The sequence below is a fragment of the Ignatzschineria sp. F8392 genome (genome assembly GCF_002252045.1).
Taxonomy (GTDB): Bacteria; Pseudomonadota; Gammaproteobacteria; order Cardiobacteriales; family Wohlfahrtiimonadaceae; genus Ignatzschineria.
In genome coordinates, this window is sequence record NZ_NEFF01000001.1 from 1 (window position 1) to 57,671 (window position 57,671).

General features: G+C 41.9%; 48 protein-coding genes and 1 rRNA gene (1 of these 49 running past the window's edge). 25 read left to right on the forward strand and 24 right to left on the reverse strand.

Features of this window, described 5'->3' with window-relative positions:
• The first annotated feature begins 203 nt into the window (after window positions 1-203).
• A 5S ribosomal RNA gene (rrf, locus tag B9T19_RS00005) occupies window positions 204-318 on the forward strand.
• A gap of 1,071 nt (window positions 319-1,389) precedes the next feature.
• Here rrf and B9T19_RS00010 read toward each other — a convergent pair.
• Complete coding sequence (locus B9T19_RS00010; RefSeq protein WP_094566572.1) at window positions 1,390-1,692, reverse strand: septum formation initiator family protein; 303 nt, start codon at window positions 1,690-1,692, stop codon at window positions 1,390-1,392.
• A 92-nt stretch (window positions 1,693-1,784) separates the two neighbouring features.
• Between B9T19_RS00010 and prfA the strand changes: the two genes are divergently transcribed.
• The gene (prfA, locus tag B9T19_RS00015; protein ID WP_094566573.1) at window positions 1,785-2,873 is read left to right on the forward strand and encodes a peptide chain release factor 1; all 1,089 of its coding nucleotides are present in this window, start codon (window positions 1,785-1,787) and stop codon (window positions 2,871-2,873) included.
• A gap of 6 nt (window positions 2,874-2,879) precedes the next feature.
• Window positions 2,880-4,775, forward strand: a complete 1,896-nt coding sequence (locus B9T19_RS00020; RefSeq protein ID WP_094566574.1) for a bifunctional 2',3'-cyclic-nucleotide 2'-phosphodiesterase/3'-nucleotidase — start codon at window positions 2,880-2,882, stop codon at window positions 4,773-4,775.
• Window positions 4,776-4,860: 85 nt separating this feature from the next.
• On the opposite strand, the gene B9T19_RS00025 is transcribed toward B9T19_RS00020, so the two are convergent.
• The 6 genes from B9T19_RS00025 to B9T19_RS00050 all read right to left on the reverse strand — a co-directional run bounded on the left by B9T19_RS00025 (window position 4,861) and on the right by B9T19_RS00050 (window position 10,809).
• Window positions 4,861-6,273 (reverse strand): GTPase/DUF3482 domain-containing protein, encoded by a 1,413-nt coding sequence (locus tag B9T19_RS00025; protein ID WP_094566575.1) that lies wholly within the window; start codon window positions 6,271-6,273, stop codon window positions 4,861-4,863.
• Window positions 6,274-6,368: 95 nt separating this feature from the next.
• Window positions 6,369-7,553 (reverse strand): DUF2868 domain-containing protein, encoded by a 1,185-nt coding sequence (locus B9T19_RS00030; protein ID WP_094566576.1) that lies wholly within the window; start codon window positions 7,551-7,553, stop codon window positions 6,369-6,371.
• Window positions 7,554-7,565: 12 nt separating this feature from the next.
• Complete coding sequence (locus tag B9T19_RS00035) at window positions 7,566-8,018, reverse strand: NfeD family protein (protein WP_094566577.1); 453 nt, start codon at window positions 8,016-8,018, stop codon at window positions 7,566-7,568.
• Window positions 8,015-8,935, reverse strand: coding sequence for an SPFH domain-containing protein (locus B9T19_RS00040; protein WP_094566578.1), 921 nt, complete (start codon window positions 8,933-8,935; stop codon window positions 8,015-8,017). Before B9T19_RS00040 ends, B9T19_RS00035 begins: the two co-directional genes overlap by 4 nt.
• 377 nt (window positions 8,936-9,312) lie before the next feature.
• The gene (erpA, locus tag B9T19_RS00045; protein WP_369828025.1) at window positions 9,313-9,693 is read right to left on the reverse strand and encodes an iron-sulfur cluster insertion protein ErpA; all 381 of its coding nucleotides are present in this window, start codon (window positions 9,691-9,693) and stop codon (window positions 9,313-9,315) included.
• A 219-nt stretch (window positions 9,694-9,912) separates the two neighbouring features.
• A complete protein-coding gene (locus B9T19_RS00050; RefSeq protein WP_094566580.1) occupies window positions 9,913-10,809 on the reverse strand; it encodes a LysR family transcriptional regulator in 897 nt (298 codons plus the stop codon).
• Window positions 10,810-11,319: 510 nt separating this feature from the next.
• Between B9T19_RS00050 and B9T19_RS00055 the strand changes: the two genes are divergently transcribed.
• Genes B9T19_RS00055 through B9T19_RS10705 form a run of 3 tightly spaced genes read left to right on the forward strand, consistent with a single transcriptional unit; the run spans window position 11,320 to window position 13,994 of the window.
• Window positions 11,320-12,678, forward strand: a complete 1,359-nt coding sequence (locus B9T19_RS00055; RefSeq protein ID WP_094566581.1) for a cytochrome ubiquinol oxidase subunit I — start codon at window positions 11,320-11,322, stop codon at window positions 12,676-12,678.
• A gap of 10 nt (window positions 12,679-12,688) precedes the next feature.
• Window positions 12,689-13,750 carry a cytochrome d ubiquinol oxidase subunit II gene (cydB, locus tag B9T19_RS00060; protein ID WP_094566582.1) on the forward strand — a complete coding sequence of 354 codons (1,062 nt, stop codon included), beginning with the start codon at window positions 12,689-12,691 and terminating at the stop codon, window positions 13,748-13,750.
• Window position 13,751: 1 nt separating this feature from the next.
• Window positions 13,752-13,994 (forward strand): hypothetical protein, encoded by a 243-nt coding sequence (locus tag B9T19_RS10705; protein WP_094566583.1) that lies wholly within the window; start codon window positions 13,752-13,754, stop codon window positions 13,992-13,994.
• A 368-nt stretch (window positions 13,995-14,362) separates the two neighbouring features.
• Here the strand turns inward: B9T19_RS10705 and aspS are convergent, their stop codons facing one another.
• Window positions 14,363-16,147, reverse strand: coding sequence for an aspartate--tRNA ligase (gene aspS, locus B9T19_RS00070; RefSeq protein ID WP_094566584.1), 1,785 nt, complete (start codon window positions 16,145-16,147; stop codon window positions 14,363-14,365).
• Window positions 16,148-17,326: 1,179 nt separating this feature from the next.
• Between aspS and B9T19_RS00075 the strand changes: the two genes are divergently transcribed.
• Entirely contained in the window at window positions 17,327-18,136 is an 810-nt protein-coding gene (locus B9T19_RS00075) for a sulfite exporter TauE/SafE family protein (RefSeq protein ID WP_094566585.1), read from the forward strand.
• 291 nt (window positions 18,137-18,427) lie between these two features.
• Window positions 18,428-21,184 (forward strand): DNA polymerase I, encoded by a 2,757-nt coding sequence (gene polA / locus B9T19_RS00080; RefSeq protein ID WP_094566586.1) that lies wholly within the window; start codon window positions 18,428-18,430, stop codon window positions 21,182-21,184.
• A 168-nt stretch (window positions 21,185-21,352) separates the two neighbouring features.
• Here the strand turns inward: polA and B9T19_RS00085 are convergent, their stop codons facing one another.
• From B9T19_RS00085 to B9T19_RS00100, 4 genes are all read right to left on the reverse strand, one after another.
• Window positions 21,353-22,234, reverse strand: coding sequence for an acetamidase/formamidase family protein (locus B9T19_RS00085; RefSeq protein ID WP_094566587.1), 882 nt, complete (start codon window positions 22,232-22,234; stop codon window positions 21,353-21,355).
• A gap of 647 nt (window positions 22,235-22,881) precedes the next feature.
• Entirely contained in the window at window positions 22,882-24,279 is a 1,398-nt protein-coding gene (locus B9T19_RS00090; protein WP_094566588.1) for an NAD(P)(+) transhydrogenase (Re/Si-specific) subunit beta, read from the reverse strand.
• Between the two features lie 3 nt (window positions 24,280-24,282).
• On the reverse strand, window positions 24,283-24,576 hold the full coding sequence (locus B9T19_RS00095) for an NAD(P) transhydrogenase subunit alpha (RefSeq protein ID WP_094566589.1): 294 nt from the start codon (window positions 24,574-24,576) through the stop codon (window positions 24,283-24,285).
• Window positions 24,577-24,594: 18 nt separating this feature from the next.
• On the reverse strand, window positions 24,595-25,716 hold the full coding sequence (locus B9T19_RS00100) for an NAD(P) transhydrogenase subunit alpha (protein ID WP_094566590.1): 1,122 nt from the start codon (window positions 25,714-25,716) through the stop codon (window positions 24,595-24,597).
• Between the two features lie 339 nt (window positions 25,717-26,055).
• Between B9T19_RS00100 and ccmC the strand changes: the two genes are divergently transcribed.
• From ccmC to ccmB, 9 genes are all read left to right on the forward strand, one after another.
• Window positions 26,056-26,832 (forward strand): heme ABC transporter permease CcmC, encoded by a 777-nt coding sequence (gene ccmC / locus B9T19_RS00105; protein ID WP_233146745.1) that lies wholly within the window; start codon window positions 26,056-26,058, stop codon window positions 26,830-26,832.
• 96 nt (window positions 26,833-26,928) lie between these two features.
• A complete protein-coding gene (ccmD, locus tag B9T19_RS00110; protein WP_094566591.1) occupies window positions 26,929-27,087 on the forward strand; it encodes a heme exporter protein CcmD in 159 nt (52 codons plus the stop codon).
• Window positions 27,087-27,578 (forward strand): cytochrome c maturation protein CcmE, encoded by a 492-nt coding sequence (gene ccmE / locus B9T19_RS00115; RefSeq protein ID WP_229821602.1) that lies wholly within the window; start codon window positions 27,087-27,089, stop codon window positions 27,576-27,578. The genes ccmD and ccmE overlap by 1 nt, the downstream gene beginning before the upstream one ends.
• A gap of 116 nt (window positions 27,579-27,694) precedes the next feature.
• The gene (locus B9T19_RS00120; protein WP_094566593.1) at window positions 27,695-29,665 is read left to right on the forward strand and encodes a heme lyase CcmF/NrfE family subunit; all 1,971 of its coding nucleotides are present in this window, start codon (window positions 27,695-27,697) and stop codon (window positions 29,663-29,665) included.
• Between the two features lie 9 nt (window positions 29,666-29,674).
• Window positions 29,675-30,244 carry a DsbE family thiol:disulfide interchange protein gene (locus B9T19_RS00125; protein WP_094566594.1) on the forward strand — a complete coding sequence of 190 codons (570 nt, stop codon included), beginning with the start codon at window positions 29,675-29,677 and terminating at the stop codon, window positions 30,242-30,244.
• On the forward strand, window positions 30,244-30,720 hold the full coding sequence (locus B9T19_RS00130) for a cytochrome c-type biogenesis protein (protein WP_094566595.1): 477 nt from the start codon (window positions 30,244-30,246) through the stop codon (window positions 30,718-30,720). The genes B9T19_RS00125 and B9T19_RS00130 overlap by 1 nt, the downstream gene beginning before the upstream one ends.
• Window position 30,721: 1 nt before the next feature.
• A complete protein-coding gene (locus tag B9T19_RS00135) occupies window positions 30,722-32,032 on the forward strand; it encodes a hypothetical protein (RefSeq protein ID WP_094566596.1) in 1,311 nt (436 codons plus the stop codon).
• Between the two features lie 4 nt (window positions 32,033-32,036).
• A complete protein-coding gene (gene ccmA, locus B9T19_RS00140; RefSeq protein ID WP_094566597.1) occupies window positions 32,037-32,678 on the forward strand; it encodes a cytochrome c biogenesis heme-transporting ATPase CcmA in 642 nt (213 codons plus the stop codon).
• A complete protein-coding gene (gene ccmB, locus B9T19_RS00145) occupies window positions 32,671-33,342 on the forward strand; it encodes a heme exporter protein CcmB (RefSeq protein ID WP_094566598.1) in 672 nt (223 codons plus the stop codon). The genes ccmA and ccmB overlap by 8 nt, the downstream gene beginning before the upstream one ends.
• A gap of 43 nt (window positions 33,343-33,385) precedes the next feature.
• Here ccmB and B9T19_RS00150 read toward each other — a convergent pair whose 3' ends face one another.
• On the reverse strand, window positions 33,386-34,273 hold the full coding sequence (locus tag B9T19_RS00150; protein ID WP_094566599.1) for a LysR family transcriptional regulator: 888 nt from the start codon (window positions 34,271-34,273) through the stop codon (window positions 33,386-33,388).
• A gap of 388 nt (window positions 34,274-34,661) precedes the next feature.
• Here B9T19_RS00150 and B9T19_RS00155 point away from each other — a divergent pair, with 388 nt between their 5' ends.
• The 5 genes from B9T19_RS00155 to B9T19_RS00175 all read left to right on the forward strand — a co-directional run bounded on the left by B9T19_RS00155 (window position 34,662) and on the right by B9T19_RS00175 (window position 42,195).
• On the forward strand, window positions 34,662-35,645 hold the full coding sequence (locus B9T19_RS00155; protein WP_094566600.1) for a DUF1852 domain-containing protein: 984 nt from the start codon (window positions 34,662-34,664) through the stop codon (window positions 35,643-35,645).
• A 179-nt stretch (window positions 35,646-35,824) separates the two neighbouring features.
• A complete protein-coding gene (locus tag B9T19_RS00160; protein ID WP_094566601.1) occupies window positions 35,825-36,850 on the forward strand; it encodes a methionine synthase in 1,026 nt (341 codons plus the stop codon).
• Between the two features lie 273 nt (window positions 36,851-37,123).
• A complete protein-coding gene (locus B9T19_RS00165) occupies window positions 37,124-37,612 on the forward strand; it encodes a MarR family winged helix-turn-helix transcriptional regulator (protein WP_094566602.1) in 489 nt (162 codons plus the stop codon).
• Window positions 37,613-37,707: 95 nt separating this feature from the next.
• Window positions 37,708-38,913 (forward strand): efflux RND transporter periplasmic adaptor subunit, encoded by a 1,206-nt coding sequence (locus B9T19_RS00170; RefSeq protein ID WP_094566603.1) that lies wholly within the window; start codon window positions 37,708-37,710, stop codon window positions 38,911-38,913.
• 63 nt (window positions 38,914-38,976) lie between these two features.
• On the forward strand, window positions 38,977-42,195 hold the full coding sequence (locus B9T19_RS00175; protein WP_094566604.1) for an efflux RND transporter permease subunit: 3,219 nt from the start codon (window positions 38,977-38,979) through the stop codon (window positions 42,193-42,195).
• Window positions 42,196-42,440: 245 nt separating this feature from the next.
• On the opposite strand, the gene B9T19_RS00180 is transcribed toward B9T19_RS00175, so the two are convergent.
• The 3 genes from B9T19_RS00180 to B9T19_RS00190 form a co-directional block, all read right to left on the reverse strand.
• A complete protein-coding gene (locus B9T19_RS00180; protein WP_094566605.1) occupies window positions 42,441-42,830 on the reverse strand; it encodes a RidA family protein in 390 nt (129 codons plus the stop codon).
• A 241-nt stretch (window positions 42,831-43,071) separates the two neighbouring features.
• Window positions 43,072-44,103: a 6-phosphofructokinase gene (locus B9T19_RS00185; protein ID WP_094566606.1), complete on the reverse strand. Its 1,032-nt coding sequence runs from the start codon at window positions 44,101-44,103 to the stop codon at window positions 43,072-43,074.
• Between the two features lie 67 nt (window positions 44,104-44,170).
• On the reverse strand, window positions 44,171-44,869 hold the full coding sequence (locus tag B9T19_RS00190) for a folate-binding protein YgfZ (protein ID WP_094566607.1): 699 nt from the start codon (window positions 44,867-44,869) through the stop codon (window positions 44,171-44,173).
• A 377-nt stretch (window positions 44,870-45,246) separates the two neighbouring features.
• Between B9T19_RS00190 and B9T19_RS00195 the strand changes: the two genes are divergently transcribed.
• From B9T19_RS00195 to B9T19_RS00205, 3 genes are all read left to right on the forward strand, one after another.
• Window positions 45,247-45,909, forward strand: coding sequence for a glutathione S-transferase family protein (locus tag B9T19_RS00195; protein WP_094566608.1), 663 nt, complete (start codon window positions 45,247-45,249; stop codon window positions 45,907-45,909).
• A 405-nt stretch (window positions 45,910-46,314) separates the two neighbouring features.
• A complete protein-coding gene (alr, locus tag B9T19_RS00200; RefSeq protein WP_094566609.1) occupies window positions 46,315-47,394 on the forward strand; it encodes an alanine racemase in 1,080 nt (359 codons plus the stop codon).
• 302 nt (window positions 47,395-47,696) lie between these two features.
• The gene (locus B9T19_RS00205; protein ID WP_094566610.1) at window positions 47,697-48,527 is read left to right on the forward strand and encodes an outer membrane protein; all 831 of its coding nucleotides are present in this window, start codon (window positions 47,697-47,699) and stop codon (window positions 48,525-48,527) included.
• Window positions 48,528-48,683: 156 nt separating this feature from the next.
• On the opposite strand, the gene B9T19_RS00210 is transcribed toward B9T19_RS00205, so the two are convergent.
• The 8 genes from B9T19_RS00210 to B9T19_RS00245 all read right to left on the reverse strand — a co-directional run.
• A complete protein-coding gene (locus B9T19_RS00210) occupies window positions 48,684-49,610 on the reverse strand; it encodes a dipeptidase (RefSeq protein WP_094566611.1) in 927 nt (308 codons plus the stop codon).
• A 117-nt stretch (window positions 49,611-49,727) separates the two neighbouring features.
• Window positions 49,728-50,480 (reverse strand): SDR family NAD(P)-dependent oxidoreductase, encoded by a 753-nt coding sequence (locus B9T19_RS00215; protein WP_094566612.1) that lies wholly within the window; start codon window positions 50,478-50,480, stop codon window positions 49,728-49,730.
• A 369-nt stretch (window positions 50,481-50,849) separates the two neighbouring features.
• Window positions 50,850-51,830, reverse strand: a complete 981-nt coding sequence (gene cyoE, locus B9T19_RS00220; RefSeq protein ID WP_233146746.1) for a heme o synthase — start codon at window positions 51,828-51,830, stop codon at window positions 50,850-50,852.
• Between the two features lie 69 nt (window positions 51,831-51,899).
• A complete protein-coding gene (gene cyoD, locus B9T19_RS00225; protein ID WP_233146747.1) occupies window positions 51,900-52,277 on the reverse strand; it encodes a cytochrome o ubiquinol oxidase subunit IV in 378 nt (125 codons plus the stop codon).
• Window positions 52,274-52,885 carry a cytochrome o ubiquinol oxidase subunit III gene (gene cyoC / locus B9T19_RS00230; protein ID WP_094566613.1) on the reverse strand — a complete coding sequence of 204 codons (612 nt, stop codon included), beginning with the start codon at window positions 52,883-52,885 and terminating at the stop codon, window positions 52,274-52,276. Before cyoC ends, cyoD begins: the two co-directional genes overlap by 4 nt.
• Entirely contained in the window at window positions 52,885-54,888 is a 2,004-nt protein-coding gene (locus B9T19_RS00235; protein WP_094566614.1) for a cbb3-type cytochrome c oxidase subunit I, read from the reverse strand. Before B9T19_RS00235 ends, cyoC begins: the two co-directional genes overlap by 1 nt.
• An 11-nt stretch (window positions 54,889-54,899) precedes the next feature.
• The gene (cyoA, locus tag B9T19_RS00240; RefSeq protein ID WP_094566615.1) at window positions 54,900-55,874 is read right to left on the reverse strand and encodes a ubiquinol oxidase subunit II; all 975 of its coding nucleotides are present in this window, start codon (window positions 55,872-55,874) and stop codon (window positions 54,900-54,902) included.
• An 872-nt stretch (window positions 55,875-56,746) separates the two neighbouring features.
• On the reverse strand, window positions 56,747-57,671 hold the 3' portion of the coding sequence (locus B9T19_RS00245) for an ABC-F family ATP-binding cassette domain-containing protein (protein ID WP_094566616.1). Its footprint extends 986 nt past the window's final position; only the last 925 of its 1,911 coding nucleotides appear in the window; the start codon falls outside the window, past its right edge — the gene reads right to left on this strand; its stop codon occupies window positions 56,747-56,749.

Here is a 57,671-nt window from a genome sequence, read left to right on the forward strand (position 1 = left end):
ATGCATTGAGCTTACCAATACTAATTGACCGTGAGGCTTGACCATATAATAGGTCTTAGACAATTTTGATACGAGACATGATCGTTTCCAAAGTTGACGCGAATACAACAACTTAAGCAATTCAATCTGACATTGCTGTTACTAACCAACTAATCAAACTTATTCGTGAGTGGAGTGCAAACACTTCAAGCACAACCAGTTTTCCTGGGGAAAATAGCGCTATGGAACCACCTGATCCCATCCCGAACTCAGAAGTGAAACGTAGCAGCGCCGATGGTAGTGTGGGAGATCCCATGTGAGAGTAGGTCAACCCCAGGGCTTCATTAAGAGCTCCTAGCTAATTAGCTAGGAGCTTTTTCTTTGTCTGGATTTTTTAAGTAATTTTTAAGTAATTTCTCTCTAATCAATAGAATGAATGGAAAGCAGGATGATGAGTTGCTACCAACAATCCAGGATATTTTCTCCTTAAGAAAGCTCCTGGAGCTGCGGGAACCCACTATTTCATTCTTTTAACCAGTGCATGCCCGCCGATCGGCATCTTCGATGTCCCTTGCCGGCACGCAGTTTTTGGAAGAACGCGATAGTGAGGACCGGCAATTCATCAGCCTCTGTTTGTTTTAGGGTTTGAACTCATAAGAGGATTTATTGAGTGGCGGGAGCCGACTATCTCACTCTTATTACAACCGTATGCCCGCCGGTCGGCCTTTTCAATGCCTCTTGCCGGCACACAGTTTCTGGAAGAACGTGATAGTAAGATCCGGCAACTCATCAGCTTCTGTTTGTTTTAGTGTTTGAACTTATAAGAGGATTTATTGAGTGGCGGGAGCCGACTATCTCGCTTTTATCACAACTGCATGTCCGCCGGCCGGCATTTTCAATGCCTCTTGCCGGCACGCAGTTTTTGGAAGAACGTGATAGTGAAGACCGGCAGCTCGTCAGTCTGTTTTTTTCAGTATGATTAATTATTAATGTAGCGATATTTGCCGGCATGCGATTATTGGAAGTATGCAGTAGCAAGATCCGGCAACTCATCAGCCTCTGTTTGTTTCAGGGTTTGAACTTATAAGAGGATTTATTGAGTGCGGGAGCCGACTATTTCACTCTTATCACAACTGTATGCCCGCTAGTCGGTATCTTCTATGCCTCTTGCCAGCACGTGATTTTTGGAAGAACGTGATAGTGAGGACCGGCAATTCATCAGCCTCTGTTTGTTTTATTATTATATTTCTAATATAAAAGGTTTTTGGAAAGGCGGAAATCGACTACTTTACTCTTTTAACTAATGTCTGCTTGGCATCTATGAGGTCTCGAAATTAGTTGTTACTGATGAATTTTTGTATTCCACAGACAAGTATCGAGGATATCGATAGAATGATAGGGAAGCATTGATTATTTATTTGTTGAATCTTCAGAAGGTATAACATGAAAAAATGTTTCATCTTCTTTAATAAGACCTAAGTGCTTTCTGGCTAACTCCTCTCTTGCAGAGTAGTTGTGCTTGATCCCATTGATAATTTGGCGAGCATGATCATTTTGATGATGGAGCTTCTTATTTTGCTCTTTCAATGCCTCTAGTTTTACTTGCAGTTCTTCAATCTGTTTCGGTCCGGAATCTGTATCAAACCATATCTGTTTAATAAGTAGCCCTAATACGAGAACTAATATAAGAAATAGTAGGTGCATTAGTTTCATAATTGATTAACTCGCAATGTATACGAAAGCCTCTAGATTTGAGATAATGGCAGATAGATGTTTTAATCCACTATTATAGCGCATAAGTACTTATGAAAGACAGTATAATTATAAAGTTAGATGAATTGGCGGAACGATTAGAAGAGGTGTCTTATCTTCTATCGGATCCAGATGTAATTAGTGATAATAATAAGTTTAGAGAATTATCACAAGAATATGCTCACCTAGACCCTGTTGTTGCAGAGTTTAATGAGTGGAAGCAAAATGAAGCTGCATTGCAAGATGTGAAAGAGATCTTTGATGGCTCCGATAGCGAAATGAAGGAGTTGGCAAAAGAGGAGCTTCCCTTATTAGAGGCAGAGAAAGAGCGACTAGAAAAATCATTAAGTATCTTATTATTACCAACAGACCCTTATGATGATAGCAATATCTTCCTTGAGGTTCGTGCCGGAACAGGTGGAGATGAAGCAGCTATTTTTGCGGGCGATCTTTTACGTATGTATATGCGTTATGCCGAAGAGCGGGGCTGGCGTGTTGAGTTGATCAGCGAACATCATGGTGAGCATGGTGGGTATAAAGAGGTGATTGCTCGTATTGAGGGGCAGGGTGCTTATTCTCGTCTTAAGTTTGAATCGGGAGCACACCGTGTTCAACGAGTTCCTGAGACAGAATCCCAAGGTCGAGTTCATACTTCAGCTGCTACCGTGGCTATTTTGCCAGAAATTCCTGAAACAGAGATGATTGAGATTAATCCTGCAGATCTTAAAATCGATACATTCCGTTCATCAGGTGCCGGTGGACAGCACGTTAACGTGACAGATTCAGCGATTCGTATTACGCATTTGCCAACCGGCGTTGTGGTTGAGTGTCAGGATGAGCGTTCACAGCATAAGAATAAGGCGAAGGCGATGAGTCTTCTTGGATCCCGACTTTTAGAGGCTGAACGTGAACGTGAGCAGAAAGAGATGAGTGAAACTCGTCGTAGTTTAGTAGGTTCAGGAGATCGTTCAGAGCGTATTCGCACTTATAACTATCCTCAAGGACGGATCACCGATCATCGGATCAATTTAACGCTCTATAAGCTCGATGAGATTGTTAATGGTGATCTTGATCAGATTATTGAACCCTTAATTCAAGAGAACCAAGCAGATCTATTAGCTGCGATAGGGGATGAGTCATAATATTTTATGAAGAAGGTGAGTGATAGGTTAAAGTTACGCATTCTTGCTACAACCGATATTCATGGTTTTTATACAAACTTTGATTACTATAAAGATCAGGTTGTCGATCGTTTAGGGCTGATTAGTCTGGCGAATCTAATTGATGATGCCCGTTGTGAGAATGGTAATACCTTGCTCTTTGATAATGGAGATCTGCTACAGGGATCTCCGATGTCTGATTATCTACGTGATTATGCCGTCACGAATGGCCATCCCGCCTATGCGCTGATGAATGCAATCGGTTATGATGCGGCAACATTAGGTAATCATGAGTTTAATTTTGGCGTGCCCTATCTGCTTGAAGTTTTGTCACAGGCCAATTTCCCTTATGTTAATGCCAATATTGAAACGATAGATGGTGTGCCTTTTCTTCCCCCTTCTGTCATGTTAACGCGAAGTTTTATCAGTGAAGGGGGCGCGGAGATTGAGTTGAAAATTGGGGTTACCGGAATTGTACCACCCCAAATTACAACTTGGGATAAGACGCACCTTGATGAATATGCGGTTGCCAATCATCGTTTGGTGACTCAAGATGCCTATCAAGCGGTTAAAGAAGAAGCTGCAAATTTAAAGGCTGCAGGTGCTGATTTAGTGGTTGTTTTAGCCCATACAGGTCTCTCTAAGCGTCCTTTTGAGGAGGAGATGGAGAATAGTGGCTACTATATCGCTCAGATTGAGGATGTGGATCTTCTAATTACAGGTCATCAGCATCGTCGTTTTCCTTCTGAAAGTTATCGTGAATTAAGTTCCTTAGGTTTTGATGTTGATGCGGGGACTATTTGTGGTACACCAACTGTCATGCCGGGATCATGGGCAAAATGGTTAGGTGTGATCGATCTAGAATTAGTTGAGAGCGATGAAGGCTGGCAACTCGAATCAGGAAAGAGTGAGTTGCGCGGGATTGATAGTTATTTAGCTCCTCGCAGAGCGATTAATCCTCACTATTGGAAGAGTGTTGAAGTGGCACATGAGGTGATTCGTGAAACGATGAATGTTCCCGTTGGTTATACCGATAGCGGTTTTTATAGTTATCTCTCTTTGATACAAGATGATAATTGTATTCAGATCGTTGCTGATGCGCAGAGCCATTATGCCGAGAAGCTGTTAGCGGAACTTCCTCATCGAGAAGAGCTTCCACTTCTTTCCGCAGTTCCACTTTTTAAGGTGGGAAGTCGAAAAGATGATCCCACTTACTTTACCGAAATCTCTCCTGGAAAGCTCTCTTTCAAGGATATCGCTGATCTCTATGTCTATCCCAATTATCTGGTTGTTTTAGAGATCTCGGGAGAGAATTTAAAAGAGTGGCTTGAGTGTTGTGCAAGTATCTATCATCAAATACTCCCCACGGAGGAGGCGCAACATTTAATTAATTGGGCAAAATATCGCCCCTATAATTTTGATGTTATAAAAGGGGTTACTTATCAGATTGATCCCACCGTTCCTCCTCGTTATGCACCAGATTTGACGTTGATGGATCAGGAGAGTGAGCGAATTGTTAATCTAGAGCATGGGGGGAGAAAGATTTTGCCAGAGGATCGATTCTATTTAGCAACTAATAGCTATAGAGCTTTGGTGGATCGTTTTCCTGGCGCGGGAAAAGGGAATATGGTTTGTAGCACGATGAAGGAGATTCCTGAAGTAATCCTCTCTTATATTATGGAGAAGGGGGCGCAGATGTTGAGTATCAATCCTGATTGTAATTGGTCTCTTGATCAATCCGTGCTTGAAGGACGAATAGTTTTGCTAGAGTCTGCTAATAGCGCTTTAGCCGAATCTATTATTTCGCAGACATCACAATATCCTATTAAGAGAGTTGGAGAAGATGCTGAAAAGTTTGCACTCTACCAGTTAGATTTTAGGTAGGGCGAGACTAACGCATCTTATTTCTGATCCGTTATAAGTCTCTATTTTTACGCTTCTTTCGATGGATCTTTTCCTCTGCTTATCTCTATTTCTCTGAGAAAGTCTTCTCTTTTATTGTTTGAAGATAGAGAGATTTCAATTTTTTACTCAGTTCCAGAACCACTTTTTGACGTTTGCTATTGATCATAGGTCCTTCTTTTTCAAAATATTGTGGGTAGGAGCGGAGATAACGACCTTCAGCAATCAATTGGTGTAGATCGCTTTTTTTACTCTTATTATTCTTATCACTTTTTTGAATTTCTTGAAGGTAGATCGGTTGGAGAACAGCATGACTTCTGCCATTGAGAAGACCGACAACATAGAGCATTCTCGAGATAAGGAGATCAATTGCCGTATCATTGATACAGTAGGTCTCTAAGTTATTAAGATGATCGAGAAGAGAGTTTCCATAATGTTTAAAAGAGGCGGCAAGCCCCCCTAATATCGCGCCAGTCGCTGTTGCTGCTCCTAAAGTGGTAAAGCCTGCTAAAGCATCAACGCCGGCAAAGAGGCCCGCGCCTACACTTGCGCCTTTACCAAACTGCATAGAAAAATCGATGAGATTATCACTTGTGAAGAGATCTTGTTTATATTGTGATCCTTCAATTGCTAATTGAAAATAGGCGATATCTTCACGATTAAATTGATAAAGAGAGAGCAGTGCTTCAAAGGCACGTTTTTCTAATTTTTCAATCATCTGATTGAGTTTTTTCATTACCTTTTCTGCCGGGGCATTCTGCTTCTCTTTGAGTTGTAAGGTCATCAAATTGAGATAGAAGTTTGCCACAATCTGCATCGCTCGCTCTAAGCGCTGTTGATCCGCTAATTCTTCGAGAGCATTATAAGCCATAATTTCCGCATAATATTCAGGAAACATAATCGCGATCTGCTCATAAAATCGCTTCTTTTGTGGCGGCATAATAGTATCAAATTCGAGATAATGATGAATGCCGTGGGCTTTAAGATGCTGTTTCCATGCAGAAAGATGTTCTCCTTGAATAAAGTTGAGAATGGGGAGAATTGGTTTATGGGTCTTCTCAATGAGTGTCAGCTCATCATCAAATTTAGGAAGGAAGGGGAGACGACAATCGACGACATAACAGATCAGATCGGCCACAAAGAGTTGCTTAATCACCTTAACCTCTTGTTCAAAGAGCGCTTCAACCGCATGATCTTGGGCAAATTTAAGGAGATTTTCTGACTCCTCTAATCGTGTATTAGAAGGATACCGCTCCTCTAGAAGATCGAGGACACCCATCGCATCTTCCATGCCGGGAGTATCTACATAGGTAAATGTTAATTCTTGAGAGGCGCGTTTAATCTCGGCGACATCGATGGTAGTTGAAGCTTCATCACGAACTTCACCAAAATTTCTCTCTCGAGTAATCGTTCTAATTAAGGAGGTCTTTCCTGTATTGGTATGACCTACGATAGCGATCTTTAATGTTTTTAGCCCCATAATTATTCGACGGAATCTCCTTTTAATCGATTAATGTATTAAATCAATGTATTAAATCAATGCATTAGATGTAATAGATATCATAGATGCAGTCGCTATGATAGCGGATCGCTATTACTTCTAGGTGGCTGATCTCCTCTATTTTTTACCTTCTGCGGCGCAGGGTAGAGAAGAATTCTTTCATCTTTATAGAGATTAGGGGTCAATTTATGTTGCCACTCCTCTTCTCGTGAAGGATTTTGATGGGTTACTAAGATGATCTCGGTGCTTAATGCTAAATTCATCAATGTATAGATTCTTCGTAATAGACTTCTATCGGGCGTCAATTGAGTATCGATATAGATAATAAGATATGCAAGAGGCGACGATTGTAGTTGAGAGAGTAGCTGTTGGAAATCAGCTCTGCTATTGATGATCTCCACGATTTTATCACTCTCTTTAGAGTGAGGTACCTCTCCGACATAGTCGAGGGCAATCCTTTTTTCACCTTCTCCGTAGCGGATGCTCTTCGGTGGGCGAAGACTTTGTGGTCTTGCTTTTGCGGCATCTATCACTTTTCCTTCCCCAGATAGAAGCGAACGATGCTCATTTTTTTGTTGATCTTTGAGATACTTCTTATAGCTTCTTTGGGCGAGAAGGAAGAGTATAATACGTGGAATTAAACCATAGAGAGCAATCATTATTAAGATCCAGCGCGCCCATGCGGCATTCTCGATGGCGGTAGGGGGTAGATTGAGACTATGTTCGACAATTGCAGGAGAGATCAATTCTCCGGCAATGAGGTCAGGAAGAAAGTTCAAGAGTTGAATGATTAGAAAGTAGAAGTCACTACGATCAGGAAAGAGAGTACTAAAGAGATTGAAGGAGTACTGCTTGAGGGTGAATTGAAAAAAGAGTGTAATGAGCAGTGTCGCAAAAATTAAGATCCATGCGCCATGCATAATCACTTTACTAAGATAGAGTAGCTGTTTTGGATCGGGTTCATTGATCTTTTCTGAGCTATTTGAGAGACTTTTTCGAAGCGGTTTTTCAATTTTTTGCCATCCTTTCTGTAGTAGCAGTAATAACTCAGCAAAGAGCGAATGGCGTCTTACAAGGGCAAAAAGAAGAAACAGATAGGCAGGTAGAAGAATTCCCAATATGAGTGCAATAGGATGAATAGGTGATGTTAAAAGCGCATTACTACCACTTGCCGTGATAAAGATGATAAGTAAGGAGAAGAGGAGAATCGCTCCTTTAGAAAAACGTTGATTATCCTTAAATTGATCTGGGTATTGCACGTCTTCTCCTCTTTATGCTCTGTGAATAACTTCATAGAGAAGGGTGTTCCCTTTCACAGCTGTAATTCTAATTTGACTGCCGGCAGGGAGATCTTCCCCTTCAATCGCCCAAGTGCTATCTCCAAGTGCAACACGCCCTTGTTGATTGATAACGGCTTCTTGCAGCGTGATATTTCTTCCAATAAATTCAGAACCCCTAGTCTGATTGAGGGCACTACTCTTAATCTCTTTTCCTTTATAGGTTTTAACACCGACAATGACCGCAAGAAGTGCAAAAATAGCGAAGAGAAGAATCTGCAGAATAATCGATAGATCGATAACACTTAAGACCCCACCGACCATTAATGCAGCAATACCGATCCAAAAGAGATAGACGCCGGGAAGAATAATTTCAAAGAGAATAAGGAGTGCCCCGGCAATGAGCCAGAGCATCATGGGATTGATATCTGAAAAGAGCGCAATCATTTAGATTCCTTTTGTGCAGATTTAACGAGCTCCGCAATACCTGCAATTGAGCCAACAATGCCGGATGACTCCATCGGCATCATAATAATCTTATCATTTTTACTCTCAGCTATCTTACCAAATGCTTCAACATATTTTTGCGCAACGAAGTAGTTAATGGCTTGCACATCCCCTTCTCGAATTGCTTGAGAGACCATCAATGTTGCATTTGCTTCCGCTTCCGCTAAGCGCTCACGAGCTTCTGCTTCTAAGATCGCCGCCTGCTTTTTACCTTCAGCCGCTAAGATTGCCGATTGTTTCTCCCCTTCTGAGCGAAGAATATCTGCTTCTCGTACGCCTTGAGCCTCAAGAATTGCTGCGCGTTTTTCTCGCTCAGCCTTCATCTGCTTTGCCATAGAGTCGACAAGATCGCGCGGGGGTTCGATATCTTTAATCTCAATTCGGGTGACTTTAACACCCCAAGGTTCAGTTGCGTGATCAACAACGGCTAAGAGGCTTGCATTAATCTCATCTCGTTTTGATAATAATTCATCGAGATCCATTGATCCCATCACTGTTCTGATATTGGTCATGGTGAGATTTAAGATCGCAGATCCTAAATTGTTAACAGCGTAGGCAGCGCGCGCAGCATCATTGATCTGAAAAAAGACGACACCATCGACCCGCACCATTGCATTATCTTTGGTAATAACCGCTTGTGAAGGGACATCGGTGACACTCTCCATCATGTTGATCTTTCGTCCAATACGGTCAAAAATAGGGATAATAAAGGAGATCCCCGGGGTGATAGTCTTTCGATAGCGACCAAAGCGCTCAATCGTATATTCATAACCCTGAGGCACCATTTTGACCCCTAAAAAGATGAGGAGAATTGCGATAATCGCAATAATTAAGACTAAAATTGCACTAGTTGTCATAATGACCTCTTAAGCAGTTGTAACTATTATCGATCATCGATATTACTTATCGATACCGAGTCATAGGTGTCGAAACAGATATCAAAAAGAGATATCAAAGATAGGTATTGTGAAGCAAGGATCGAGAAGTAGATCCAATTAATATCCAGTTAATATCCAGTTAATATCTGGTTAATATCTATCTTATTAATATCTTATTAACATCTCATTAATATATCTCATTGTAGAGACTCGTTCTTATTTTGGATTTGACTAAGTCTACGATATCTCTACAAGATCTATTATAGATAAAAAAACACCTATCTAACGAACTTTTAGATAGGTGCTATCTATAGTGATCAGTTACGAATCTTCATGAACTGATTTTTCATGCTGCATTAAGCACTAAATGAGTTACCACATCCACAAGTTGTTGTAGCATTGGGGTTACGGATTACAAATTGCTCACCTTGTAGATCATTGACATAATCGATCTCAGCGCCCACTAAATATTGGTAACTTAATGGATCAATTAAGAGCACTACATCTTGGTTCACAACTTCAACATCACCCTCTTCTACTTCATTGGCAAATGCAAATCCATATTGGAAGCCTGAACAGCCACCGCCTTGGATATAGACACGAAGTTTAAGTGTTGAATCACCTTCCTCTTCGATTAAGCTCTTTACCTTAAGTGCTGCAGAATCTGTGAAGTTAATTCCTGTATCTTCAATCATCGACATCCCTTTCTCCTTAAAATCAATACATTTCTGCTCCATTATACCGCAGATTGATCGGTAAGGTGAGAACACTTTTGATATTTAGGATAAGAAAAGATGGGGCTTTCCCTAACTTTTTGTAAATCTAAGGACTCTTGAAATATTTTAAAAAAAGAGGGTGGGGGAGAGGCTTAATATTAATCAATATTAATCAGTATTATTAATAAGAATCGTTCATTTTCCATCTCTCATCCCCTATTCTCTACACACCATTACTTATCAAGTAAGTCTTCGCATCTGATGATTGTAGTTCTTAATAAAGTGGGGCAGGCTAGGATTGGCATTATCTCTTCGCCAGACAAGTTCAAGGTCAAATGTCACATCAAGCTCCGGTAACTCATGCATGACAACATCGTAAACTTTTAGATATTTGGCTACTGCCGGCACAAAGGTATATCCTCGGCCTGCAGAGACAAGGCTCAACATAGAGTTGTAATCGCAACCTTCATGATCAATTTTTGGTGTAAAATCATGGCGTCTTAACTCATCAATAATCATTTTATAGAGGTCAAAAGCTTGATTTTCCGGTGACCAGATAAAGGGTTCTGAACGTAGTTGATCGATCTTTTCGGGCGGATGGTCAGCAAAAGGTGAGTTTTTATTAACTGCCAGAAGCATCGATTCTTTATAGAGGAATCGTCCTAAAAAATCATTATCATCTTGTGGCCGGATAAACATAAAGCCGGCATCTAGCTCCCCATTACGAAGTGCCATAATCTGTTTCCGGGAGTGCATTGTGCAGACATTCAGGGAAATTTCAGGGTTATATTTTCGAAATTCACTTAAGTGTTGTTGCACTTCAGTGAGCCAGATATGTTGTGGCGTAATCCCAATTTTGAGGTAACCAATATCGCCTCGATCTGCTTTTACCGCCTGTGATTTTGCACGTTCAATAGCATTGAGAATATTGAGCGCATCTTGATAAAACTTTCTCCCGGCGGATGTTAAAACCATCCCTCTAGCATGTCTTTCAAAGAGGGTGACACCGATGGTCTCTTCAAGGTTCTTAATCTGTCGGGTGATGGCAGGTTGGGCAATATGTAGTGATCTTGAAGCCGCCGCTACACTGCCAAGTTCTGCAACCATCACGAAATAGTGTAGTTGTCTATTTTCCATATTATTCCCTTAATTATTTCAAATTATTTCAACTAATTGTTTTTATTGATTTTCTTGGTTTTATCTGGTTTTAACTTGTTTTTTAACTATTTGGCTTTTTATTTGGTTTTTGGGGTGTTTTCCTAGATATCTTCATCATTATTGTGTAGATACTCTTGAGTAACTCTTAAGAGAAATTGATCAAGACCTTATCTATGATATTACCCTATTTTCAACATGTTGTGTCGATTGCTCTCCCAAGGTTCTCTTTATCTTGAGCAATTAAGCGCCTTTTAAGAGGTGAGAGTAATATCTATAACAAAAAGGTATATGAGGATCACAATAAAGGTATTATTTATAAAATATAGGATTTGATAATATTGTACTCATGCTATTTGCCCTAATTTAAGGAGAAGCAAAAAGGTATAGGTTTGTAATGAGTGATGAGTGTAGTAACGATGTAGCAGTTATGTAGTTTTACTGTCATTGCAATATTACAAGTGATTAGATTCTCATGTTTGTGGAGTAGATATGATGAGTGCAATTTTGTTAGCGCGGATCCAATTTGCGTTTACGGTCTCATTCCATATTATCTTTCCGGCAATTACAATTGGGCTAGGAATGTGGCTCGTTGTGCTAGAGGGACTCTGGTTGAAGACAAAAAAACCAGTCTATATGGATATTTATAATTTTTGGGTGAAGTTTTTTGCCGTTGCATTTGCAATGGGGGTTGTCTCAGGAGTGGTGATGGCCTTCCAGTTTGGTTCAAATTGGAGTGAGTTTTCTAAGTTTTCAGGATCGGTAACAGGACCTCTATTAATTTATGAAGTGATTACTGCATTCTTCTTAGAAGCGGGCTTCTTGGGGATTATGTTGTTTGGTCGGGATCGTGTTGGCCCTAAGATGCACTTTTTTGCAACAGCAATGGTTGCGATAGGAACTACATTCTCTGCTTATTGGATCTTAGTCTCTAACAGTTTTATGCAGACACCGCCATCTCTTGAGTCGGGTGCGATTGAGATTATTGATGGTGCTGTTGTAGTGAAAGATTGGCTCGCGATTCTTTTTAGTGCTTCTCTGCCTATCCGTATGGTGCATATGTTAACTGCTGCGCTTTTGACGGCAACGTTAATCATTTCGGGAACAGCCGCTTGGCATCTCTTACGAGGTAATCGTAACGCAGCGGTTAAGAAGATGTTGAGCATGTCGTTAGTAACACTCTTCTTTGTCTCTATCTTCCAAGTGGTTATCGGTGATATCCATGGGTTGAATGTTCGAGATCACCAGCCAACAAAACTAGCAGCGATCGAAGGGCATTGGGATGCAACGCCTGAAGGGGAGGGAACGGGTTTTATTCTCTTTGCAATTCCTAATCAAGAAGAGCAGAAGAACTATTTCTCTATTGAAATTCCTTATGCTGCAAGTCTTATTCTAACCCACTCATTAGATGGGAAAGTCGCGAATTTAAAAGCATTTCCTAAAGAGGATATTCCTCCTGTCGGTTGGGTCTTCTGGTCTTTCCGCGTGATGGTAGGATTGGGTTTCTTAATGGTTATTTTAGGAATTTGGGGTGTTTGGCAACGGCATAAGAAGACTCTGGGCGAGAAGAAAGGGTTACTTCGCTTTGCATTATGGATGGGGCCTAGTGGTTTAATCTCAGTCTTAGCCGGTTGGTTTGTCACAGAGATTGGTCGTCAGCCTTGGTTGGTCTATAACATTATGCGCGTTACCGAGGGGCACTCTTTTATACATACCGCAGGAGATTTAACGGTGTCATTAGCGCTCTTTGTGATTGCTTACCTCGTAGTCTTCTTATTTGGAGTGACGATCCTTTTCCGTATTTTGCGCAGAGGACCTCAAAGTTCTGATGTTGCTGTAGCTGAGCAGTAAGGAGTCAATAATGGATTACAATATGTTAGTTATCATCTGGACAGGTATTATCCTATTGGGTGTAGCGATCTATGTCGTTCTAGATGGCTTTGACTTAGGGGTAGGAATGCTCTATCCCTTCGTGAAGAGTGAAGATGATCGAACGACGTTAATGAATAGTATCGGTCCGGTATGGGATGGAAATGAGACTTGGCTTATTTTGGGAGGCGCCGCACTTTTTGGAATCTTCCCGATCGCTTACTCTGTGGTGTTATCCGGGTTTTATCTGCCGGTGATACTCCTCTTAATGGCCTTGATCTTTAGAGGTGTCTCTTTTGAGTTTCGTGGGCGGGTTTCTGAGCAACGCCGTAATTTTTGGAATAATGCCTTCTTTTTAGGGTCACTCTTTGCCGGTTTCTTTCAAGGAGTGATTGCGGGAGCTTTAGTGCAAGGTTTTGATTTTATGCCGGCGGCAGATGCGATCAATGCACCAGAAGGATATATCTCTAAAGGGGCATTAGATCTAGTTATGGCGGGAGGTATTTGGGCTTGGCTCTCCCCATTTTCGATTGTTTCAGGATTGGGTCTCACCGCTTTTTATGCTCTATTAGGTTCAACCTGGGCGATTAAGAAGACTGAAGGAGCGTTACAGGCGCATATTCGAAGCTTAACGCGTAAGATTGCGCTGATCTTCTTCCTCCTAGCTACTATTATTTTGGTATGGACCTTAATGATTTGGCAAGAGCAGCTCTTTATGGCGGAAAATCTCTGGAAGGTCTATCTCTTTGGTGCACTCTATCTTGTAGCGATCATTGTTGCCTTTATCTTGATGCGTTCAATTCGAAATACTAATACGCATTGGCAGCCATTTATCTATTCGTTATTAATGGCTGTTTTAGGTGCTGGCGCGTTGGTGGGCTTCCTTCTTCCCTATATTGTTCCATTTCAGGTCACTATCTTTATGGCCGCGGCACCAGAGTCGACTCTAACCTTCTCTCTAGTCGGAGCATTGATCTTTATTCCCCTCGTGCTGATCTATACCGGTTATATCTACTATGTTTTCAGAGGTAAGGTGCAAGGAGAGGGTTACTAAGATGAAACAGGAGAGAGAAGTGTTCAACGAGCTCAAGGGTAAGGTAGAAGCAGCTCAAGTATCTGCTAAAAAAGGGCAAGATAGAGAGCAAGGCGATACTCGAAATCATGGTAAGAAGAGATCATTGAAGTCGCAACTCTTCTGGATGATGGGTTTATGGCTCGGTGGCGTGATCTCTCTCTACCTCTTTGTAAAATTAGTGAAAGTGATTATGTCCCTTGTCGGTTTATATGCATCCCCCTAGAGATAAAACCGACAATTTACCCCTAAGGATCAATCCTCCTTAGGGGATTTTTTTGTCTCAATTTTAGGCTGTTGATAGTTGGTAGTTGATTTGCCGGTCAGCTATTTATTTTTTGTACACATTGGAAGTGGTAAAAGTAGAGATAGATAAAGAGATAGATAAAGAGATAGATAAAGAGATAGGGATAGGTAAAGTAGATCTCTGAAACAGATATTTAGGATTGTATTCAGGAGAGAGTAGATATAGAGAAACCCCTAGATGGCGTGTTTGTGAGCACTTCCATCATAGGGGTTTTGTCTACTTGAAGAGTATCGTTCGTTTAAAGTCTTAACTTTAACTTTAACTTTAACTCAACTTCTTGCTGCTTACTATTTTTGCATCTCTTTCTCATCTTCGACAACAGCGATCGCAAGCTCATCTAATTGTGCTTGGCTGATATGAGCTGGTGCTTCAGTTAAGAGACATGCGGCTGACTGTGTTTTCGGGAAAGCGATCACATCACGGATTGAACTTGCTTCTGCCATCAACATCACTAAACGGTCAAGTCCAAAGGCGATTCCCCCGTGAGGCGGTGCGCCATATTTAAGTGCATCAAGAAGGAAGCCAAATTTTTCTTCCGCTTCTGCTTTATCGATCCCGAGTAATTCAAAGACCTTCATCTGGACATCATGTTTGAAGATACGGATTGATCCGCCACCAAGCTCTGTGCCGTTGAGGACGAGGTCATAAGCGTTGGCAATAGAGTTTGCAGGATCGCTAAGCGACTCAATACCTGTTTTAGGCGTTGTGAAGGGATGGTGAACGGCAACATAACGTTTCGCCTCCTCATCATATTCAAACATAGGGAAGTCAACAACCCACATCGGCGCCCATTTACAGGTTAATAGGTTAAGATCCTTACCGATTTTCACGCGAAGCGCACCAATAGCATCATTGACGATAGTCGCTTTATCAGCACCAAAGAAGATGATGTCATTATTTTTAGCATTCGTTGCTTCAAGAAGTGCTGTAAGCGTTGCATCATCTAAGAATTTAACGATAGGGGATTGCAAGCCATCGCGGCCAGCGGCAACATCATTGACACGAATATAGGCAAGACCTTTCGCACCATAACGACCGACAAACTCAGTATACTCATCGATGTGACGACGGGTAAATTGATCCGAAGCATTGGGAATATTGAGCGCAACCACACGACCATTTTCACGATTTGCAGCATCTTTGAAGACCTTAAACTCACATCCTTTCATCAATTCAGTGACTTCTGTGAATTCAAGAGGGATACGAAGATCTGGCTTATCAGAGCCAAAGCGAGCCATCGCCTCATGCCAAGTCATACGTGGGAAGTTATCGCCAAGATCAACATCGATTGACTCTTTAAATACATCGCGAATCATCTTCTCTGCAATATCCATAATTTGATCAGAAGAGAGGAATGATGTTTCGATATCCACCTGGGTAAATTCAGGTTGACGATCTGCACGGAGATCTTCATCGCGGAAGCAGCGAACGATCTGGTAGTAGCGATCAAAACCACTGACCATTAATAGTTGCTTAAAGAGCTGTGGGCTCTGTGGGAGCGCAAAGAACTCACCATGATGAACACGGGAGGGAACAACGTAGTCACGGGCTCCTTCTGGTGTTGCTTTTGTGAGGAAAGGTGTTTCAATATCGAGGAAGCCTTGCTCATCGAGTGCTTTACGAATGTAGCGCGTTACTTTTGAACGTAACATGATATTTTGATGCATGCGTGTATCGCGAAGATCAAGATAGCGATATTTAAGGCGAACCTCTTCTGATGTTTTATCATCACCTAGTTGGAAAGGAAGTGGTGCTGCGCTATTGAGGATCTCTAAGCGTTTAGCGACGACTTCGATCTTGCCTGAAACAATATTAGGATTCACCATCCCTTCGGGACGAGCAATAACTTCACCCTCAATTTTGATAACAAATTCATTTCGAATCTTCTCTGCTTCTTCAAAAGGAGTTGTGAGATGTGCCGGGTCGATAACCACTTGCACGATTCCCTCTCTATCCCGAAGATCTACGAAAATAATTCCGCCATGGTCGCGGCGACGATGTACCCAACCAGAGAGGGTAACCGTTTTATCGAGAAGCGCCTCGTTGACGAGTCCGCAGTAGTGTGATCGCATAATTGAGTCCTTAAATATCAAATATATGAAATGGTGGATTCTTATTATTTAATTAATGAATAATGAATAGTGGATAGAAGACGCACCATTTTGCACTGAAAATGAAATAATAAATTATACAATTATAGGGGATTTTAAGGAAGATTTCAGGAGAAGATCGAATTGATTTTTCTTTAACTTTCTAACTTTAGCGTTCTCTCTAATGGCATCTGTTACTTTGAGCGCAACGTCATTGAATAGTTCGCTACCCGCTTCAAGATGAGCCCCCGAGTAAATTAGACGAATTTACCGCAGAGCCATCTTGAATAATAACCTAGGAACCTACGCCTTACAAACGTAGGTTCCTAGATCTGTAAGCCTATCTGGTCTCTTATTTTTCTTCTTCTTTTGAGACTTCGATACTACTTCACCATATCTACTAAACCGTGAGAGTATATTCTCTCTTTAGTTTAGTCCTCCTTTGAATGTGCCTAGATTGTGGTGATCTATTATTGATATTTTTTATCAATCTAAGCACAAAATTTTATTAAGCCGACACCTTTATGAGTATCAATTCTAATTAGAAAAAGCAAACATTAAATTATTTTTGGGACCATTTTTTTATCTTTACAAATAGAGTTTTGAGATAACTATCTGTTTTTAAGCATATTTTTAAAGATGTTTTTGATGCAGTTTTTGTTACTGTTTTTGATAGTGTAATAGTATGAAATCGAGCGCTATTTAATCTCTTATTCTCTAAAGAAGATATGCGTAAAATAGGGAGGGAAAAGCAGCTCGTTAATAAGAAGATATGATATTGTTGATCTTTTAATTGGATGATTAGCTACAAGTAAGGTCGGATTGACGAGAGAAACGGTTAGAATGTGGGGAGATAACCAAAACAACTGAAATAACCGAAATGGCTGAATGAGTGAACAATTATATAACGGCTTAGGATATAACGATTTGGGCGTATAGAACTTAGGTGTATCGCGCGATAAGTTATGAAACTTATATGAGGTCTATACATTGTGCATTTATATATTATATAATTATATAGTATATTGGGTATTCGGTAATGAGTGATCGTTAATGCTAACAGATGGTTAATCAAAGAAAAGCGTCTTTCAGTAGTATTTGATGAGCTATTGAGATGGTAACTATTATATATTAGGGAAAATATCGGGAAGCGAGGATAGGATGGGTGTTGAGTTATTAATATTTCTTTTTTTAGGTTCTATTATAGGTCTTATTTCAGGGTTATTAGGTGTCGGAGGGGGGACAGTTGTTGTGCCGACACTGGTCTTCTTCTTGGTCTCTATCGGTGTTGATCCTGAGTTGATTATGAAGGTTGCTTTAGGTACCTCTTTTGCTGTTGTTGGAATTACAAGTCTCTCTTCAGTAATTGCCCATCAAAGAAGAGGGTCGGTGATGTGGGGCGTTGTTTTTCTCTTAGGTATTGGGGCAATGATCGGGGTCTCTATCGGTAGCCTGGTTGTTACAATGATGAATGATCTGATATTACAATTGCTCTTCTGCATCTTCTTAGCATATACCATCTACAATATGTTACGAACAGCTTCTAAGAAGGAGGCGGATACTGTTTCCTATTTTGCTAAACCCTTCTTTGTGTTAGTGGGTGGTGCGATTGGTTTTGTCTCAAGTTTTGTGGGAATCGGGGGAGGTGTGATGATTGTGCCGGTATTAAGTAAAATTGGTTACAAGATGAAAAATGCAATTGCCTCCTCTTCGGCAGTAGGGATGATTATGGCGACGGCCGGTGCAGCAAGTGCGATTTTTAATGGAATGGGGGTCGAAGGTGTGCCGGAGTCATCTCTAGGTTTTGTCTATTATCCTGCGGTGATAGGTCTCTCCATTACGAGTGTTATTTTTGCGCCCATTGGTGCTAAGTTAGTTTATATCTTGCCGGTAAAGCGCATTCGTCAGATTTTGGCAGGTTTTTTATCGATTATTTTGGTAATCTTTATCTACAATAACTTTGTTTCATAGTTCTGTTTTTAATTCTACTTATAACTCAATTTATAACCCTATTTGCTCAGCGGATCTTATCAGTTTCTCTGATAACTTAAGTATCTCAATAGGGATAAGTTTTATAGCTTGTAGATAGAAGAGTGAATATAGAAAATGGCATAGAAGATGAGAAGCAGGAGCTAAATTCCTGCTTTTTTTGTATAATCGAGGGTCAATCGAGGTTGTCTTATACGCTTCTCGAACTTTTATCGAAGTTTTTATCGATCGCACAATTGCAGCATAGATTAATCAAAAGGTTTAATTTCACCCATGTCAAAAACATTTTTAGTCGTTGATGGTTCTAACTTTCTTTTCCGTGCATTTCATGCGCTACCGCCCCTTAAAAGCCCAGATGGACGACCGACGGGAGCGATTCGTGGTGTCATTAGTATGTTTGAGAAGCTTGTACGCGAGTTTAAGCCAGACTATTTAGGCGTTATTTTTGATGCAAGTGGGAAGAGCTTTCGGAATGATCTTTTTGAAGATTATAAAGCACATCGACCACCAATGCCGGATGATCTGCGCGCGCAAATTGAGCCACTATATGAAATTATCGATCTGATGGGCTTTCCACGGATCTCTATTCCTGGAATTGAGGCGGATGATGTAATCGCTACCTTAGCAGTTGAAGCGAAAGCGAAGGGCTTGCGCACGATTATCGCTTCAAGTGATAAAGATCTTGCACAATTGGTAGAAGATGATGTGATTACAATGTATGACGGCATGAAAAATGAGATGTTAGGCCGGTCTGAGATCTTTGAGAAGTATGGTGTCTATCCTGAACAGGTTCGTGATTACTTAGCTTTGATGGGAGATAGTGCCGATAATATCCCCGGCATTCAAGGGGTCGGTCCTAAAACTGCCGCAAAGTGGATTCATGAGTGGGGTGATTTAGATGCAATTGTAGAAAATGCTGAGAAGATTAAAGGAAAGGTGGGTGAACGACTCAGAGATAGTTTAGAGATCTTAGCGCTTTCTAAAGAGTTGACGACACTGCTCCTCAATGCCCCGCTCCCGGTCAAAGTGGAAGATCTTACCCCTAATCCTCCATTTATTGAGCGTTTACGAGAGGTCTATCAAGATTTTGGTTTCCGCCAATTACTCTTAGAACTTGATCAAGCTGGTGGTGGGGAGAGCTTTGTTCCTCCTGTTGCACAATCGGTTGCAAGTGATCAGCTAGAGCTGGCAGCGCATTGGATTAATCCTACATTGCCGGCAAAAAAATCTTATCGAACCATTTTAGATTTAGCAGAGCTTGAACAGTATCTCTCCTTGATTCCTGAGACTGCGCTTTTAGCACTCGATACGGAGACTGATGGATTGGAGTTTATGCGCTCTCATCTTGTGGGGCTCTCTCTCTCAGTGGCACCAGGGGATGCGATCTATATTCCCTTTAAACAGGCAGGCCTTGAGAACCCATTGGCGATCGATGCTGTGATGGCGCGTTTAAAACCGATCTTAGAGGATGAGAAGACTCCTAAAGTTGGACAAAATATTAAGTTTGATTGGCATATCTTAAAGCGTCATGGTGTGGAGTTACGTGGAATTGTTGATGATACGATGTTAGCAAGTTATATCTATGATCCTACTGGGAACCGCCATAATATGGATGCATTAGCGGAACTCTATTTGGGCTTTAAGACAACTCCTTTTGAAGAGATTGCCGGCAAAGGGCGTTCGCAGAAACGCTTTGATGAGATCGATATTGAGATCGCTAGCTTTTATGCTTGTGAAGATGCCGATATTACCTTGCAATTACAGCGAAGTATCTTACCGCGACTCCGCTCTGAGGTGACACAATATAAGGTCTATCAGGAGATAGAAGTTCCTTTAATCTCTGTTCTTGCAAAGATGGAACATGAAGGGATTTTAGTAGATGCTCAGCATTTAGAGAGTTTAAGTGCCGAGTTTGGAGAGAATTTAGCGGAGCTCGAGGCAAAAGCATATGAGCTTGCCGGAGAAGAGTTTAATATGAGCTCATCGAAGCAGGTTGGAGAGATTCTCTTTGAAAAATTGGGGCTGCCGGTGATTAAGAAGACACCTAAAGGAGCACCTTCAACGGCAGAAGATGTTTTACAAAAATTAGCAGAGGATTATCCTTTACCGAAAATTATTATTGAGTATCGTGAGTTTTCTAAACTCCGCTCAACCTATACTGACTCTCTTGTCGCTGAGATCAATCCTGATACCGGGCGCGTTCACACCTCTTTTAACCAGGCTCAAACAAGTACAGGGCGTCTCTCATCCTCAAATCCCAACTTGCAAAATATTCCGATTCGGACAAAGGAAGGGCGCCGTATTCGGGAAGCTTTTATTGCTAAAGAGGGCTCAACTCTATTAGCCGCGGACTATTCACAAATTGAGCTTCGTTTAATGGCGCACTTCTCTCAAGATGAGATGATGCTAAAAGCATTTAATGAGGGGAAAGATATTCATGCGGCAACAGCTGCAGAGGTATTTGGTATTCCCTTAGAGAAGGTGACAGGGGCTGAGCGTAGAGCGGCAAAGGCAATTAACTTTGGCTTAATTTATGGTATGGGCGCTTTTGGTCTGGCTAAGCAGTTGGGGATCTCCCGTACCCAAGCGCAAGAGTATATTAGTCTCTATTTTAGTCGTTATACCGGCGTTTTAAATTATATGGAAGAGGCGAAAGAGAAGGCGAAAGAAAAAGGGTATGTAGAGACAGCTTTAGGGCGTCGACTCTATCTTCCTGGAATTCATAGTAGCAATGCGATTGCGCGATCAGGAGCGGAACGTGTTGCCATTAATGCCCCCCTTCAAGGAACGGCCGCAGATATTATTAAGTTAGCGATGTTAAAGGTGGACCGATCTTTAGCGGAAAATCCTCATCTTTCAGCAAAAATGTTACTTCAGGTGCATGATGAGCTGATTTTAGAAACGCCTATTGAGCAGATGGAAGAGGTCCGAGCATTATTAGTCGATGCAATGACTGATGTCCTCAAGCTTGATGTTCCTTTGATTGTTGAGGTTGGAAGCGGTAAAAACTGGGATGAGACTGCAGGATAATTGCAAAACAGCCACCTCTTTTAAAACACGATAGCGCTTTTGTGGGTTATTGCTGAAAACAGTATGCAGTTATCGAGGTTGTTGCAAGAATTGTAGATAGAGAGAAGGGGAAAGATTAGGCTTTCCCCTTTTTTAATGATTGTTTTAGCGATGCGCTTTTAGTGAGAATTAAAAGAGATGGGGTAGTAATTTTTTAGGGATTACAAATCGCGCAGTTAATTGAGGATCAACTAATTGGCTGATTTCAGCATCACAAGCGATGCTGCCGAGCATCGTCGCCTCTTCTAGGGAGATTTTAAGTTTTTCCGCTAATTTCTGAACGCCGATATTAGTCGCTTCTGTAAGAGCATCATCAATTGTTTTACGTGAAACCAAAAAGGCAAAGCTCTCCTCATTTTCAACAACAGGATGAGTAAGCTTCTGCTCTTTGATAAGATCGATCGTGACAATAACCTCTCCGGCAACTTCAACGCCAGAGCCACCAATCTCCCCATCTCCCATTGCGGCATGCAGATCTCCCAAGGCAAAGAGCGCCCCTTCAACAAAGATTGGGAGATAGAGCGTCGCTCCCTCTTTAATCAGTTTGGTATCCATGTTACCACCATGTTCGGCAGGCGTGCCTGTGGAGATAGGCTCCTCTTTAGGAGCAACACCGATGACACCGATCATCGGATTGAGTGGAAGGATAATCTCATCACTAAAGTGAAGCTGTTGATCTCGGATGGGAATAATTTTTTGGGTCATCTCCGGCAGTGGGATTAATCCAAATCCAGGACCAACGGCACAGACACCTTGATCTGCTACAGTAATTGAATCGATGCTCACTTTTAAAATATCGCCGGCTTCAGCTCCTTCAACAAAGATCGGTCCTGTGGCGGGATTGATTTGGTTCCAGTTAATATCGGCGAGGCGATGATCATCATCCACCTGATTGCTAAAGCAATCTTTTGTGATGATTTTGATCTGTTCACCTGCTCTCACGCGTAATTTGGGGGAATTGTTTTTATCAAATGCATAGATAGTGGCACTACTGCTACAAAGTTGTTTCATGATCTCTCCTCCTGAACCTTCCGATTAGTTTGATCTACTCGTTACGCAAATAATTAAGCAGCAATCATTGATGGTTAGTGATTGCTGATTAGCTGTTGATGTTTAAGACTCTATCAATATAGCAAGATTTAATCGGTTGTGTAGAAGAAGGCCTCTCTATTGTGGATAACTTTGAGGATAACTCAGGGAGAAGCTGTGCAGAGTGGCACTGAAATTCTAAAAGGTGACCTGTGGATAACTCTGTGGAATCTGTGAGAACATTTGGGCGTTACTTTATAAATGCCTATTTTTACTGGCTTTATAAGATCTTTTATCACGCTATTGGTCATTGAGGTGTGGATAACTCTTGTGGATAAGCGTTCTTGAGGATAAGAGTTGCTAGAGATTGCTTGAGATAGAAAAGCCCTTATATAGATATGGGTGTGGCATCTTTTTTAAGAAGCGGATAAAACTATAGAAGAGGGAGATAGGAGGGGAGATAGAAGGGGACATGGTTGCATAGAGAAAGATCGATAGGAGTGAGGATATTAAGTGAGGGTATTAGACTAGAGATAATAAAAAAGCACTCTTCGATAAAATCGACGAGTGCTTCAAATCTCAAGGTTAAAGCTGAAACCTTATTTTAGATCATCTATTTTGGATCATAGTTAGAGTGATTTAAGTGTTGTAATCATCTCATTGACAACTTTCTGCGCATCACCATACACCATATCGGTATTATCGAGATAGAAGAGATGATTTTCAATTCCAGAGAAACCAGAGCCTTGTCCACGTTTAATAACAAATACTTGCTTTGCCTGATCTGCATTAAGAATAGGCATACCATAGATTGGGCTAGATTTATCGGTACGAGCGACAGGGTTCACAACATCATTAGCACCAATCACAAGTACGACATCGGTATCTTTAAATTCATCATTGATCTCATCGAGGTCAAAGATGCTTTCATAGGGAATGCCAGATTCAGCTAATAGAACATTCATATGTCCCGGCATCCTTCCTGCAACAGGGTGGATCGCAAAACGGACATCAACATCGCGAGCTTCTAAGATCTTCACAAGCTCTGCGACTTTATGTTGCGCTTGTGCTGCCGCTAAACCATATCCTGGGACAATAATAACGCGATCAGCATATGCCATTGTCATAGCGGCATTTGCAGCATCACTCTCTGTCATTGAGCCTTCGATATCACTAGCCTCGCTTTGACTTTCACCAAAGTTAGAGAAGAGGACATTGCTTAAAGAGCGATTCATCGCCTTTGCCATTAGTAACGTTAAGAGGGTTCCTGCCGCTCCGACAACGGTTCCGGCAATGATCAATCCACCATTATCAAGCGCGATTCCTTCAAAAGCGACTGCAATACCCGTTAAGGCATTAAAGAGTGAGATGATGACCGGCATATCGGCTCCACCAATGGGAATCGCAATTAAGACCCCTAATGCTAAGGTAAATGCGAAGAAGAGGAAGAGCATAAAGTAGTGAGGCGCAGGCTCAGAGGCGAGAAGAATTGCCAATAGGAGCGCAAAGCCAAAGAGGAAGAGATTGACAATATTACGATTTTTGTAGCGAATCGTTGATGTCATACGACCATCAAGCTTTGCCCAAGCAACCACCGATCCGGTAAAAGAGACAGCCCCGATAAAGCCCCCTAATGCAGCAAGAAGGAGTGTTCTTGAGCTATCACTTGCATCGGGCATTCCGATCTGTAGAAGTGCAATTGCACCAATGATTGCGGCCGCTCCACCACCAACACCATTATAGATCGCGATCATTTGTGGCATATCTGTCATCTCAACTTTGAGTGCTGAGCGTTTCGCAATAATAAATCCAATTCCAATCGCAATAACAATTAAGAGCAGATTAGTGAGAAATGCATGATGTGTAATGGCGGGGTGAAAGATGGTAATAACAACGGCTAATACCATCGCTAATCCACCATAATGAATTCCTTTACGTGCGGTAGAGGGGTGGCTCATACTCTTGAGTGAGTAGATAAAGACAATGGCTGCAATAAAGTAGCCAATATTAACTAAGAGAGATCCCATCTGTTATTTCTCCTCTTGTTTATTAGATTTGAACATTTCCAACATCCGATCAGTCACATAGTAGCCACCGACTGCGTTGATCGCACCGAAAACAACGGCGATAAAGGCAAGTGATGTTTGGAAGAAGCCATCAGCATGTCCGAGCGCAATCATCGCCCCAACAAGAATAATTCCGTGAATAAAGTTAGAGCCAGACATCAATGGGGTATGTAAAATTGCAGGAACCCGAGAGATGACTTCAAATCCTAAAATAGCGGAAAGCACAACGATATAGAGCGCTGCAAATCCTGTTATCATAAAAATCTCCTTGAGCAATTAAGCTGAAATAAGGGTGCTAATACGATCGGAGATAATCTTACCTTCGTAAGTGATAAGTGAATCTTTGATCACTTCATCTTCGAGATTGAGATTAAATCCATCTTCAGTAATAAAAGGGGTAATAAGATTGTAGATATTTTGTGAGAACATCTCTGATGCATGGATAGCAACAGCAGAAGGTAAGTTGCGTGGGCCTGTAATAGTGACTTCCCCAACTTTGATAGTATCTCCAACTTTTGTTAATTCACAGTTGCCCCCTGTCTCCGCTGCCATATCGACAATAACAGCGCCAGGAAGCATCGATTCTACCATCTCTTTAGTCACAATAATGGGGGCTCTCTTTCCAGGGATAGCTGCTGTGGTTATAACCACATGCGCTTCTTTAACATGCTTTGCTAAAGCGGCAGCTTGTTGTGCGCGCTCCTCTTCCGTTAACTCACGGGCATAACCCCCTTCGCCGGCGGCATTGACACCGGTATCGACCAATTTTGCACCGAGAGATTCTACCTGCTCTTTAGCATCAGGACGAATATCATAAGCCTCTACTTGAGCACCTAATCGTCTTGCTGTTGCAATTGCTTGTAGACCGGCGACGCCTGCGCCAATTACCAAGACTTTAGCTGGGCGAATGGTGCCGGCAGCGGTGGTGAGCATAGGGAAGAATCGTGGTGAAAGATCTGCGCCGATGAGGACACTTTGATACCCCGAGATCGTCGCTTGAGAGGAGAGTACATCCATACTTTGCGCACGAGTGATACGTGGGATAAATTCAAGTGCTAATGCATCGATTCCTTGTTTCGCAAAGAGCTCAACAAGTGAAAGATTGTGATAAGGATCAAGTAGCGAAATAGAGAGAGAGCCCGATTTAAACTTTTGGGTGATGGTTTTTGTGGGGGCATTGATTGAGAGAATAATGGCTTTCTCATCAAAAGAGGGTTGCTCTACCATTGCACCGGCCGCTTCATATGCCTCATTACTAAAGTAGGCATTGATACCGGCATCAGGTGTAACAATCACCTTAAACCCAGCTTTTACAAGGCGTTCACAATTTTTAGGGTCGAGCGCTACACGCTTTTCTAGTGAGCCTGACTCTTTGAGGAGAATGATGGTTTTAATCATTTTTTAACTGCTCCCTTTATTAATAGAATAGTGATGTCTAAAAGAACATGTCATTTTTTTATAGTAACATGAGTTTAGGGAAAGATCATTGTCTAGGCGGAGGGAAGAAGAGGTGAATATCTTCTACATCATCTCCAAATTTACTCTAAATTTTCCCTAAGTTCTTTCTAAGTACCCTCTAAGTACTTTCTATCTAACTGAGATACTCGCTATCTCTTGTCATAGATACATCTTTTGATTATTTTTCAATTTCTTTTGATGCTGATAATTTAGTATTTGCTATACTGTTTCCCTTAAAATGAGAGATCTTAGAATAAATTCTTGGATAAAGGGTTACCTGTGACCAATATTGATCAATTGAAAAAACCTTCTCCGAAAGAGAGTAAGAAGCCACGGTTTATCTTCTTTAAACGACTCATCAGTTATAAATACTTTACTCGCTTAGCGAAGAGAATTATCCCTTGGGCCTTTCTCTTAAGTGCGATATTTGCTGTTGTTGGACTCTATTACGGGCTATTTGATTCTCCTGTCGATTATCAGCAGGGAGATACCGTTCGGATTATGTATATCCATGTGCCGGCGGCGATCCTCTCATCGGGACTCTATATGTTTATCGCCTTTATGAGTGTGATGTATCTGATATTCCGTATCAAACTCTTTCCTGTGATTGCAAGAGCGACGGCCGTTTTAGGTGCTGTTTATACACTCATTACATTAGTCACCGGTGCGATTTGGGGCGCCCCAACATGGGGAACCTGGTGGGTTTGGGATGTTCGACTTACCTCCGTTTTGATCCTTTTCTTTCTCTATCTTGGCTATATTGGGCTCGATAGCGCATTTGAGGATCGGGAAAAGGCTAATATGGGGATCTCTATTTTAGCCATTATTGGTGTTGTGATTGTGCCGATTATTAAGGCTTCGGTCTATCTATTTGCAACACTTCATCAGAAAAGTACACTCTTTGCATCGGGCGGACCGAGCTTAGATCCTGCAATGTTGAAACCTTTAATGTTGATGTTGATCGCTTATCTTCTCTTTACCGTTGGTTATATTCTATTAAAGAGTACACATCTTATCTATAAGGAGCAGTTATTGCAGGCTTATACCCGGCAGTGATGATACATTGTAGGGTAGGGATGTCGATCTTTAGGGGATGATCGCTACAACTTAAAAATGAAGTAGAATTAAATTAAAAGTTGGGGTTATAAATAAATGGCTGAGTTTTTAAGTCTATTTGATATGGGCAAACATACAGTATATGTATGGAGTTGCTACGCTTTTGTCACGATCTGTCTATTCGGGCTGATCATCTCATTGATGGCAGAAGGACGAAATTTAAAACGAGCAATGAAAGCGGAGGGATTAGAGTAATGAGTCAAAAGCTTAATAGTAGGAAGCAGGGGAGCATTATGTCCCCAAGACAGAAGCAACGTCTCTATGTGGTGATTGCAGTGATTATCGCTGCTTTTTTAATTATCGGTTTTGCGATGTTTGCATCACGAGATAATCTCAATCTCTACTACTCTCCTGAACAGGTTCATAACGGCGAAGCGCCTTTAGAGAAGACGATTCGTGTCGGGGGGCTTGTTGTACCTGGGTCTCTTCATAAAGGCGCTGAAACATTAGCGGTTGAGTTCGCGCTTGTTGATGGCTCTTCAGAGCAGATCATTGTCGCTTATGATGGAATTTTGCCTGACCTGTTCCGTGAAGGGCAGGGGATCATTGCAAAGGGGATGCTCGTTGAAGGTAATCAGTTTGTGGCAGATGAGATTCTTGCAAAACATGATGAAGAGTATATGCCGCCTGAAGTCGCTGCAACTTTAGAATCACAAGGTCATCCATTTAAAGAGAAAGATATCTAAATGTATCTATGGCGTTTTATCAATGTTGATCGATTTGTCATTGATAAAGCGCCTGACTCTTTTAGAATCAAAAGCTCTATAGAATTAGAATTAATATGTAAGGATTAATAATAACTATGCTTCCGTTGGGTCAGCTCGCGCTCTATATTGCGCTCGGTGTTTCTATAGCACTCTTTATCTTGCCGCTAGTCGGCATTAAGTTTCGTAATCCACAATTGATGTATAGTGCAAGGCCATTAACCATATGGCTTTTTGTGCTTGTGGCCTTCTCCTTTATCTATCTCGGACATCTCTTTTGGATTAGTGATTTTAGCTTCTCCTATGTCTTTCAGAACTCCAATACCAAATTGCCGGGAATCTATAAAATTACCGCAATTTGGGGCGGGCATGAAGGTTCGATGTTGTTGTGGGTCTTAACCTTAGCGCTCTGGATGTTAGCGGTTGTTTTCTATACCCGCAAAATGCCTCTAGAACTTTCAGCCGCAACTTTAGCGGTTTTAGGGGGGATTACAGTAGGATTTATCGCGTTTTTAATCTTCACTTCCGACCCTTTTGCCCGTAATTTAACGCTCGATCTCTATGATGGACGCGATCTTAACCCCTTACTACAAGATGTTGGTTTAATCATTCATCCGCCACTTCTCTATATGGGATATGTTGGTTTTGCAGTTCCCTATGCATTTATGTGTGCGATCTTAATGACAGGGCATATCGATCGGCTCTCTGTCAGATGGGTGCGTCCTTGGGCATTAGCAGCTTGGGGATTCTTAACCTTAGGGATCACAGTTGGAAGTTGGTGGGCTTATTATGAGTTAGGCTGGGGCGGTTGGTGGTTCTGGGATCCAGTTGAAAATGCATCATTGATCCCTTGGATTTTAGGTGCAGCACTGCTTCACTCATTAGCCGCGACAGAAAAGCGTAAAGCTTTTACTCTCTGGACCGTTATTATTGCTATTTTAACCTTCTGCTTAAGTGTCTTAGGAACCTTCCTTGTACGTTCAGGTGTTTTAACCTCCGTTCACTCCTTTGCGGCAGATCCTTCGAGGGGACAATTTATCCTCTTCCTTCTTGGTATTATTACACTTTTTGCATTTCTCTTACTGCTCTTTAGATCTTATAAAATTCGCCAAGAGTCGCATCTTAGCTTGATCTCAAAAGAGTCGGGAATTCTCTTTAATAATATCTTTCTTTCGGTGGCCTGCTTTGTTGTAGTCTTAGGGACGCTCTATCCATTGATCGTTGATATTTTGCAGATTGGTAAAATCTCGGTAGGAGAGGGATATTTCAATGAGTATCTTGTTCCTATCTCACTTTTACTTCTTGTTGTATTAGGTTTTACTCCGCTCCTTCGTTTTAAGCAGGATTCCTTCTCCCGTATTAAGAAGCCCTTGAGTATTATGGCGCTTCTTTCACTCATTTTTGGTGTGGGGAGTAGTTATCTCTATGCCGGTCAATTGGATCCTTTAGTGGTGATCAGTCTGATTCTCAGCTACTGGGTCTTCTTTGGAATTCTCTTTGAGATCAAACTCAATGGACGTAAGAATGATAACTTCTTCCAAGCACTCAAACATCAATCATTATCACGTTGGGGAATGAATCTTGGGCATTTAGGATTAATTGTGACGATTGTAGGAATTACACTCACTTCTCACTATAGTGATGAGCAAGATCGTTTAGTCCGAGTGGGAGAGACTGTTCAGGTAAGAGAGTATGGTTTTGAGCTATTGGCGCTCGAAGATGTTCAGGGTTCAAACTATATTGGGACAAAAGGGATTATTCAGGTCTACCAAAATGGAAAGCCCTTACGCATGATGTATCCCGAGAAGAGAACCTATACCGTTAGCGGAATGCCGATTAGTGAAGTCGCTTTAAGACCCTCTCTTTTAGATGATCTTTATGTTGCTATGGCGGAGGAGCGCGCTGAAAATGCGTGGGCTATTCGTCTCTATGTCAAACCATTTGTTCGTTGGATCTGGCTAGGAGGTATCATTATCTCCATCGCCGCGTTACTTTCAATGCTTGACCGCCGTTACCGCATTGGGCGAAAGCAGCTTCAATCAACTGATAATATAGAAACTGTTCAATAGGAGGGATCGATGTTAAGAGCAATTATAGCCGGGATTGTAGTGGTTGTTGTAGGCTTTCTAATCTTTCTCTTTATGAGTTTAGAGAATGATGCGAGTTACCTCCCTTCAGCGTTGAAGGGGAAACCATTACCCCCTTTTAGTGCCTATGAGGTTGCAGCGCCTGGGAGTCAGGCGAGAATCTTAACAGATGAGGATATTCAAGGGCCTGCGCTTCTCAATATTTGGGCAACATGGTGTCCTACCTGTGAGGCCGAGCATGAGGCGCTTAAAGAGATTGGCGCAACAGGTGTTCCGATCTATGGTGTCGATTATAAAGATGACCCGCAGCTTGCTTACCGCTGGTTAAGAGATCTAGGGAATCCTTATATCTTTACCATTGCTGATGAGAGTGGCAAGATCGGTCTCAATTTAGGGGTCTATGGTGCGCCTGAGACCTACTTCTTAGATGCTGATAATGTGATTGTCTATCGACATGTGGGTGAGATGACAGTCGATCTATGGAACAATGAGCTCAAAGAGATCTATGAATCGAGCTTTAAGCGTAATGATCAAGAGAATCATACGAAGGGAGATCAGTAGTGAGATATCTATTTTCAATCATCACATTGGTTCTATTATTGACCTCAGGTTATAGTTTTGCCTCTGTCAATCTTTATGAGTTTAATAACCCTGTTGATGAGCGTCGTTTTCAGAGTTTAACGCGAGAATTACGTTGTCCAAAGTGTCAAAATCAGAATATTGCAGATTCCGATGCGCCGCTTGCACAAGATATGCGTGATTTGACTTACGATATGATTATTGATGGGCAAGCAGATGCACAGATTATCAGCTTTATGGTTGATCGTTATGGTGACTTTGTGATGTATAACCCGCCGGTAAAACCGGTAACATGGTTGCTCTGGTTTAGCCCTTTTGTGTTGCTCTTATTGATTTTAGCGCTTGTTTTCTTGGCAAAGCGTCGCAAACCGGCTGTTGTAAAAGTGGCCGCGCCCAAAGAGTTAACGGCAGAAGATCAGGCACGATTAGATGAAATATTGACGAGAAAAGATAATTAAAATGACGGCACTAGGTATAACATACACACTCCTTTTCATCCTGATCTCGCTTCTATTTATAGGATTTGCCTTGTGGGGCAAGAGCGCAGGAAAATATCCACGACTTAAAGAGGTTTATCGCGATAAATATCTTGATGAGACAGAGACTCTCGATGATGATTTAGTACGTGGAAAGATCGATGAGGCGACTTATGAAGCAACAAAAGTGGAGCTTGCAAAAGATCTTTTAGCAGTTGCGCATCCTGATCGACCATTGACGCCGGCTCTCAAGTGGATCACCTTTCTTTTTGGTGGGGTGATTATCGCTTTTTCTGCACTCTACTTTTGGGCAGATGGTTACTCTGCGGATGCCAAAAATCTCGATAATCAGCGAGCAACGGCACTTCCTTATGTGAAGGCTTGGTTGGCGGCGACTTCTATTGAAGATCTTCAACGTGAGAGCAATCTGATGGATCTCAATCCTCCAGAGCCATTACAACAGAATCTGTTAGGAACGTTAGCAGCACTCAATTTAATGAGCTCAAGAGATCATCATACCGATCCTAAGGAGCTCAATCTTTTAGGGAAGATCTATCTTAATATGGATCAATTAGGTTTAGCAGAGAAGAGTTATCTCGATCTCTATCGCCTCGATCCTACCAATGATAACACCTACTATACGCTCTTAAATATTCAACTAGCAAAGAACAACTATCAACTCGATAATCGTTTAGAGTCGCTTTTTGATCAATTTGTCTTAAATAATGCCACCAACGAAAGTCTACTTCTCTATTACGGAACAGTCCTATTTGAGAATCAGAAAGTTGATAAGGCGATGCACTTCTTCTCTATTTTAGCCGATCTCTACCCTGAGGATTCAGAGAATCGCCGCGTGATTTTAGCGATGATCGATACCTTAACAGGTCAAGGAATGAATCAGCCAGAGATGAATCAGCCTGCAGAGATGGTGACAGCAGATAAGGTGACTCTTCCGGTCACGATCTCATTATCGGAAGAGATTGTGCAACAACTTCCGCAAGAGGCGGTACTCTTTATCTATCTAAGAGATCAACCTGTCGGACCACCGTTGGCGGCAAAACGTATTCCGCTTGCGGCAATTGAGACCTTCCCATTAAGAGTGACAATGGGGGATCAGGATCTCTTAATGCCGGGATCGGCTTCTTTAGCGAGTAAGCATGATTTGAGTGCTTCAGCGAAGATTAGTCTCAATGGTGATCCTATCACTTCAGCCGGCGATATTGAATCGACAGCGGTCGCGGTACCTGATCTCAATCAGGGAATTAATCTTCTTTTAGACCATATTGTGGAGTAGATCTATGGTAGCGCTCTTTAACTTAGAGGTGGAAGCGCTCGGTGTAACGCGAAATTATCGACCGATCTTCAAGCCCTTTTCATTTAATTTAACAAATGGAGAGTCTCTCTATATTAAAGGGCGTAATGGCGCAGGGAAAACCACCTCATTACGGGTACTTGCCGGCATTAGTCAGCGCTATCAAGGCAACATTTACCTCGATCAAATAGAGCGAAGAGAGCTGCTTCATCACTACTCAAAAGAGATCTCCTATGTGGGTCATCAGTTAAGTCTCAATCTTGATTTGACGGCGATAGAGAATCTCTCTTTTTTATTGAAGCTACGTGGAAAACGGATTGCACGAGAGAAAATTTTAGAGGTGTTTTCACTCTTAGGTCTTCCATTAGAGGAGCGTCCTATCCGTTACTTTTCGGCAGGGCAGAAGAGACGTGTCGCCCTAGCAAGGCTCTGGCTCGAAGAGAGTGCAATTTGGATCTTAGATGAGCCCTTTACGGCACTCGATATCGATTCTATCGCCCTTCTTGAGCAGAAGATGAAGGCCCATTATCAAAGTGGTGGGGGGATTATCTTTACTTCGCATCAAGCGCCGGTAGAAGAGGTTGTCTCTAAAACATTAGTGATCGAGAGGTTTCGTGTAGATGCTTAATGTAGTGATCGATATTATTGTGAGAGATATTCGAGTTGCGATGCGTAATCGGTCCGAGATCTTTATGCCGCTCATCTTCTTCTTGATTATTATCTCGCTCTTTCCGTTAGGATTGGGGTTGGAAAATCAGAAGTTATTAAAGGCTGCTGCACCTGCAATTCTCTGGATTGCAGCACTTCTTTCAACGATTTTGGTCCTTGACCGAATCTTTAAAAATGATTTTGATGATGGCTCGCTTGAGCAGATGGCAATCAGTGGTGCGTCGCTCTATAGTCTGATTTTAGGCAAAATTATAGCGCATTGGTTGGTGACGGGGCTTCCGCTTGTAATCTTCTCTCCTATTTTAGCGGTGATGTTAGGCTTTACTCTGTCAGAATCGGTAGTGGTCGCCTTAATCCTCCTAGTGGGAACACCACTTTTGAGTTTTGTTGGGGCGATGTGTGTTGCGCTTTTAGTCGGTTTACGGCAAGCGGGCCTTCTTTTGAGCATTATTATCTTGCCACTCTATGTCCCTATTTTATTGATTGGTGTCCAATTGATCTCCCGTTTACAGGAGGGGCACTCTTTAAGTAGCTTGATGTTGATTCTAATTGGTGCTGATTTAGCTGCTCTCATTATTACCCCGATTGTGACCGCTTTTGCCATTAAAATGAGTCTAGATTAATCTAGGCTCATCAACCATCAACCATCAACCATCAATCATTCTGTTATCGAGGAGATTGGTGCGCTATCTCTATAAAAGCCTCTAGATAATCGATTTTTTGATCTGAAATTCGTGAGCCTAAAAAGATCTGTTTTGCGATTCCTTGCTCTCCAAGGCGAACCGGTATAATCGGTAATCGCTCGCAATACTCTTCAATCAACCAACGTGGAAGGGCAGCTACCCCGCGACCACTAGCAACCATCTGTAACATAATATCGGTAGTTTCAATCGTTTTGTGGCGTCTAGGTGTGATGCCTGCCGGTAGAAGAAATTGATTATAGATATCGAGCCGGCCAATATCGACAGGATAGCTAATTAAGATCTCTTCGATCAGATCTTCAGGCTCTGCAAAGGGTGCTGTTGCTAGAGGATGATCTTTCGCAACCACTAAAACCTGCTCATAATCGAAGACAGGATCGAAGCGTAAATTGGGTTTATAGAGGGGGTCGGGCGTGACTAACAGATCGATTTCATAGCCGAGTAGGGCACCAATTCCGCCAAATTGAAACTTCTGTTTAACATCGACATCCACATCTGGCCAAGCGTTTAGATAGGGGGCGATCACCTTTAAAAGCCATTGGTAACAAGGGTGACACTCCATGCCGATCCGTAATGCGCCACGTTCCCCTTCGGCAAACTGTTTGAGGCGCTCCTCAGCAAGCGTTAGCTGTGGAAGCACTCGATTGGCAACAGAGAGGAGATAAGCCCCTGACTGTGTTAACTCTAAATGTCGTCCTTCTCGCCGCCAAATTTCAATTCCTAATCGTTCTTCAAGCTTGCGAATACTATGGCTGAGTGCCGATTGAGAGAGATGGAGCGCTTTTGCGGCTGCGGTTAAAGAGCCTTTTTTATCAACCTGTTGCACAATAGTAAGGTGGATTCGTTCTAACATAATTTTAAAGGACCTCTTAGAGAAGCTAGGTAGAGTGGTAAATGTAGGATATTCAGAATGTCGATCTAATATCGATCTATAGAAGAGTTCTAGAGAAGAGTGTCATAGCTGAACTTAATATATGAGCAAAATTCATTGATTATTGAAATATGATCATTTTACTTCATTTGTTGCTCTTTCTACAATGATTCTCAGTTCAAGATGTTATTAAAGAGAGAGAAGCTCCTACCGAGTTAATGCTTCTCGCTAAACCCTTCAAAACGATAATAGCAAAGAGGGTTCTATCAATGACATCTCTCTATCTAATAGATCTATTAGATCTTCTTCTATATCCCCGATCTATATTCCGATCTACATTATTTACCGCTACTCAATATCAGGAGAAGTCATGTCAGACGCATTTACCTTTAATATTAGACGAATTAACTTTGATGAGAATTATCAACCCGCCAATGAAACTCGTTTGACCACCAACTTTGCTAACTTAGCACGAGGTGAGAGTCGGCAAGAGAATCTACGTAATACTCTCAATATGATTAATAATCGCTTTAATAGTTTGGCTAATTGGGATAATCCTCAAGGGAACCGCTATGCCGTTGAGATTGAGATTATCTCTGTCGATATTGATATTGAGGGAAATGGTGAACAATTCCCGATGATTGAGATCTTAGAAACGACCATTATCGATCATCAAACGGGAGAGAGAATCGAAGGAATTGTGGGCAATAACTTCTCCTCTTATGTTCGCGATTATGATTTTAGTGTTCTTCTCTTAAATCATAATCGTGATCGAACAGAGTTTTCTCTCCCTGATCAATTTGGTGAGTTACATGGCAAGCTCTTTCAATACTTTTTACAGTCTGATCTCTACCAACAAAATTTTAGTAAAGCCCCTGTGATCTGCCTGAGCGTTGCCGGTAGTAGAACTTATACTCGCACAGAGAATGAGCACCCTATTTTAGGTGTAGAGTATCAACAGGGAGAACGCTCCTTAACGGATCAATACTTTGCAAAGATGGGGTTAGAAGTTCGTTACTTTATGCCAAAGGGAAGTGTTGCACCATTGGCTTTCTACTTCTCTGGCGACTTACTTAATGATTATAGCAATCTGGAGCTTATTGGTACGATCAGTACGATGGAGACTTTCCAGAAGATCTATCGACCTGAGATCTATAATGGTAATGCCCCCGCAGGTGCAATTTATCAGCCAAGTTTAACTAATCAAGATTTTTCATCAACGCAGATTGTCTATGATCGCGAAGAGCGTAATCGTCTTGCTGTAGAGCAGGGCGTCTTTACGGAAGAACATTTTATTAAGCCGTATCAGCAGATTTTAGATGCATGGGCGAAAAGAGTTAACTTCAGCGTTTGATCACATGATAAAAGAGCGATGAGGTCATTAAAACAGTTCATTAAGATAGATCGTTAAGAGAGATCGTTAAAGTAATCGTTCAGGTAGATCGTAAAAGCAGACTCGAAATCGATCAGTAATAACAAAAATAACAAACAATAGATAATAACAACAGAGACAGTCAAATAGGGATTATTAAAATGAAAAAATTATTGCCAACTTCAACTGCCGGTAGCCTACCTAAGCCTTCTTGGATTGCAGAGCCTGAAAAACTTTGGTCCCCTTGGAAATTAGAGGGAGAGGCATTAGAGCAAGCGAAAAGAGATGCCCTTCTACTCTCCTTAATTGAGCAGGAAGCCGCGGGTATTGATATTGTCAGCGATGGCGAACAGACACGACAACACTTTGTGACCACCTTTATTGAGCATCTTAGTGGTGTTGATTTTGAAAAGCGGGAGACTGTTCGTATTCGTGATCGCTATGATGCGAGTGTTCCTACCGTTTTTGATGCCGTATCGAGAGAGCGCCCCGTCTTTGTCGAGGATGCTAAGTTCTTACGTCAACATACTCAAAAGCCGATCAAGTGGGCATTGCCAGGACCGATGACCATGATCGATACCCTCTATGATGATTACTATAAAAGTCGTGAAAAGCTTGCATGGGAGTTTGCTAAAATCCTCAATCAAGAGGCAAAAGAGCTTGAAGCTGCGGGAGTCGATATTATCCAATTTGATGAGCCGGCATTTAATGTCTTCTTTGATGAGGTCAATGATTGGGGTATTGCTACATTAGAACGAGCAATTGAAGGATTGAAGTGTGAAACAGCGGTCCATATCTGTTATGGCTATGGTATTAAAGCGAATACTGATTGGAAGAAGACACTCGGTTCAGAGTGGCGCCAATATGAGGAATCTTTCCCTAAATTACAACAATCGAAGATCGATATTATCTCCTTAGAGTGCCAAAATTCCCATGTGCCGATGGATCTGATTGAACTCATTCGTGGCAAAAAAGTGATGGTCGGTGCGATTGATGTTGCGACAAATCAGATTGAGACTGCTGAAGAGGTTGCGGCTACATTGAGAAAGGCATTACAGTTTGTGGATGCCGATAAGCTCTATCCAAGTACCAATTGTGGCATGACTCCGCTCTCACGCACGGTAGCAAATGGTAAGTTGCGGGCGCTTAGTGCCGGGGCAGAGATCGTTCGAAGAGAGCTCTCTTAGTGAGAGATTATGAATATGAAGTGGTAGCAAGAGATGTATGAATCTTAGATTTTTGATTTGAGATTCAATAGCGAGGTTGAAGATCAAGGATTAAGGATTAAGGATCAAGCTTTAAGATTGAAGCTCAAGATTAAGGTTCAAGTGTAGAGGAGAGGAAGATGGCTTTGGTGATCTTTCTCTCCTCTTAATTTTTTCCTTGGGAAAATATTGACAACATTGTTGTCAAGACTTACTATTTAGCCTATTGTTTTAATTCTTTCTAAAAGAGAGATCATGACCGAAAATCACCCAATTGAACAGAAACAGCTCTTTGTTTCGATGTTCCAAGAGATATTTACCCTTTTATCAAAACTGCACCGGATCAGTGAAGATCTATTGGTTGCGGCAGAGAGTGATATTACCCACTCTTGCTGGACCATCTTATCGATCATTCATTGTGAGCCGGAGCCTTTAACCGTGCCACAGATTGCACAACTTCGCTCTACCTCCCGTCAAGCGGTACAGCGACAGATCTGCCTACTACTAGAGAATGGTTATATTGAGGCGGTGGAGAATCCGCAGAATAAGCGTTCTCCACTCTATAAAGTGACCGCTGTGGGAGCCGCTTACTATCAAGATGTTAGAGCAAAGGTTTATGGGCAATGGCTTGCAGATGTGGCAAAGATTGTTGGAGTAGAGCAAGCGGAACAATTTTTAGCATCGATTCGGATGCTCGATGAAGCACTTAATATTGTGAGTGCGAAGAAAAATCAGCAGAATTAAGAGAATCAAAAGTTGAGTAATGGAGAAGAAGCCTAATTTAGATAGGACCATATATTACTTCTTAAATTATTAATATGGCATAGATGAGAGATAAGATGAGAAAGCGAAATCATTTTCAATATATTCGAAATATTGCGGGAAGTATCGGGCTTGCTCTATTAGTTGCGGCATGCGCTGAAGAGCATCAAGCCGGTCCAGCGATGATGACACCGCAAGCGGTCGTTCAAGAGGTTGAACGGAAAAATATTACCGTTGAGGCAGAGTTGCCGGGAAGAACGGAAGCTTCAGTCATTGCAGAGGTTCGTCCTCAGGTGGGGGGCATTATTCTTTCTGTTAACTTTACGGAAGGAAGCTTTGTCAATGAGGGGGATCCACTCTATCAGATCGATCCTGCCACTTATAAAGCAAGTCTATTGCAGGCAGAAGCAACATTAGAGCGTGCTAAAGCGAATCAAAATGCGGCGCGTCTTAAAGCAGATCGATTAAATGCATTGAAGAAGTCAAAAGCGGTGAGCCAACAAGATGTAGATGATGCCAACGCGGCATTGATGCAGGCTAATGCAGAAGTTTTAGGGGCTGAAGCACAAGTGACTAATGCGAAGATCAATCTCGATTATACCCAGATGGAAGCACCGATCTCGGGGCAAATTGGTCGAACAAACTTTACGCAAGGGGCGCTCGTTTCTCCAGGTCAGGTCAATGAGATGGCTGTTATTCAGGTACTCAATCCGATGAAGGTCAATATTACCTACTCTTCTGCTGAGTATGCTGCCGTACGTAAAAAGATTATGAGTGGAGTCTATACCCCTACAAAGGTAGAAAATCTTGAAACCGGTGAGTGGGAAGATGGCCATTTGGTCCGTATCTATCTCGAAGATGGTTCACTCTATGATGAGGTCGGTTATATCAAGTTCTCCGATCTGACCGTTGATCCGACAACAGGATCTATCTTCCTTCAGGCTCAGTTTGAGAATGATGGCAGTCTTCTCCCCGGAATGTTTGTTCGTACGGTTGTTCAGCAAGGGATCGAAGAGGGGGCGTTAGTGGTCTCGCAAAAGGCAGTCACTCAAGGCCCTGGTGGCGTGAGTACCGTAGTTGTGATCGATCAAGAAAATATCGCTCATATCCGTCCGGTTGAGATCTCTCGAGCTTATGAGCAAGATTGGGTGATCGCACAGGGCTTAAAAGAGGGGGAGCGTGTGGTTGTTAAGGGATTACAGTCGGTGCAATCTGCGATTCAACGTAGCGGTGGGCAACCTGTAAAAGTTGAGGTAATTCCAGATGATAATACGATTCAGTAAGATCTTTTGATCCACTGATTTACCTTAAATTATCATCACACAATAAAGGATTAGATAATTGTTATGGCACGATTTTTTATAGACCGACCAATATTTGCGTGGGTTCTTGCGATCTTAACGATGTTTATCGGCCTCTTAGTGGTACGAAACATGGCTGTATCGCAATACCCCCCTATTGCACCGCCTCAGATCAGTATTTCTGGGGTTTACCCAGGTGCAAGTGCACAGACGGTTGAAGAGAGCGTTACACAGGTTATTGAGCAGAGTATTAGTGGCTTAGATGGCTATCGCTATATGAACTCCTCAAGTTCAAGCTCTGGAACTTTCCAAATCACTGTGACTTTTAACCAAGGGGTTGATCCAGACTTAGCGCAAGTTCAGGTTCAAAATAAGATTCAACAATCATTGAGCAAACTGCCACAAGCGGTGCAGCAACAGGGGGTGACCATTGCGAAAACAAGCGGCTCATTCCTCTTAGTTGTTGGCTTCTATTCACCTGATGGATCGATGTCTTCCGGGGATATTGGGGATTATATCTCCTCAACACTTGAAGATCAGATGAGTCGAATTGGGGGTGTGGGTGAGATTCAGTTTTTCGGTTCAAGTTATGCGATGAATATCTGGCTCGATCCCATAAAGCTCTATAAATATAATATGACGCCGACCGATGTTGTCGCGGCGATCAAAGAGCAAAACTCTCAGGCAACATTAGGTGCATTAGGTGCGATGCCGGCGGTGAAGGATCAGTTGATTAGTTATACCGTCACCTCGCAGTCATTACTGCAGAGTCCAGAAGAGTTTAAAGCGATTCAATTACGCGTGAATGAAGATGGAAGTGAAGTACTCCTTTCAGATGTTGCACGTGTTGAGTTATCGCCTGAATCAGAAGCAGTTGCCGTAAAATATAATAACACTCCAGCTGCGGGGCTTGCTGTGAGTCTTGCATCGGGAGCAAATGCGCTTGATACGGCAACGGCGGTGAAAAGTTATTTAGAAAAGATCTCAGTAGATTTCCCATCTGGTTTATCTTACACCTTCCCTTACGACACAACGCCCTTTGTTGAGTATTCAGTTGCTAGTGTGGAAGAGACATTGATCGATGCTATTATCTTGGTATTTATTGTTGTCTTCTTCTTCCTGAAAAATATTCGGGCAACGATTATTCCGATGTTGGCGATTCCCTACGTTTTAGCGGGAACTATGTTGATTCTGGATCTATTGGGCTTCAATCTCAATACGTTAACGCTCTTTGCGCTGGTATTAGCGATTGGTCTATTGGTTGATGATGCGATTGTTGTTGTAGAGAATGTGGAGCGTATCATGGAGGAAGAGAAAGTCTCTCCTCTTGAGGCGACTCGTCGTTCGATGGATCAGATCACAGGCGCCTTGATCGGAATTGGGGTTGTTCTATCAGCGGTATTTGTACCGATGGCCTTCTTAGGGGGGGCGACAGGGGTTATATATCGTCAATTCTCGGTCACAATTATTACAGCCATGTTGCTCTCTGTGGTTGTCGCTATTATCTTTACTCCGGCGATGTGCGCCACATTATTAAGAGATCATAAAGAGCATCATGTTCCTAAAACGGCATTCGGGCGCTTCTTACAGAAGCTCTTTGCACCTTTTAATAAGGTGATTGGATTAGCCGTTAAATATTTCAATATCGGCTTTGATAAGGTGAGTGATACTTATACTAAGACGATTGCGAAAGTCTTGAAACATCCGATGATCTTTGTCCTTCTTCTTATTGTCGGTTTAGGGGCAATTGGACATCAATTTATGAAGTTGCCAAAGAGCTTCCTGCCGGATGAGGACCAAGGGATCTTAATTGGGATGACCATTAACCCTAATGGAACTTCACTCAATCAGACAGAGATCCCACTTCAAGAGATTGCTGATTACCTGATTAATGAAGAGAAAAAGACGGTCGAGTCGGTGATGACAGTTGCTGGATTTAGCTTTTCAGGACAAGGAAGCGAGCAGGGGATGTTCTTTATTAAGCTTCGTCCTTGGGAAGATCGTAAATCTGCGTATGAGTCGATTCCAGCACTCATGGATCGCTTACAGAAATATTTTGTCAATATTCCAGAAGCACAGATCTTTGTCTTTAGTCCGCCACCGATTATTGAGTTAGGAACGGCAACAGGGGTGAGCTTCCAGCTACAAGATACGATTGGGTTAGGGCATGATACTTTGATGAATTCTGTCATGAAGTTTATCGGTTTAGCTGCAACTTCTCCCGATCTTGATATTGCAACTTTACGTCCTGGAGGGCAGTTTGACACGGCGCAATATCATGTGGATATTGATCGCGAAAAGGCGCAAGCATTACAGGTATCAGTGGGAGATATCAATACCGCACTCTCAATCGCTTGGGGTGGTATGTATGTCAACGACTTTATCGATCGTGGACGCGTGAAACATGTTCAGGTGAAAGCGGATGCTCCTTATCGTATGATGCCGGATGATTTTAATCGCTGGTATGTTCGTAATGCGAAGGGTGAGATGGTGCCATTTAGCGCCTTTGCAAAGGGCCGTTGGTCTTATGGTCCCCCACAACTGAACCGTTTTGATGGGTTCTCTTCATTCCCCCTCTCAATCAATGCGGCACCGGGGAAGAGTACCGGGGAAGCGATGGATGCGATTGAGATTTTGGTAAGAGAGCATCTACCGCAAGGGATTAATGTTGCTTGGACCGATACCTCTTATGAGGAGCAAGAGGCTGGAAACTCTCAGGTGATGTTATTGTTAGTCTCGGTCTTTGTTATCTTCCTTAGCTTAGCGGCGCTCTACGAGTCATGGAAGGTACCGATCTCTGTACTCCTAACAATTCCTGTAGGTGTTGTGGGCGCAGTGATTACCGCAAGGCTCTTCGGAATAGAGAATGATGTCTACTTCCAGGTGGGATTATTAACAACAATTGGCTTGACTTCGAAGAATGCGATTTTGATTGTTGAATTTGCGCGCGATCTTGTTCGTGAAGGAATGTCAACGATTGATGCTACTATTCGAGCCTCGCAAGAGCGACTTCGTCCGATTATGATGACCTCTCTCGCTTTTGGACTTGGTGTGATGCCGTTAGCCTTATCAACAGGTGCCGGTGCGGGCGCACAAAATGTTGTCGGTCGTATCGTTGTTGGTGGAATGATTGGGGGAACGCTTCTTGTTCTTCTCTATACACCGGTCTTCTATATTCTCCTCAATCGGGATAAGAAGAAGCGCGATGAGGCTGGAAATAAGCCAGTAGAGCAATCTAAAGAGGTGGATGTTCCTGCGCAATAGGCAGACATAAGTAGCTCAAAATAACTATTAAAAAGGCTAGAGGATTGATAGATCTTCTAGCCTTTCTTTTTTTATTGGGTTCTGCTCGTGAACTCGGTAGTTCATAAGTTTCTGTCGCAAGTTTCTGTTTGTTGATGTTGAAAAAAGAGGGCAACAAAAAGGGAGCCATGATTCTGTCAGGTTCCCTCTCTTTATCGCTTTTATTCGACGATGACTAGTCGACCCAATCGGCTCTTAATCGACTCTTAATCGATTTTACGATAAGCAATCGCTTCAATTTCAACTAATGCACCCATCGGTAATGCACCTACTTCAAAGCAGGAGCGCGCTGGTGCGTTCTCAGTGCCGAAAAATTCAGTGTAGACCTCATTAAAATCGGCAAAGTCATTGATATCATCGAGATAGCAGGTCACTTTTAAGACGGTGCTAAAATCTGCATCCGCAGCTTCTAAGATTGCTTTGAGGTTTTGAAGGGCTTGTGCGGCTTGCTCTTTAATTCCCCCTTCTGGAAACTTCATCGTTTCAGGGTTGAGTGGAAGTTGCCCTGATGTGAAGACAAGATTCTCAAAGACATTACCTTGTGAATAAGGACCGACTGCCGCTGGGGCATGAGCTGTGCTAATAATTTTCTTCATACTGTTCAATTTTGATTTTATAAACTTCTATAGATATAACTGGAAAATTCCGGTAAAGGAGTATGATGTTATCAGTTTTATGGGCAACATCATAATATTTTGCCTCCTCAATCGGGGTGATGATAGGGTTTAAAAGTGTGAAGAGAGGAGAAGCATTTGTGATAACATCTTCTTTTAGCCTCTCTTTTTCTCTCTATTATCCCTGATCAGTTCCTTATTTAAAATCTCAAAAGAGATGAGATTAAATTCCAAGACAGATATTGGTTGCACGCATCGTCTCAATCAATGGATGATCAACAGGAATGAGGCGTGGATTGCCGGCAACTTCTTCGAGGGGAACCGCGACAAGTTGGCGACCTTGATCTGCAACCATAACACCGAAGCGACCCTCTTTGACAAGCTCAATCGCTTTGGTGCCACATTGAGTTGCAAAGATACGATCCGCAGCTGTAGGAGCACCACCACGGCTGACATAACCCAATGTTGTTAAGCGCGACTGCATTCCTGTTAGTTCAGGAATACTATCGACCAATTTGATCGCTTCGGCATGTTTTTTCGGTGTTAAACCTAGACGATGATTCTCTTGAGAGATCGCTCCTTCAGCGACAACTAATAGTGCTGACCGGCGATTTTTAATATTTTTTCGCGTATATTCTACAATCGCCTCTAAAGAATAGGGAATTTCAGGAATCAGGCAGATATCAGCAGAGCCAGCTAAAGCCGCACCTGCAGCTAACCACCCGGCATCTCGTCCCATCACCTCCAAAATCATAAGACGATGGTGGGAGTCGGCCGTAGTTCTTAATCGGTCTAATGCCATAACAGAGACGTGAACCGCAGTATCATATCCGAATGTTACATCGGTATGAGCGATATCATTATCGATCGTTTTGGGAAGAGTGACGACAGGAACGCCGGTGGCATGGAGATAGGAGGCAAATCGTTGAGTTCCATCGCCACCTAAGCAGATGAGTGCATCGAGTTCTAATGCCTTAAAGCTTTCGACACAGGCAGCAACGGCGTCTTCTGTATTTTGTGCTTTGCCACCTCCGCGACCCGTCCCTAAAATAGTTCCACCCGTCCCGGCAATATCGTAGACATCAGCAAAGGTTAATTCACTATGAGCCATCTCAGCGAGGCCGAGAAACCCATCATGAATTCCGGTCACTTTCCAACCCTCTTTGAGAGCAGAAAGGGTGATCCCGCGTAATGCTGCATTTAATCCTTGGCAATCACCGCCGGCAGTTAAAATTCCAATATGTTTTTGACTCATCTATTTTCTCTCCTTAAAGGCATCGATGGTGTGAGCTATGAGGGCTAATCGCATAAAGTGATTGCTTTTATTGATCCGCTTCCTCTTCATCATGCCAGATCTTATCAATTGTGATGGTGGCATTAATCTTAAGGGGGGCATCTTCAATCTCTTCTAATCTTACAACAGCAAAAGCTTGATGACCTTGATGATAGACAACTGTTCCAGCCTCTTTACCACTTTGATTGGTAATGGTGGCATTGCAGCTAAGATCTCCCTCTTCTTCTGCGGTAATGAGGGCTAAACGTCTTTTATGTTTCCCTAAATATTGCATTCTAGCAACGATCTCTTGTCCGGTATAGCACCCCTTTTTAAAACTAATTGCCCCGAGAAGATCTAGGCTTAACATTTGAGGGACATATGCCTCACTATTCTCTGCTGTAATCCAAGGAATAGAGAGACCTTCGGGAAGTTGAGCTAATTCTTCTGCAGTGGGCTCTTCGAGCTGTAAGGTTACTTTTGAGCGGAAGATAAAGATTTTAAGATGCTTTTCGATCGTTTCAGCTAAATCACGAGGTAGAAGGAGATGGAAAGTCTCATCATCAGCTTTTACCATCCAAAAGAGCACCATGACACGTCCTTGGCGATTGCAGATTGCCGCTAGTCCCTGATTTTTTTTCTCAGGATAGAGTGAGGTGAGATGATGAACGTCTGCAGTAATTTGGCCTTGTAGAAAAGTTGCGGCATCTTGACCGGCAACGGTAAGGCAACTAAGTTGAATTGACATATAAAGTTCTCCCTATGAGCTTAAATATTGAGATCGTTTAGTAGTTTTATGGTTTTGTAATCATTTTATAATCGATTATTGAGTCGCATTGCATCGTTGACTCATTTTAAATATGGAGTCTGATCTATTGTAGCGTAATTGTGAGAAATATTTTTTCTCTCAATTTTCTCTCAATCTTATTTTGAAAGTTGAGAGAAGTTTGTATAATCGCTTCTTTATGCTCTCCTTATGATAGACTAAAAAGAGCAATATACCTATGTTTTGCCCATGTTAATGCGGATGCTAAATAGATGCTTAATAGGTTTCTTAATGCAGATTTGCTTGGTGAAATGTGGCGCATCATAAGCGACTTATTAAATTAGAACCCGGAGGTCAATATGAGTTATCAAGTAGTGGGGTATCCGTTCTGCCCCTTTGTGCAGAGAGTTCTCATTGCATTGAATGAGAAAGCGGTTGATTTTGAGTCGATCTGGCTCGACCCTCATGCGGAGTTACCAGTGTGGTTTAAGGAGTGGTCTCCTTTAGGCAAGGTACCTGTCATGAAAGTGACAACGGGAGAGGTGCTCTTTGAGTCGATGGCGATTGTAGAATATATCGAAGAGCTACATAAAGTCCCTTCTATCTATGCTAAATTGCCGGCAAAAAGAGCGATTCAGCGTGCTTGGGCAGGGGTTGCCGGTGAGCTATATGGTCCACAATATATGAGTATGGGCGCCAAAAGCCATGAGGAAGTTGAAAAGCACTTTGCTACGATGAGAGGAACTTTAGCGGTCCTTGAGGAGCGCTGTGGTCGTAGCTACTTCATTGGGGAGACAATGACCGCTGTTGATATTGTATTAGCGCCGATGTTTATCCGTTTTGATGCACTTAATTCAATTGGGGTTGAGAGTATTTTGGCTGATTTCCCTAAATTAGAAGCTTTAAGCAATAAGCTCTTAACACATCATGCGGTTCTACAGATTATCGCTGGCGATTGGACAGAGAGATTTATAGAGATTCAAAAAGGGCGTGGTGGGATTCTTTTCCAGAATCTCGATTAGAAGAGGGCAGTAATAGTCGTTGATAATTTCAATGTGACTATTTGAAGCATCGTTTGGAAAAGAGCTTGCTCTCTTGCCGGGGTAGGGACTCGAATAGATTGAGTGATGATCTTCAGTCGTCAGGTTGCGCTGTCAAATTGAATAATCAATAACCCTTTAGGGGATCAAGGCTTGGTCGCAGTTGGAAGTAGTAGTACAATTTCAATGCCCAATCATCATCAGATTGAGAGAGATTAGCAGATATCTTCATAGGAAGAGAGCTAATCTCTTTTCATATCTTATGGGCAGGTATCGCGAATAATAAGATAATTTTAAGTAGAACCAATGCCTTACGGTTACTCTTTTTGAGATATTCTGAAAGAATTTAACAAATTGTGATCGTATAGAGTGATTTAGAGGAAATATATGAGACCGTTAATCGCTTACTTCTCTAATGCAGCATTAGAGAATAATATCGAGATCTTAAAGGGAAAATCGCCCCAAAGCCAACATTGTGCCGTCTTGAAAGCAGACGCATATGGGCATCGAGTGGAGAATATGCTGCCGATTGTTAATCGCATGGTTGATTATATTGCGGTTGCGATGCGCGAAGAGGCTGATGATATTCGGCAAAAGGGGGGAGAGCTTCCGATCTTGTTATTAGAAGGTGTCTTTGCAAAAGAGGAGTACCAGCGAGCAAGTGAAGCTAACTATCTTGTAGCGATCGGTAATGAGAAGCAACTTAAGATGTTGGAGGCGTCGAATCTTACTACGCCTATCGGTATCTTTGTGAAGGTTGATACAGGAATGCATCGATTAGGATTTACACCAGAAGAAGCATTCTCTGTTGTTGCGCGGTTACAGAAACTCTCTTCGGTTGCATCTATTACCTTAATGACCCATTTTGCAACTTCAGATGAGGCTGATTCACCACTCTTTCCAAAGCAACTTGAGAGAATGGCACAATTAGATCGTTTAGAGCTTCCTCAATCATTAGCCAATTCAGCCGCTATTTTACAAGCACCAGCAACACATCAATCGATTGTGCGGATGGGGATTTCACTTTATGGTATTTCCCCTATTGATGGGAAAGTGGGGGCTGATTTTGGACTTCGACCTCTCTTAACGCTTCGATCAAAAGTGATTCATACGACGGAGATTGAAGCCGGGGAGAGTGTAGGTTATGGCGCTAAGTTTATTGCGCCTGAGCGAATGCCAATCGGTGTTATTGCTTGTGGCTATGCAGATTGTTATCCTCGAGAAATTAGTGATGATGCCTATGTATTAGTCGGGGAGCATCGCGCTAAAATTATAGGTAGACCTGCAATGGATATGATGATGATCGACCTTCGTTCAGTTCCGCAAAATGACTGGGAGCAACCGGTAGAGATCTTTGGTGAGCGATTACCGATCGAGAGAGTGGCAGCATGGGCAGGAACAATTCCTTATACCATTTTGACCCATTTAGCGAAAAGAGTGCATTTTGTTGTCTCTCAATTATCGTAAAAAGGGTCACTGAGATCTTAGGCTTGTGATCGATATTATGCTATTTCTTATAGTTAGTGATCATCTTGGGGGGGTCTCTAGAGGAGTTGCCCTCTTTCTGTTTTTATATATTTAATTTCTACTACTTAAGTTCTACTATTTAAGCATCTCTTTTGAAAGTTAAAGTCGAAAATCTCATTTGTTATCAGTATAATAGGGAAATTGCTAAAAAAGTATTAACTGCTATTGTTAAGAAGTTGATAAAGTGGAATGATTGAAGCTTTATCGTTGGGTTTAATTTATTTTATGGGAAGGAAAAAGATATGAAGAAGAGCGCCCTATTGGCCTCCATGTTATTAGTAACTATCTCTCCTTGTGCATTGGCTGTAGAAACAGGATTTTATGCCGGCGCCAATGTTTTAGGGATACGACAGGAGGCGAAAAAAATGGGAGATTCTAGGCTTCCCGGTAATGAGGTTGTAAAAAAAGGATCGCAGCATAAAAATGGTATTAATGGATCGGTTGCTGCGGGCTATCAATTTGATGATATCTTTCGTGTGGAGTTGGAATATGTTCTTCCTCAGTCGAAACGATATGATAATTTGACAGAGTCTGATTTTTATCAGCAAAAAATTAAGAGTCAGCGTTTGATGGTGAATAGCTATTTAAGTTATCAACTTAAGGATGATATCGCTCTTTATGGTGTTGCGGGAGTCGGTTATGCACGTTTAAAATCAACAGGTCATTATGGTAATAATTTTAATTATCATTCAGGATCACAGAACAATTTTGCATGGTCATTAGGTGCCGGTATCTCCTATCAGGCAACACCGAATACCGCGATTGATTTTGGTTTTCGTCATGTTGATTTAGGAAAGGCGAGAACAGCGACGACAAATAACTCCCAATTGAAGGCAAAAGTAACCTCCAATGAGTTGACGCTCGGCATTCGTCATATCTTAGGTGAACTCTATCGTGAAGAGGCGCCCGTTAAAGAGAATATCTATGCAGATCATGTAACGCCAGAGTTGAGAGATAGCTTTGAACGAATGGAATCTAATAGTTTTCAAAAGAGTGTCTCAAAACAGCGTCAAGCAGTAGAAGCAATAGATAAAAGCGAGGCACCTAAAAAGGTTGAGACTCTTCCTTGGTAGATCTACCAATTTTGTGCCAGATCAAATCTGAACCTTAAAAAAGCGTAAGAATAGAGGGTAGAATCGAAGTCACTATTTCTAGAGGAATAATGACTTCGATTTTTTTTTGTAAATATAAATAGATAACGATGCAACAGATAATGACGTGGGTAGAAACTATCGTGGTAATCGATCTAAGAAATTTTGGTAAGCAAACCCGGCGATCTCCTCTTCAGAGTAGAATGCTTTTAGCGCTTCAATAAGATTGGAGTACATGCTTGCATCACTTAAGCCTTCGACCTTAGACTCAATTCCATCAAAATCGGAGCCAAAGCCAATATTTTTAATACCTCCTAAAGCGACAATATGATTGATCTGATAGATCACATCAATGATTGTGGCATTCCCCCCTTTCTTCACAAATGGTGGGCAGAAAACGATATGAATCATCGCATCTCGCTCAATCATCGCTCGAATCTGATCATCTGTTAAATTACGGCGATGTTCACAAATAGTCATGGCATTAGAGTGACTGGCAATAGGATATTTTGCTAATGACATAACATCCCAAAAACCGGTTGGATGAAGGTGCGAGACATCAACAAAGAGTTGATGCTCATTGCACCATTTTACAATTTCACGACCAAAGCGACTCAACCCCGCTCCTCGAGCTTCAGCAACGCCATCAGCCGCTAGGTTTCCATTGTTCCAGGTAAGACCAATTGATCGAATACCTAATTGGTAGAGTAGCGTCAATTTTTTGAGATCATTCCCGATAGGATCCACCCCTTCTAAGGTTAAAAATGCACCAATCTCCCCCTCTTTGAGTTGAGAGATCTGATTCCAAGAACGAATTAAACGCATTTCGGGATATTTCTCTAAAATCTCACTATAGAAGTAGTTGATCTGTGCGATCACCTCTTGAAATTGATCAGAAGAGGGGAGAGAAGGGGAGACAAAGATGGCAAAAGCTTGAACCTTTACACCGCCTCTCTTCAACTTATCTAGATTAACATCGAGCTCGATCGAATCTTTGAAGGAGAGTTTTCCCTTAGCATCCGAGAGTTTCATTAAGGCGTCACAATGAAGATCGATAATTTTCATATTTGATTGCTCTTGTTAAATTAAGTCGTTAATAAATGGCTCTTGAGTTTAGAGAGTAGATCTTAAAGCGCTCTCTTATTATAGAATAATAGAGCGTTAATAAAATATACCCTGAGGTTACTTCTCTTTTTTATAGACCGTCAATCCCGCAAAGGTCTGCATTGTAGGCATTACCTCGATGCGGTTAATATTAACATGTTTAGGTTGTGTCGTAAGCCAGTAGATGATCTCGGCAATCTCTCTGCCGGTAACAGCTTCTACATCTGCATAGACCGATTCTGCGCGTTTATCATCGCCTTTAAAGCGAATATTGGAAAATTCAGTATCACTACAGAGGCCGGGCTCAACATTGGAGACACGAATATTCTTCCCGATAAGATCAGCTCTTAAATTTTGTGAAAAACTCGTAACAAATGCTTTAGTAGGGCCATAGATATTGGAACCGTAGTAGGGATAATTCCCCGCAGTGGAACTGATATTGATAATGTAGCCATCATCTCGAGCGACCATCTGTGGCAAGATCAGATGGGTGATATAAGTTAACCCCCGAATATTTACATCGATCATCGTTTGCCAATCTTCAAAATCGACATCAAACGCAGGATTGAGATTGAGAGCAAGGCCGGCATTATTGATTAAAATATCGATCTGATCAAAAGGTTCAGGAAGATTCTCAATCCCCTCTTTAACAGATTCAAGATTTGCCATATCTGCCGTTAAGGGGTAAAAGTTTTCACCTAATTGCGCTTTTATCTCCATCAGCTTCTCATGTCGACGAGCAAGACCGACGACGGTATATCCCTTTTCAATGAAAATTTTTGTCGCCTCTAATCCAAAGCCTGATGATGCGCCGGTTATTAAAATATTCATTCTGTCGCTCCTCTCTTATTATATTCTTGATTTTATTTTTTATACATTTATAAGATGTAATCCACTATATAAACCAGTATGTAGACCTCTGTAACTGCAAGATATCGCAATTGCGGTAATAGAACTTGGTGATGGGGAGTAATTATCGCGGAAATGATCATATTCACTCATACTCACCTACACTGACAATCTCCATCTCTCCATCTCTCCATCTCCATCGCAATCGCTTTTACTTAAAATAGCATCTTTAATGGTAAGAGGGGTAATCAATCTCTTGAGTGATTCGGTCGGGTCTCTTTTCTATTTTGTAGTGATGATAAATATTGTGAGATAAGCTTAGTGAGATAAGAATGTCGTGTTAAAGCACGCTTATAAGGTTACATTTATAAGATGAGTAAAGAGATAATCGATCATAATGGTAAAACAGAAGGCCATTATAAGAAGGAGGGAGTTAAGAAATTGACGCCTTCCCCAGCGGGATTCCTCTATTTGGATCGGTCTTAAAATATCGATTAACCAATAGAGCGTAATTGCAATAATGAGAATTTGCATAGCAAGGAAATGAAAGCTTTCAAGTGCAAGCAATAGTGTCGCAACTGCCATAGCGCCAACATAGAGCGCCATCTCTTTTTGTGTTCTCTTTAAGGAGAGGAAAAGAGGTGCCATGGGTATCTTTGCCGATTGATAATCTTTTTTTCGGTAGAGAGCGATTGCATAAGAGTGTGCCACTTGCCAGGTTGCAAAGATGATAAAGAGATAGAGAACATTGAGATCGATCTGCTTGGTTACTGCAACATAACCGACAAGGGGGGGAACTGCACCAGAGATGCTTCCAACGAGAATGCTGAACGTTGAGTTTCGTTTAAAGATGAGTGAATAGAAGAGGATATAATCGATAAAACCGATTAAAGCGAAGATCCCCGTTAACGCATTGACTTGAAAAAAGAGAAGATAGAAACCGATAATTGCGGCGATTATTGAGAGAATAAGTGCAGTTTTTAGAGAGATATCGCCATTGACCAGAGGTCTATTTTGGGTGCGCGTCATAATACGATCAATATCTCGATCGATAATATTATTGGCGATTGTCGCACTTGCAATAATGGCACTAATACCGATTATTGTTGCGATAAAACGGGAGACATTAAAATTTTCCGCAAGATTGAGTGCTAATAGGTAGCCCGCAATCACAGGAACGAGATTGCCGAGAATAATCCCATGTTTAATCAATTTTAAAAATGGACGAAAATTACGATAGATCACGTGGTTCCCTAACTCAATTGATAGATGAGAGAAGTGAATAAAGAGCATCATAGGGGTGAGGCATGAAGATTGAAATATTTCTATCATCCTCACCCCATTAATGCTCTGCTTAGGAGGTCTCCTAGATTGCTCTCTTAATAGATATAAAAAGAGAGATTACATAGGAAGTTCCGGCATCATATTCATATGGAGATAGTACATAACCCAGCCAGAACCACCGACAACCATCAGAAGAATAATGCCGGTAAAGAGTAGAGAGGCCACATTCCAGCCATCGTTATCTCCTTTTTTAATATGGAGGAAGCAGACGACCTGCACAATCACTTGAGTAATTGCACTGAGCGCTAAAATCCCCGCTAATACACCAATAGAGAGCATCTCTCTTAAGTAGATGACGGTACCAAAGGAGAGAAGTGTGAGGATAATAGAGAATCCATAACCGACTAAATAGGCAGTTAATTCCCCTTTTCCCTCTTGCGTGGTTTGTGTCATCTCCTCTTGCGGTGTTGTTAATGTAGTGTTGAGATCGGTCATAGTGAAACCCCCATCAAGTAGACAACAGTAAAGATACAGATCCAGATAATATCGAGGAAGTGCCAAAAGAGGCTAAAGAGCTTCATTCGTGTACGAGTCTCTAGGGTTGATCCTTTAAAGGCTAACTGTAACATCATCACCAACATCCAGACCATCCCGATGGAGAGATGCGCTCCATGAAGCCCTACAAGAGAGAAGAATCCAGAGAGGAATCCGCTACTTTGAGGTGTTGCGCCGATATCGATAAAGCCCAAAAACTCTTTAATCTCTAATGTTAGGAAGACCCCTCCGAGAATAAAGGTGATGATAAGAAGGAGAATTGTTGCACCAATCTTACCGCGTTTTAGGGTTAACATTGCTAAGCCACAGGTGAGGCTACTAGTAAGTAGCGCCACTGTTTCTGCAAAAGCATTTCCGAGATCGAAAAGAGAATGGGGTGTATGACCATGCGTTGTATTTTGTAGTAGAACAACGAAGACCGCAAAGAAGGTTCCAAAGATAATAGAGTCTGCCATCAGGTAGATCCAAAATCCAAAGACCTTATTATTTGCGCTCTCCTCTTCTTGACGTAATTTGATATCAGAACTACTTAAGGTATTTGTTGCCATTAGTGTTCTCCTTGTGCAAGTTGATACTGTTTAACACGTTCTAAGAACGCCTCATCGGCGGCTTTTACTTCCTCTGCTGGAATAAGGATCTCTTCATGCTCTCTAAAGCTCTCAATAATCCACCAGATAATTGCCGCACTGAAGAAGAGGATTGCCATCCACCAGATACTCCAAACAAGAGAGAATGAGAGTAGTCCCGCTAAAACACCTCCCGAGACAAATCCAAGCGCGGTATGTTTAGGAATGTAGATATCTTGATATTGGCGATCGGGATCATACGCTTTACCCTCCTGCTTCAACTTCCAGAACATATCGATATCATCCACTTTCGGAATGACCGCATAGTTATAGACAGGGGGTGGTGAAGGGATTGACCACTCTAATGAACGACCATTCCAGAGATCTCCCGTGGGATCTTTTAACTTTTCACGCTGCTTAATACTGACAAAGAGTTGTACCAAAATCGCAATAATCCCTAAGAAGATCAAGACAGCACCAAAGAGGGCGACAACGAGATAGGTTCCATATCGAGGATCGATGTTTTGGCTAATGCGACGTGGCATACCATCAAATCCTGCGAGATAGAGTGGGATAAAGGCAAAGAGGAAGCCTATAAACCAGAGCCAGAAAGTTGCATATCCCCATCCTTTATGGAGTCTAAAGCCAAATGCTTTAGGGAACCAGAAGTTGTAGCCGGCAAGAACACCAAAGACAACCCCACCAATGATGGTGTTATGGAAGTGGGCAACAACAAATTCAGTATTATGGACTGCATAGTTGACACCAGGAATCGCGAGCATTACGCCTGTCATCCCTCCTAATACAAAGAGGATAAGGAAACCTACAGCATAGAGCATTGGCACATCCATCTTCACTTGACCTCGATAGATGGTAAAGAGCCAGTTAAAGACCTTCACTCCCGTTGGCACTGCAATCAACATGGTAGTAACACCGAAGAAGGCATTGACATTAACACCCGCCCCCATAGTAAAGAAGTGGTGTAACCAGACAGTAAGTGACATAAAGAGGATAGCAATAATTGCCCAAACTAATGCTTTATAACCAAAGAGATATTTTCGGCTAAAGGTTGAAACAACTTCAGAGAAGATACCAAATGCCGGCAGAATCAAGATATAGACTTCAGGATGACCCCAAGCCCAGATCAGATTCACATACATCATCTGACTTCCACCTCCTAAAGAGTTGGTAAAGATCTCAAAGCCGAGATAACGATCTAAACCTAGTAGTAACATCGTTGCGGTTAAGATAGGGAAGACCGCAAGGATCAAGATGGAGGTACAGAGTGTTGACCAGGTAAATAGTGGCATTTGAAAGAGTCTCATGCCGGGTGCTCTCACCTTCAAAATAGTGACAAACATATTAAGAGCGGCTAATGTTGTCCCTAAGCCGGAGACTTGAATACTCCAGATATAGTAATCGACTCCAACGCCAGGGCTATAGAGTTTCTCTGAAAGTGGTGCGTAAGCAACCCAGCCTGTCTTAGCGAACTCACCAATTCCAAGGGAGAGATTGATTAAGATAGCTCCCGCTACTGTTAACCAAACACTCACCGCATTGAGTACTGGAAAGGCGACATCACGACGACCTAATTGTAGAGGAACGACTACGTTCATTAGTCCAATTAGGAAAGGGGTCGCCATAAAGAAGATCATAATGACACCGTGAGCAGAGAAGATCTGATCATAATGTTCCGGGGGAAGATATCCTACCTGATCCCCGGTTGACGCTAGCGCCATCTGTGAGCGCATCATAATGGCATCGGCAAAACCGCGAAGTAGCATAATGATGGCGACGATAATATAGATAATACCGATTCGTTTATGATCGGTGGTTGTTAGCCAGTTAGTCCAGAGCCACTTCCATCTTCGAGTGAAGGTGATAGTTGCTAGAACTGCTAAGACGATAAGAATAATAAATCCAAAAGCCGCGAGGGGAATCGGGTGGCTCCATGGAATACTATCGATGGTTAATCTTCCAAACATAGACGAATCCTTTACTGTTGATGGAATATATGGGTTAATGCCGGCGATGCTGGGCGATTTAATAGTGCTTCAATCTTGGGCTTTAACACGTTAACTTCATGGATATGCTCGCGCATATGCTCCTCAACCTCTTCTAAATCTAAAAATTGAGAGATGACGCGAAGATAGAGCCCTTTCTCAATAGGATGGAAATATTGCTCCGGAGCATTGATCGGCTCTTCCCGGACAAATTCTTGATATTTCGCCCAATCGAGTGGACTGTTGTTATGGGATTGCTGCTCTTTAACCCACTTTGCAAAATCTTCGTCAGAAAGTGCAGTCACTCTAAACTTCATATCGGAGTAGCCGGCACCACTATAACCATAGGATGCACCTTGATAGGTTCCTTCTTCATTGACAATCAGATAGAGGACATTCTCCATTCCACTCATCACATCGAGCTGGGTACCAATTTGGGGGATAAAAAATGCATTCATCACTGTCTGGGAGGTGAGTCTAAATTTTAGTGGACGATCCACAGGAAGATAGAGGGTATTAATGGTTGCAATTCCTTCTTCAGGATAGATAAAGAGCCATTGCCAATCCATCGAGACCACCTCAATGACAAGATCCTCTTTCTCAGATTCAATTCGTTTTTTCGGATTGAGATCGATGGTACTTTGAACGGTAATAAAGGTTAAAAGGGCGATAATGGCGATGGGAACTCCCCACATGAATCGTTCCAAAATCTTCGACTCTTGCCACTCCGGTTTATAGGTTGCTTTTTTGTTCGATTCTCTAAACCACCAAGGGAAGATAACCGCCATGATGATGCAGGGAATGATAACGATGAGCATAAGGGCTGCACTAATAATTAGTAGCCACTTCTCATACTCGGCAATCTCACCTTTCGGATTGAAGAGGGCAAGATCGCTACATCCCGTTACGACCAGGAGAGCTGTGGCGATGGCTCCTATTTTTAGCGCTTTTAAGGCAGCTTTATTCATATCGAAATACCTATCAGCTATAAGTTTATAAAGGTAGGGCAATTATTTTTCTTCTCCATTGATACTATTTAGATGTTTATTCAGATGCATTGCATAGGCATAGCATTGGTATTGAATAGACATTGAATAGAATCAATTGTTACCCTACAGAATTACAGATAAAGAGTTTTAAAAGAGCGATTATCCCCTATCGCTCTCCTATTAATGTAAGCCGAAAAAACATGAGACAAAACTATAAAAAGTGAATTTCTGTTCTATATCAGGTTTTAATTTCTCTTACGATCTTCCTACTTATTAACAATAAGACGCTATCCTTAGATCAGCTCTTTGGCTCTTACAGGTCGCTTTTCGGTTAGAGGATGCCATTGATTATTTAGTAATGGAATCTATCAATTATAGAGCAATTTATCCTTGTGCTGATTGGAAATCATTCTATAAAAAGTGATAATATAAACTAATAATATTTAAATTATCAATTTTTATTGTTAATTTATATTACAAATTTACATTATAAATTTATATTATCGTTTTAAGTAAAGTGTTAATCGGTTTCTCAACTCGCTTTCTACTCTACTCTCTCTAAATCTCACTTTTTCTGCTAATCAATTGATTAATAATGAGTAACGTATTGATGATGAATATCAATCATCCTGCGACTCCTTACCGATTGAATGAGCAAAATTGTGTTAGCTCTTGTCAGTTTTAGCTATCAGTTGCAATAAGTATGTAGATTTTCCTTTAAAAATATAAAAAACTCAAAATAGAGATCAATAATCTTACGATTAAATCTCTATTTTGCATATTGTACTAAAGGTCTGAATCTTTAAAAGCTTTTCTTATCATACCAATTATTATTAATATTATCGGTTAATTTAATTTTCTAGCTTTTCTGTGATCATTTCTCGTTCTTCAGCTGCATTTAGCCATGCTTCTTCCACTGCAGCGCTCTCTGCCTCAAGTGCATTTTTATCTTGATCAAACGCTAAGATCTCTTCAGGAGATAAGGTCTCATAGCTCGCGGGGTCTCCTAATACCTGCTCAATCTCCTCGATTTTTATTGTCAATTTTTCTAATTTTTTCTCAGCTTGTTCGATCTCTTTTGTGAGGCGTCTTAATTCTGTTTGCAATTTTTTACGCTCTTCTCGGTCGAGATGATGTTGCGGTTTTTTCTCCGCTATCGGCGCACTCTTTTCTGCACGAGATGTGGCGCGATTCTGTTCTATAAGATATTGACGATAATCTTCTAGATCCCCTTTAAACTCTTTTAAGGATTGATGGGCAACGAGAAGAAACTGATCGCAACAGAGCTCTAAAAGGGAGGCATCATGGGAGACCATTAATACAGCACCGCTGAAAGATTGTAGGGCAATTGCTATCGCTTCTCGCATATCGATATCGAGATGGTTGGTCGGCTCATCAAGAAGCAGAAGATTAGGCTTTTGATAGACAATTAACGCAAGGGCTAATCGTGCTTTCTCGCCCCCTGAAAAGGGGGCAATCGCTTCTAGTACTTTATCGCCATGAAAACCGAATGAGCCTAGAAAATTACGGGCATCTTGGGTTGTTATCTGAGGATCTAATTGTGTTAAGTGCCAGATAGGGGATTCAGAGAGGGTTAAATATTCCACTTGATGTTGAGAGAAGTAACCTACCTTAAGATGTTCTGACGCAATAATTGTTCCTGATGTTGGGATATTTTCTCCGGCGATCAGCTTAATGAGGGTTGATTTCCCTTCACCATTTCGCCCTAAAATCCCGACGCGAGTTTCAGGGGTGATTGTAAAATTGATCTCTTTA

What these genes read in the sequence shown, in the direction of transcription:
- B9T19_RS00010 (WP_094566572.1), bottom strand. Translation starts at nt 1,692, where the DNA reads ATGAAACTAATGCACCTACTATTTCTTATATTAGTTCTCGTATTAGGG.
- prfA (WP_094566573.1), top strand. Translation starts at nt 1,785, where the DNA reads ATGAAAGACAGTATAATTATAAAGTTAGATGAATTGGCGGAACGATTA.
- B9T19_RS00020 (WP_094566574.1), top strand. Translation starts at nt 2,880, where the DNA reads ATGAAGAAGGTGAGTGATAGGTTAAAGTTACGCATTCTTGCTACAACC.
- B9T19_RS00025 (WP_094566575.1), bottom strand. Translation starts at nt 6,273, where the DNA reads ATGGGGCTAAAAACATTAAAGATCGCTATCGTAGGTCATACCAATACA.
- B9T19_RS00035 (WP_094566577.1), bottom strand. Translation starts at nt 8,018, where the DNA reads ATGATTGCGCTCTTTTCAGATATCAATCCCATGATGCTCTGGCTCATT.
- B9T19_RS00040 (WP_094566578.1), bottom strand. Translation starts at nt 8,935, where the DNA reads ATGACAACTAGTGCAATTTTAGTCTTAATTATTGCGATTATCGCAATT.
- erpA (WP_369828025.1), bottom strand. Translation starts at nt 9,693, where the DNA reads ATGGAGCAGAAATGTATTGATTTTAAGGAGAAAGGGATGTCGATGATT.
- B9T19_RS00050 (WP_094566580.1), bottom strand. Translation starts at nt 10,809, where the DNA reads ATGGAAAATAGACAACTACACTATTTCGTGATGGTTGCAGAACTTGGC.
- B9T19_RS00055 (WP_094566581.1), top strand. Translation starts at nt 11,320, where the DNA reads ATGATGAGTGCAATTTTGTTAGCGCGGATCCAATTTGCGTTTACGGTC.
- cydB (WP_094566582.1), top strand. Translation starts at nt 12,689, where the DNA reads ATGGATTACAATATGTTAGTTATCATCTGGACAGGTATTATCCTATTG.
- B9T19_RS10705 (WP_094566583.1), top strand. Translation starts at nt 13,752, where the DNA reads ATGAAACAGGAGAGAGAAGTGTTCAACGAGCTCAAGGGTAAGGTAGAA.
- aspS (WP_094566584.1), bottom strand. Translation starts at nt 16,147, where the DNA reads ATGCGATCACACTACTGCGGACTCGTCAACGAGGCGCTTCTCGATAAA.
- B9T19_RS00075 (WP_094566585.1), top strand. Translation starts at nt 17,327, where the DNA reads ATGGGTGTTGAGTTATTAATATTTCTTTTTTTAGGTTCTATTATAGGT.
- polA (WP_094566586.1), top strand. Translation starts at nt 18,428, where the DNA reads ATGTCAAAAACATTTTTAGTCGTTGATGGTTCTAACTTTCTTTTCCGT.
- B9T19_RS00085 (WP_094566587.1), bottom strand. Translation starts at nt 22,234, where the DNA reads ATGAAACAACTTTGTAGCAGTAGTGCCACTATCTATGCATTTGATAAA.
- B9T19_RS00090 (WP_094566588.1), bottom strand. Translation starts at nt 24,279, where the DNA reads ATGGGATCTCTCTTAGTTAATATTGGCTACTTTATTGCAGCCATTGTC.
- B9T19_RS00095 (WP_094566589.1), bottom strand. Translation starts at nt 24,576, where the DNA reads ATGATAACAGGATTTGCAGCGCTCTATATCGTTGTGCTTTCCGCTATT.
- B9T19_RS00100 (WP_094566590.1), bottom strand. Translation starts at nt 25,716, where the DNA reads ATGATTAAAACCATCATTCTCCTCAAAGAGTCAGGCTCACTAGAAAAG.
- ccmD (WP_094566591.1), top strand. Translation starts at nt 26,929, where the DNA reads ATGGCTGAGTTTTTAAGTCTATTTGATATGGGCAAACATACAGTATAT.
- ccmE (WP_229821602.1), top strand. Translation starts at nt 27,087, where the DNA reads ATGAGTCAAAAGCTTAATAGTAGGAAGCAGGGGAGCATTATGTCCCCA.
- B9T19_RS00120 (WP_094566593.1), top strand. Translation starts at nt 27,695, where the DNA reads ATGCTTCCGTTGGGTCAGCTCGCGCTCTATATTGCGCTCGGTGTTTCT.
- B9T19_RS00125 (WP_094566594.1), top strand. Translation starts at nt 29,675, where the DNA reads ATGTTAAGAGCAATTATAGCCGGGATTGTAGTGGTTGTTGTAGGCTTT.
- B9T19_RS00135 (WP_094566596.1), top strand. Translation starts at nt 30,722, where the DNA reads ATGACGGCACTAGGTATAACATACACACTCCTTTTCATCCTGATCTCG.
- ccmA (WP_094566597.1), top strand. Translation starts at nt 32,037, where the DNA reads ATGGTAGCGCTCTTTAACTTAGAGGTGGAAGCGCTCGGTGTAACGCGA.
- ccmB (WP_094566598.1), top strand. Translation starts at nt 32,671, where the DNA reads ATGCTTAATGTAGTGATCGATATTATTGTGAGAGATATTCGAGTTGCG.
- B9T19_RS00150 (WP_094566599.1), bottom strand. Translation starts at nt 34,273, where the DNA reads ATGTTAGAACGAATCCACCTTACTATTGTGCAACAGGTTGATAAAAAA.
- B9T19_RS00155 (WP_094566600.1), top strand. Translation starts at nt 34,662, where the DNA reads ATGTCAGACGCATTTACCTTTAATATTAGACGAATTAACTTTGATGAG.
- B9T19_RS00160 (WP_094566601.1), top strand. Translation starts at nt 35,825, where the DNA reads ATGAAAAAATTATTGCCAACTTCAACTGCCGGTAGCCTACCTAAGCCT.
- B9T19_RS00165 (WP_094566602.1), top strand. Translation starts at nt 37,124, where the DNA reads ATGACCGAAAATCACCCAATTGAACAGAAACAGCTCTTTGTTTCGATG.
- B9T19_RS00170 (WP_094566603.1), top strand. Translation starts at nt 37,708, where the DNA reads ATGAGAAAGCGAAATCATTTTCAATATATTCGAAATATTGCGGGAAGT.
- B9T19_RS00175 (WP_094566604.1), top strand. Translation starts at nt 38,977, where the DNA reads ATGGCACGATTTTTTATAGACCGACCAATATTTGCGTGGGTTCTTGCG.
- B9T19_RS00180 (WP_094566605.1), bottom strand. Translation starts at nt 42,830, where the DNA reads ATGAAGAAAATTATTAGCACAGCTCATGCCCCAGCGGCAGTCGGTCCT.
- B9T19_RS00185 (WP_094566606.1), bottom strand. Translation starts at nt 44,103, where the DNA reads ATGAGTCAAAAACATATTGGAATTTTAACTGCCGGCGGTGATTGCCAA.
- B9T19_RS00190 (WP_094566607.1), bottom strand. Translation starts at nt 44,869, where the DNA reads ATGTCAATTCAACTTAGTTGCCTTACCGTTGCCGGTCAAGATGCCGCA.
- B9T19_RS00195 (WP_094566608.1), top strand. Translation starts at nt 45,247, where the DNA reads ATGAGTTATCAAGTAGTGGGGTATCCGTTCTGCCCCTTTGTGCAGAGA.
- alr (WP_094566609.1), top strand. Translation starts at nt 46,315, where the DNA reads ATGAGACCGTTAATCGCTTACTTCTCTAATGCAGCATTAGAGAATAAT.
- B9T19_RS00205 (WP_094566610.1), top strand. Translation starts at nt 47,697, where the DNA reads ATGAAGAAGAGCGCCCTATTGGCCTCCATGTTATTAGTAACTATCTCT.
- B9T19_RS00210 (WP_094566611.1), bottom strand. Translation starts at nt 49,610, where the DNA reads ATGAAAATTATCGATCTTCATTGTGACGCCTTAATGAAACTCTCGGAT.
- B9T19_RS00215 (WP_094566612.1), bottom strand. Translation starts at nt 50,480, where the DNA reads ATGAATATTTTAATAACCGGCGCATCATCAGGCTTTGGATTAGAGGCG.
- cyoE (WP_233146746.1), bottom strand. Translation starts at nt 51,830, where the DNA reads ATGATAGAAATATTTCAATCTTCATGCCTCACCCCTATGATGCTCTTT.
- cyoD (WP_233146747.1), bottom strand. Translation starts at nt 52,277, where the DNA reads ATGACCGATCTCAACACTACATTAACAACACCGCAAGAGGAGATGACA.
- cyoC (WP_094566613.1), bottom strand. Translation starts at nt 52,885, where the DNA reads ATGGCAACAAATACCTTAAGTAGTTCTGATATCAAATTACGTCAAGAA.
- B9T19_RS00235 (WP_094566614.1), bottom strand. Translation starts at nt 54,888, where the DNA reads ATGTTTGGAAGATTAACCATCGATAGTATTCCATGGAGCCACCCGATT.
- cyoA (WP_094566615.1), bottom strand. Translation starts at nt 55,874, where the DNA reads ATGAATAAAGCTGCCTTAAAAGCGCTAAAAATAGGAGCCATCGCCACA.